Consider the following 57,671-nt stretch of genomic DNA (forward strand, 5'->3'; position numbering starts at 1 on the left):
TTCAAATCCTGTCACTCCGATTTTTGTATGTCTGAAGATAAGAAGCTCTTTTGATGCAGATGTGGATTGAAGAATCCGACTGTGTCAGAAGAGATTTTTTATTCTTTCGTAACATTGTACGAAAAGGTGATGGAATCACAGGATGAGTTGTGATAAAATCGGGATAGAGCTGCTTTTGGGGAAAAGAATATGATTCTGACAGGCAGAGGAAAAAGATTGGAAAGAAGGAAAAGATGATGGAAAAATTTTCAGAGATGAAATATGTACGTCCAGATGGGGAAGCGTATATTCAGACCATCCAGAAAGAAACAAAGAACTTTAACGAGGCTGCAGATTTTGAAGGCGCGCATCAGGCATTTGTCGCAATCCTGAATGCAAACAGCCACTTTAATACGACACGCGTCATGGCAAGTATCCGCAACAGCCAGGATACCAATGATGAATTCTATCGAAAAGAGATGGAATATATTTTCGAGATCGAGCCACAGATTGATGTAGAAATGAAAAAATTCTATGAGAGTTATCTGAAGTCTTCTTACAGAACAGAGCTTGAAAAAGAGTTCGGAGAAGTTTATTCCAGACAGGCAGAGAACAAAGTCCGGCTTACCGATCCGTGTAATGCCGATCTGCAGATCCAGGAGAACAAACTGGTTCAGAAGTATTTCCAGGTTGCAGCGGCACCGGTTACAGATTTTCATGGAGAACAGCTTGGGTTCTATGGTCTGTTAAAGATGATGGAGGATACCGACAGAAGCATCCGTAAAGAAGCTTTTGAAAAGTGGGCAGAGCTGTATAAATCGATTTCGGATGAACTGGATTCCCTTTATACGGAACTGATCGGAATCCGTCAGCAGATGGCAAAGAACCTTGGATTTAATGGATATGCCGAGATGATGTATCAGAAGATGGAAAGATTTGAATATACGCCGGAGGATGTGGCAATATTCCGTAAGCAGATCCGGGAGCATATCGTACCGCTTTGTCAGAAACTTTATGAGGAACAGAAAGAAAGACTTGGCATCGAAGAATTAAAATACTATGACGAAAGTCTTACCTATCCGGATGGAAATGCAGTTCCGGAGGGAACGGAAGAAGAACTTCTGGAAAAGGCGAGAACCATGTATCATGAGCTTTCCAAAGAGACAGGAGAGTTCTTTGATTTTATGATGGAATACCGTCTGTTTGATCTGGAAGGAAGACAGGGAAAACAGCAGGGCGGCTACTGTGACTTTATGGAAGAATATAAGGCACCGTTCATTTTTGCAAACTTTAATGGAACCAATGCAGATGTCAATGTCCTTACCCACGAAGCAGGACATGCCTTTGAAGCATACACAGCGTCACGCAATATTCCGGTATTATCGCAGACATTCAGTACCGCAGAGATCAGTGAGATCCATTCAATGGCGATGGAATATTTCACACTGCCGTGGATGCATCTGTTCTTCGGAGAAAATGCAGAAAAACAGAAAAAAGCATACCTGTGGGATTCGCTGGAAGCAATGCCATACATGGCATGCGTAGATGAATTCCAGCACCGTGTATACGCTGAAAATCTGACCGATGCAATGGAAAGAAGAAAAGTATGGCACGAACTGGAAAAAATCTATCTCCCATGGAGAGATTATGACGGCAATGAATTCCTGGGACAGGGCGGATTCTGGATGCAGAAACAGCACCTATTCATGTGCCCGTTCTATTATATTGATTACGCCGTATCCCGTGTAGGAGCCCTCGAATACTACGGAAAAATGCAGGAAGACCTGGAAAGTGCATGGAAAGATTACTACGCCCTCTGCCGCCAGGGCGGAAGCAAAGGCTACCACGAACTCCTCAGAATCGGAAACTTAAGCGACCCATTCAAAGAAGGAACCATCTACAACGTTCTGAAAAAATTGAACCTGATTTAAGCGAAAGAAAACTGAAAAAACATGATATCGATTACATAATCTTATTGCATGTACTGGAGGGACAAGGTATAATTTGCTTATAAGAGTATGGGATCGAAGATTATTATCGATAACCTTGATGGACGAATTACACAAAAGAACTGTTTCAAATTCTGATTTTGTGCAATGGAGATGAAACTCAAAAATCGTGGAAACCTCTGCTGAACACGATTTTCGCCCTAAGAGGTTCATCGGAATGGTTTGCACAACTGAATTTGAAACAGTTCTTTTGTGTAATCCGTCTTCACAGCCTATAACTTTGCATCCAAGAGGATTATAAAGAGAGGAATCGAATATGGAAAAGATCTATGACGTAACCGCCTTAGGCGAACTGCTAATTGATTTTACAGAAAATGGAACAAGTGTACAGGGCAATCCGCTTCTGGAAGCCAATCCGGGAGGCGCACCATGCAACGTACTCGCCATGCTTGAAAAGCTTGGGAAAAAGACCGCATTTATCGGAAAAGTCGGAAAAGATATGTTCGGAGAACAGCTGAAAACTGCAGTCGAAGAAGTTGGAATTGATACACGGAATCTGGTAATGGATGAAGAAGTACATACCACACTTGCGTTCGTACATACTTATCCGGATGGTGACAGAGATTTCTCTTTCTACCGGAATCCGGGAGCAGATATGATGCTGAAAAAAGAAGAAGTGGACGAAGATCTGATCCGTGGGGCAAAGATTTTCCATTTCGGAACACTTTCCTCTACCCATGAAGGCGTGCGAGAAGCAACCAGATATGCGATCGATGTGGCAAAAGAAGCAGGATGTATCATAAGCTTTGACCCGAACCTCCGCCCGCCACTCTGGAAATCACTGGATGAGGCGAAAGCCGAGATCGAATACGGACTTTCCAAATGTGACATCCTGAAAATTTCAGATAATGAAGTGGAATTTTTGTTCGGAACCACGGACTATGATGAGGGAGCAAGACTGATCCGTGAAAAATATCAGATTCCGCTGGTACTCATTACCCTCGGAAAAGACGGAAGCCGTGCATATTATAAAGATCTCCGGGTAGAAGTTCCGGGCTTTGTCCAAGAGCATACGATCGAGACGACCGGCGCCGGAGATACGTTCTGTGCCAATTCCCTGAATTATATTCTGGAGCATGGAATGGAAGAGCTGACCGAAGAAAATTTAAAAGAGCTTCTCACATTTGCAAATGCGGCAGCATCCCTGATCACAACAAGAAAAGGGGCACTTCGGGTTATGCCGACCAGAGAAGAAATCAAGAACTTTATCCAGAATGTATAAAAAAGGAATCTGTTGTAAGACAGAAGAGAAGAACCTCTGCTTGACATCTTGTCCGGCAGAGGTTCTTATGTGCATGTTATAATATTTATTTTTTCTTATTCCAGACATGGATGCCTGCAAGGATTCCACCAATATACAGGATACTGATGAGTACCGTCGGATTCTCATGCAGACTGTATACTACAGCTACAATTGCAGCAAGGATCACTGTCAGCATAAAGGCATTCATAATCCGTTTTTCGCGGATGTTGCGTTCCTGCACCTGGAGCTCATGACGCTTTTCTTCAAGCTTCAGATACTCAAGAAGCTGATCATCCGGAATTTTTTCCAGGATATATTTTTCACGCAGATAGTTCAGTTCTTTTGCTGTATGGAAAATGTGGTGGTGGAAACTTTTCTTTTCTCCGGTAAACGGATCTTTTTCGGAATCGTCAGAAGATTTGAAATCTTCCGATGAAAAATCCGTGTAAGTATTCTTTTTTTCCTCAGATGAAATGGTTTCTGTTTCAGAGGAATCTGGTTCCGGAGCTGGAGCTTCTTTGGGTGGTACATCAGTGGCTGTATGGATATCTCCGGATTCGGAATCTGGTTCTGTAGAAAGCTTTGGATCAGAATCGGCAGATTCTGAGAAAGCTAAAATTTCAGACATATCTTAACCTCCTTCGATCATGAAAATGATCGATTTTCTTTTCTTATAGAATACCAGTTTCGTATAAAAATTTCAATCGACAGCGAGAAGGAAATGTCTGCTGAGGATTATAAGAAAATCTCATTTGGCTTTCGTCCAGATAACAGATTTTTCATTTTCAGAGATGCGGCAGCCAAAAAGACAGGGTTTAGCTTCCGGATACCTTTTGGACAGGCGGCGATACATCCCATACAACTGATACATTTGCTGCTATCGCCGGTTCGGATATTATTTTTATTGATTGCACCTGTTGGGCAGGCATCGGCACATTTTCCACAGCCAGTGCAGGAAGCACTTGCTTTTGGAACAACATTCAGGTTGCCAAGGCGTTTATACTCATGACTGCCAGGCACGAAATAATCAGTAGACAATTCTTTTTCAGAGGAAAGTTTTTCGAGTATTTCTTCTGCAAATTTCTTTAACTCTTTGTTATCTTCTTCGTCTGGTCGTCCACTGCCGAATTGGCGCATGATAGAATGTTCTGCAACAGCTGCAACGGAGGCGATAACATTGAAACCGCATAACTCGGCGGTATCTTTTAACTGGATCAGACCATCGTCATATGCGCGATTTCCATATACGGCAATAACTACACAATTTGCATGGTTCCCTTGTATCTCTTTCATCCTTTCAATGACGATATCAGGAATAACGCCTTCGAATACAGGAGCTGCGATGACAGCAAGTGAATCAGAAGGGACTGTTACATCTGAAAAGCTGACATCGTGCCGGATAAGATTCACGGTATTTGTAATATTTCCCAGATAGCAGCTGATCTGGTCTGCAACTTTTTTGGTCCCTCCGGTAGGACTAAATGTAATTTCTACAACTGGATATGTTTTCATTTTTTTACTCCTTTGGTGTAATTTTTGAATTTACAACAAGACTATCATTTCATAGATGTAATGTCAATATTTACACCTATAGAAAAATATGATAAGCTAAAATGAAATCAAAGGAGGAAGTCAGAGTATGCAGTTATCAATAAGGGCATCGCTTGCAATCCATTGTCTGATACTGGTCAGCGAATTTGGAGAGATGGATAAGATCACAAGTGAAAAGATTGCTTTATCAACGGGAACGAATCCGGTAGCGATACGCAGTATCATGAGTGCTTTAAAAAAAGCTGGAATCCTTAATGTGAAAAACGGTACCGGTGGAACGACTTTAAATATGCCGCCGGAAGAAATTACAGTATACAGAATCTGCAATGCCGTGAAACCGCAGTTCTGTAAAAATATATTTCACGTACATACCAAAGCTTCTAAATTGTGTCCAGTTGGACGTAACATCCGGACGGTTTTGCAACACTCCTATTTTAAATTTGAATCTGCATTGGAAGACAGCCTGAAGACAGTTACGCTTGCAGATATGATCCGGGATTATCATATGCAGTTAGAAAAAGAGAAATAATCTTTGTCAGTTGGAATTGTCAAAAAAAGAAAAATTTTCTATAATAAAAAGTGGAATAAGGATGTGTATACAGCATTTTTTATTTAACAGGAAATTCTGAAGGAACTTCCTGTTAAATAAAAGGCACCGTGTGCCGGAGATGCGCACTCGCGCGAAGATGAAGGATGTCGCAAGCGGTCTACGCTCCGCTTCGGTCGTTGCTTAACGAGCGCCACTGGCGCTCAGCAACGCGCTCGGCGCGAGAATGTGCCAGGGCATATTCTTTTTTAAGAAAATAAGAGTACGAGGAACAAAGGATGAATGAAAAATTAAAAGAAATGAGAGAAGCATGGAAAAATCTGTATGGTTCATTGTTCAAATGGATCGTTTTGTCCGGGGTGATCGGAAGTCTTATCGGATTGATCGCCAGCGGATTTTCCTATGCGATTGTATGGGCGACTTCGTTTAGACAGGCAAATCCGATGATCATTCTTGGGTTACCGTTAGGAGGTCTTTTGATCGTCTGGCTGTACAAAATTACCGGGCAGGAGAAGAACTCTGGAACGAACCTGGTTCTGACAGTAGTCCGGTCGGATGAGGAAGAGGTTCCGGGATGGGTGACACCACTGATTCTGATATCGACAGCGATCACACATCTGTTTGGAGGATCTTCCGGACGAGAGGGTGCAGCGCTTCAGTTTGGAGCAAGTGTAGGAAATGTATGTGCGAAATATCTGCATTTGAATGAGAGTGACAAGAAGATCATCATTCTGGCAAGTATGAGTGCCGCATTTTCAGCACTTTTCGGGACACCGATGGCGGCGGTTGTATTTCCAATGGAAGTGATCAGTGTTGGTGTGATGTATTATGCCGCGCTGGTGCCATGTGTATTTTCTGCATTTGCCGCACAGGGGATTGCGCTGCTTCTGAAAGTGAGGACCGTTACTCCGCCGTATTTGGTAGAATCGGTTCCGAATTTTTACAGTGTGGATTCGATCAAAGCGATCATTCTGGCAATTGCGTGTGCGCTTGTCGGAGCACTGTTCTGTATTGTGCTGCATAATGGGGAACATTATCTGAAGAAATGGTTTCCGAATCCGTATGTGCGTGTGGTTGCAGGGGCAGCAGGAGTGATCATTTTGTATTTTGCACTCAGAACGGATGCCTATCTGGGGCTTGGAACAGGTGTGATCCAGGCAAGCTTTAAAGAGACGGCAGGACCACAGATGTTCCTTCTGAAAATGCTGTTTACGGCACTGACGCTCTGCGCCGGATTCAAGGGTGGGGAAATCGTACCGTCACTGTTTATCGGGGCGACACTTGGTTCTTTTATGTCTACGATCCTTGCAGCACCGACAGATATCTGTGCGGCATGTGGAATGGTTGGTGTCTTTTGTGCAGTTACAAACAGTCCGATCACATCTCTTTTGATTGCAGCAGAGTTGTTTGGATTTAACGGGATGCCGTTTTACTGTATTGTGGTTGCGGTAAGCTATCTGCTTTCCGGATATTACAGCTTATATAAGGAACAGAAAATTGTTTATTCCAAAACAGAGAATAAATACGTGGATAAACATACGAAATAATCAAAAAACAAAAAGAAACAAAGTGAATTGATGATTTTAAAGCAAAAAAGCTGACAATTAACGAGAAAAAATTAAAAAATAGAAGAAAATACTTGAAAAAGTAAAGAACGTGTGCTAGTATCTAAAAATAATTTAGTAAAGCAAAGCGATGAAAGAGACTCTTGCTTCTGGAACTTGACAGGAATACGGCGTCACCGACTGAGAGCGCTGTTTGAGGAATGAGGCGAAGGGAACACTCTGGAGCAGATTATCTGAATGGAAAGCACAGGTGCTTTAGTAGGGTAATACGGTTCATGCACGTTACGCATGTAAGAGAGGAATCCCAAAGGATTCAATGCGGGTGGTACCGCGGATCATCAGATTATCCGTCCCGGAATACGAAAAAGTATTCCGGGGCTTTTTTATTGCCATGTACATCAAAAAACAATCCGGAATACGAAGTTGACAAAAGCAAAACATATTTTAGGAGGATTGTGACATGGAATTTATGACAGGTGTAAAAGAAAAAGAAACGCTGGAACTTAGTGAATTACTGGAAGAGGGAAGACTTGGAGAAGAAGTGAAGGTAAATGGAGCCGTTCATACAATTCGTGACATGGGAACAGTCGCTTTCGTGATTCTGAGAAAACGGGAAGGTCTGGTCCAGTGTGTATACGAAGAAGGCGTTACAAAATTTAACTTGAAAGATTTAAGAGAAGCCGCTACAGTAGAAGTAACAGGAAAACTGACCGAATCAGAGAAGGCACCGAACGGAATGGAAATCCGTCTGAGTGAGATAAAAGTACTCAGTATGCCAAAAGACAGCCTTCCACTTGCTGTTTCAAAGTGGAAACTGAACACTTCCCTGGAAGCGAAGCTGAACTATCGTTCCATTTCTCTTCGGAACGTAAGGGAAAGAGCGAAGTTTAAAATTCAGGAAGGAATCGTAAGAGGATTCAGAGAGTTCCTGTATAAAGAAGGTTTTACAGAAATTCATACCCCGAAGATCGGAGCAAAAGGAGCAGAAGGAGGATCTAACCTCTTCCGACTGGATTATTTCCATCGTTCGGCAGTGCTGGAACAGAGTCCACAGCTGTACAAACAGATGATGGTTGGTGTTTTTGACAGAGTATTTGAGACAGGACCGGTATTCAGAGCAGAAAAACACAACACCAAGCGTCATCTGAACGAATATACCAGTCTGGATTTTGAAATGGGTTATATCGACAGCTTTGAAGATATCATGGCGATGGAAACGGGCTTCCTTCAGTATACGATGGAGCTTCTGAAAAAGGATTATGCGAAGGAACTTAAAATCCTGGACGTGACACTTCCGGATGTCTCTAAAATTCCGGCAATCCGTTTTGACGAGGCAAAGCAGAAGGTTTCAGAAAAGTATGGACGTAAGATCCGCAATCCATTTGATCTGGAACCCGAGGAAGAGCATCTGATCGGACAGTACGCAAAAGAGGAATGGGATTCTGATTTTGTATTTGTAACCTACTATCCGTCAAAGAAGCGTCCGTTCTATGCAATGGACGATCCACAGGATGAGAAATTCACACTCAGCTTTGACCTTTTGTTCCGTGGACTTGAGATCACGACCGGAGGACAGAGAATCCATGACTACGACATGCTGATGGAAAAGCTTGCAAAGCGGGGAATGACGGAAGAAGGACTGGAGACCTATCTGGATACATTCAAACATGGTATGCCGCCACATGGAGGTCTTGGAATCGGAATGGAACGTCTGACAATGCAGCTTCTTGGTGAAGATAACGTCCGTGAGACAACCCTCTTCCCGAGAGATTTAAGCAGACTTACTCCGTAGAGACGAAGCTCCCTGGCTGGCAGGTAAAAAAGGAAGCTGACAAGAGGCAGCGGGGGAGGTCAAAATGAGACGAAGATGTTCCTTATGTGGAGGAAAATTAAACGGAAATATCTGCACAGAGTGTGGGCTTGACAATTCAAAGAATGACGATCAGTATGTGACACTTGGAAATTCCGGTCATGAAGAATCGCTGACACATATACATACGGAAGCGGAAAAGCCGTATGAAGGAAAGACCATGACTCGGGAAAATGTGCGTAAGGCGAAGAATGCAGATAAAAATGCAAAGAAAGCAGCTGCAAAAAAGGCGTCAAAGAATGCGGAAGCAGGAAAAGTAAATCCGGCGGGGAATGGATATTCTGCAGCAAATGCGAGCTACAATACCGCAGGCACAAGCTACAGCCAGACAGGAAACCAGAGTTACAGTTATACATCATCTTCAATGCAACAACGCAGCAGACCGGTAAAAAAGAAAAGGAAGCTTGGAAAGTTTCTGATCGGCTTTGTGATCATTGCAGCATTTGCAGGTGAGCTTGGCGGAACGATCAGCGATGAAGTTCAGCATTATTTTGATGACTATACTTATGATGACAGTGACAGCTACACCGAGGAAGATCCATACAGTGATTTGCAGGAAGTGATGCCGGAAGAAGGAGAACTTTATGAAGCAGACCTGACAGCCGGAATTTATAAAGGCGGTGTACATCTTCCGCAGGGAACCTATACACTGACCTGCAAAAGTGGAAGTGGTCAGGTAGAGCTGACAGACAGCAAAAATAATATCTGGGTGCAGTACAATTTTGGTGATGACTACGATAATACGGAAGAAGAAGTCAGTGACTTTGAAGTATTTCCGGGATGTTATGTGATAGTAGAGGATACACTGGAGCTTCACATGACAGCAGAGAATGCACAGATGAATCTGACAGCAATTGCAAATCCGCTTACAGAATCGAAAACCGTATCGGATAAATTTACAGTAGGAAAAGACGTACCTGCAGGTGTCTATGATGTGAAATGTGTGGAAGGTTTTGGGATTTTTGATTATGACGTGACAGTAAGCGCCGGATACGAAAATTATATGGGAATGCTGATCGGTAATGAAGAGTCGGGATTTCCACAGGAGCTGAAAAATATTGTCCTGATCGATGGAACAGAAGTTGATCTGGAAGGACTTACAGTAGAACTTACACCGAGTGAGTGGATTGAATCGGAGGAGTACGAAAGCTTTTACGATAATTATTATTAGAAAGGACGAGTACAATGGCAAACAAGATTTCGGATGAAACAATCGAATACGTTGGAATCCTGGCAAAGCTGGAGCTTTCTGACGAAGAAAAAGAGCAGGCAAAGAAAGATATGGAAACCATGCTTGATTATATTGATACCCTGAATGAACTGGATACAGAAGGAATTGAACCGATGTCACATGTATTTCCGGTAAATAATGTATTCCGTGAGGATGTAGTGACAAATGGAGACAATCACGAAGCAATGCTGGCAAATGCGCCGCAGCAGAAAGAACAGAGCTACAAAGTACCTAGAACATTCGCATAGGAGGAAATCGAAAGATGGATTTGAAAGGTCTTACTGCCGTTGAACTTGGAAAAAAGATTCAGGCAAAAGAAGTTACAGTAAAAGAAGCAGTGGAAGCCTGCTTCGCACAGATTGATAAAGTAGAAAAAGAAGTCAACAGTTTTGTATCACTTCAAAAAGAAGCTGCCTTAAAAAGAGCGGAAGAAGTGCAGAAGCTGATCGATGACGGAACACTGACCGGACCGCTTGCAGGAGTACCGGTTGCGATCAAGGATAACATGTGTACGGAAGGTGTGACGACCACCTGCAGTTCAAAAATTCTGAGTAATTTTGTACCGACATTTTCAGCAGAAGCAGTTCTGAACCTGGAAAAAGCAGGTGCAGTTGTGATCGGAAAGACTAATATGGATGAATTCGCGATGGGAAGCACGACTGAGACTTCTTATTATGGAGAGACAAAGAATCCGTGGAATCTGGAGCATGTACCGGGTGGATCTTCCGGTGGCTCCTGTGCGGCAGTTGCGGCTCTGGAAGTACCATATGCTCTTGGATCTGACACCGGCGGATCGATCCGTCAGCCAAGTTCTTACTGCGGAATCGTTGGAATCAAGCCAACCTACGGAACGGTATCCCGTTATGGACTGATCGCTTACGGATCATCTCTTGACCAGATCGGACCGGTTGCAAGGGACGTAACCGACTGTGCGACGGTTCTTGAGACCATCGCATCCCATGATGTAAAAGACAGTACTTCGGTAGAACGCCAGGACACGGATTTTACGAGTGCGTTGGTAAACGATGTAAAAGGGATGAAGATCGGTATTCCAAAAGATTATTTTGGAGAAGGTCTGGACGAAGAAGTGAAAAAACCGATTCTGGAAGCCGCAGAGGTTCTGAAAAATGCAGGAGCTGAGATTGAAGAATTTGATCTTGGACTTGTAAAATATGCGATTCCGGCTTATTATGTCATCGCATCAGCAGAGGCAAGTTCCAACCTGTCCCGATTTGACGGTGTGAAATACGGATACCGCACAAAGGATTATGAAGAGCTTCACCAGATGTACAAAAAGACCCGCTCCGAGGGCTTCGGACCGGAGGTAAAGCGCCGTATCATGCTTGGGTCTTTCGTACTCAGTTCCGGATATTATGATGCTTATTATCTGAAAGCACTCCGTACAAAAGCACTGATTAAAAAGGCATTTGACAGTGCATTTGCAAAATATGATATGATCCTGGCGCCGGCAGCACCGACGACAGCACCGACGACAGCACCGAAGCTTGGAGCTTCCTTAAGTGATCCGATCAAAATGTATCTGGGCGACATTTATACGATTTCCGTCAACCTGGCAGGACTTCCGGGGATTAGTATTCCGGTTGGACGGGATGCGAAAGGACTTCCGGTTGGAATGCAGCTCATCGGAGACTGCTTCCAGGAGAAGAAGCTTTTTCAGGCAGCTTATACCTATGAGTGCCTGACAGAGAAAAAATGGGTATCTATGTACGACAAAACAGAAGCAGCCGGAAAGGAGGAAGCATAGATGTCAAAGCAGTATGAAACCGTAATCGGTCTGGAAGTTCACGTAGAACTTGCAACAAAGACAAAAATTTTCTGTGGATGCAGTACCGCATTCGGGGGCGCACCGAATACACATACTTGCCCGGTATGTACCGGTATGCCGGGCTCCCTTCCGGTATTAAATAAAAAAGTAGTAGAATATGCGATGGCAGTAGGACTTGCGACAAACTGTAAGATCACACAGGTGTGCAAATTCGACCGTAAGAATTATTTCTATCCGGATAACCCGCAGAACTATCAGATTTCACAGCTCTATCTGCCAATTGCGAGAGACGGCTATGTAGAGATTGAAGTCGGAGAGCAGAAGAAAAAAGTTCGGATCCATGAGATGCATATGGAAGAGGATGCCGGAAAGCTGATCCATGATGAGTGGGAGGACTGCTCTTTAGTCGATTATAACCGAAGTGGGGTTCCGCTGATCGAGATTGTATCGGAGCCGGATATGCGTTCGGCAGATGAAGTCATTGCTTATCTGGAAAAATTGCGTATGATCTGCCAGTATCTGGGAGCATCGGACTGTAAGCTTCAGGAAGGATCCATGCGAGCAGACGTCAATCTTTCGGTTCGTGAAGTAGGTGCTTCTGAGTTTGGAACACGTACTGAGATGAAGAACCTGAACTCCTTTAAAGCGATTACACATGCGATCGAGGGAGAGAGACAGAGACAGATCGAACTCATCGAAGAAGGAAAGAAAGTCATTCAGGAAACCAGAAGATGGGATGATAATAAAGAATATTCTTATGCAATGCGTTCCAAAGAGGATGCGCAGGACTATCGCTATTTCCCGGAACCGGATCTGGTGCCGATCGTGATCAGTGATGAATGGATCCAGAAGATCAAAGACCAACAGCCGGAGCTGAGAAATGAAAAACTTGCACGTTATGAGAAAGATTATGATATTCCACGTTATGATGCGGAGCTCATTACCGGAACGAAGAAGATGGCAGATCTCTTTGAGGCGACCTGTGCAATCTGCAACAAGCCGAAAAAAGTGTCCAACTGGCTGATGGTAGAAACCATGCGTCTATTAAATGAAAACGGACAGGAGCCGGCAGATATTAAATTTTCACCGGAGAACCTTGCAAAACTGATCGAACTTGCAGACGCAGGAACCATCAACAGTTCTGTTGCAAAAGAGGTATTTGAAAAGGTATTTGCAGAGGATGTGGATCCGGAAAAATATGTAGAGGATCACGGACTGAAGACCGTCAACGATGAAGGTGCACTCCGCACACTTGCGGAAGAAGTGATTGCAAAGAATCCAAAGGCAGTGGAAGATTTCAAGGGTGGAAAAGAAAAAGCCCTTGGCGCACTGGTTGGACAGATCATGAAGGCAATGAAAGGAAAAGCAAATCCGGGTATGGTTAATGAACTGCTCAGAGAAATGCTGAAATAAAAAAATAGAAATAAAAAAATCGTCCGGTTATCACGGAGTAAAATGTGATAATCGGACGTTTTTTATTACATATACTGTATCTGTTCTTTCGCCGGTTCCGATGCCGGATTTTCAAAGAATTTCTCTTTTTCCGTCACTTCCAGTACTTCTCCATGATCCATGAAGATCACCTGATCGGCAATTCGCTTTGCCTGAGCCAGATTATGTGTGACGATGACGAAAGTATACTGGTCTTTCAACTCCAAAAGCGTTTCTTCGATTGCAATTGTATTCTTCATATCCAGTGCGGAGCACGGCTCGTCAAGGAGCAGGATCTCCGGACCGGCACAGAGGCTTCGTGCGATAGCAAGACGCTGCTTCTGACCGCCGGATAATTTGAGGGCGGATTTTTTCAGTTGATCTTTGACCTCATCGTAGAGTTTTGCTTTCTGCAGAGACTCTGTAATTTTCTCAGCAATCTCTTTCTTATTACGGACACCGTGGTATTTCAGTACATAAGACAGATTCTTTTCGATACTGTGCGGGAAAGCGATCGGCTGTTGGAAAACCATGCCAACACGCCTTCTGAGTTTTTCTTTCGGAAGAGATTTGATATCGGTTCCTTCTAAAGTAATTGTTCCTGAGAGATAGCCGCCTTCTTCTTCTACCATCCGGTTCAGGGTTTTCAGAAAAGTTGTTTTTCCGCAGCCGGACTGACCAACGATGGCTGTAATCTGTCCTTTCGGGATCGTCAGGCTGATTCCGTGAAGGATTTCGTGTTTTCCAAATCCACATTTTAGATTTTCTATATTCAGCATATCAGTTGTCCTTTCGTAGATAGGTGATAAATTTACATATTAACTGGATGATGAGTAGGAAGAGCATCAGTACAAATGCGGTTCCATAAGCATAATCCAGAGAAAATCCGTTGTTCACAAGGATATACAGGTGATATGGAAGTGACATGAACGGATCGGAGAGAGAATGCGGAACATCTGCCTGCATGACAGCTCCGGTGTATAAAATCGGTGCAACGGCACCCATGCCGTATGCCATTCCAAGCGCAACGGTTCCGAGAAGCTCTACAGAGCAGACCGGAAGGATCAGTTTCCGGAGGGCATACTCACGGGAAAGTCCGAGACTTAGGGAGTTCTTCATATATTCACGCCCCTTCTCTTCCAGAATCTTTTCTGCTCGAATTGCAACAAAAGGAATGATCATTGCTGCAACACACAGTGCCGAACACAGAAGGCTGCGGTTAAGTCCAAAACGGTAGATCAGAAGCGTATATCCAACCAGCCCGAACAGGATCGAAGGGATTCCGGAAAGCCCGGTGATCGCCATATTTACAAGGACGGAAAATCGTTTTCCGGTGCTGTAAAATACAAGATAAATGGCAGCGCCGATACCAAGGATACCGCCGATCAGTGCAGAAAGTGCGCCAAGGTAAATGGAACCCATCAGTGCAGGATAGATACCGCCTGCAGTTCCAAGTGGAACACCGGCAGGCTTGTCCAGAAGGAAGGACAGGCTAAATACTTTTTTCCCTTTCCAGAAGACATAAAGGAAAAGGAAGAGTGTAACAACGATCACGCAAAGTCCGAGTATACTGAGAATCAGGCGTGTGAAAAATTTCTGCAGTTTAGTTTTCATGGGTGGCAAGCCTCCTTTTCAGAAGATAGCTGATACCGAGTACGATGAAAAGAATCACAAGCAGCACAGCATTTGCAACGTAAAGTACGGAGAGGTGAAGGCTTCCGTATTCAATACTTCCCATTTCCAGTGCGGTGAGGGCTGGAAGTGTCTGACCACGTCCAAGGAGTTTGGGATAAATCGGGGAATTACCGATTACCATCATGACGGCCATTGTCTCGCCAAGTGCGCGGCCGAATGCCATCATTGCACCTGCAATGATTCCCGGCCGGATTGCCGGAAGAATAAAATGCAGCAGGGTAAATTCTCTGGAGAATCCAAGTGTGATCGCACTGAACTCGTAAGTCTTTCGTGCAGTCTGTAAAGATTCATGACAGGTGGAAATAACGAATGGTAAAAGCATGATCCCCAGTACGATCCCGGCTGCCAGGATACATTGACCGGCTGCCATATGGAGGTGGGTGGCAAAGGCTTTTACAAGAACCGTAAGTCCGATAAATCCGAAGATGACGGACGGGATTCCTGCAACCAGATCGATGAACGCAAGGAATATGGATGCCACCTTTTTCGGAAGGTAATAGTCCAGAAAGCAGGCACAGGCAACGCCGAAGATGAGTGCGAGGACAACTGCGATCGCTGAGACATAAAGGGTACCGGCAATCGCAGGTAAAAGTCCGTACTGCGGTTTCTGACTGACAGGGCGCCATTCAGTGGTAGGCAGGAACATTTTGATTCCAAGCTGTGAAATGGCAGGAATACTTTCCTTCACAATATGGATCATCATGACTGCCATCAGTGCCGTTACGAGAAAGGCAGCCAGATAAATGATTCCTTTGCTGAATTTATCTGAAAGTTTCTTAAACATAGTAAATCCTTTCTAGGTATGATGCAGGACAGACAGCGCTGTCCGGATACAAATCAAAATTGATCCCTGGGATTAACCAGCGACATATAGCAAGAAAAAGGGGTGTGTCTTTGCACACCCCTTCAATATCGGAAGATTATTTCATAGGAATGAATCCCATATTTTCTACAGTTTTCTGTCCTTCATCACCAAGAACGTAATCAAGGAAAGCCTGCTGTACATCTGTCGGATCACCAGAACCTACAAGAAGAAGTGGTCTCTGGATGATGTAAGATCCATCAAGAATGTTTTCTTTTGTTGCAGCAACACCGTTTACTTTCAGTGGAGTTACTTTTCCTTCATTCTGGTTAGCAACACCAAATGAAGCATATCCGATTGCGTACTGGTTATCAATGATATCCTGAACAAGTTCACCCATAGAAGAAGCCTGGATCGCATCCGCTTTTACTTCTGTGTCACCCATGATATTCTTCTGGAATACTTCGTGAGCTCCACCGTTGATATCACGTGTAATAACAACAACTTCTTCGTCAGGAAGAGATGAGTCAAGATCTTTCCATGTAGCATATTCGCCGGAGAAAAGTCCTACGATCTGTTCTGTTGTAAGGTTATCAAGAACATCATTTACCGGATTAGCCGGGTTTACTGCGATCGTCAGAGCATCGATACCAACCTGGTATTCTTTTTCATCTTTGATTGCTTCTTTTTCTTCATCCTTTACGCTTCTTGCAACCATACCAAATGTTGCAGTTCCATCGATAACGGCTTTGGTTCCCTGTCCGGATCCGCCTGCTGAAACGTAGATTGCGATATCTTCTTTTGGAAGAGATGAATCATATGCATCCCATGTTCCATAAGTATCAAAGAAAGTAGTAGCCATAGAAGTGATAACCGGTGCTAAAGTAGAAGATCCGTTAAATAAGATCTGGTTACTTTCTGTATCGGCAGAAGCTTCTGTCTTTGCACCCTCTTCTTTTTTGCTGTCAGCAGAATCTGACTTGCTGCTTCCGCATCCTACTGCCATAGATGATACCATAGCAAGTGTAAGAGCGATTGATAAAAATCTCTTTTTCATTGTATGTATTCCTCCCTGAATAAAATTTACATATCCAAAATATAAATTTAACATTCTTTCAATAAAATGTATGTTGCATTGACAACATTTTTTATAGATAATTTACATGAATGATATAGAATATATCTATATACTAAATATCTATGGAAGGAATGGGAAAGCCATGCTATACTGTACATACGAATATGTGTTTGGTTTTTATTCTACGGGAACTTCCTGTGAAATAAAAGGTATTGCGTGCTATAGGTGCACATTTTTTAAATTATGGAGGAATTCATGACGGAAGAAATTAAAAAGCTGATCATTTATACAAGAAAAATGAAGAAAAGGGAGCCGTTGTATCGGGACTACCCGGAGGAGTTCCGGGAAGAAATCCGGGGATATCTGGAAAGCAACCATATTTCCAGACTCTATGCACATCAGGTTGAGATGTTTGAGAAGGTCAGAGCCGGAGAAAATGTGGTTATTACGACTTCGACGGCAAGTGGAAAGACGCTTGCCTTTTTGCTCCCGGTATTGCAGGAAATTCTGGAAGACCCGCTGACACGTGCGATTTTTATTTACCCGACCAAGGCACTGGCAAGTGACCAGTACCGCGCGATGCAGTCGATTTTGAAATTTTTCGGAGAGGGAAGAGTTTCAGCAGGCGTGTACGATGGAGATACCAAACCTGCCGAGCGGACAAGGATCCGCAAGAGTGCAAATATTATCCTGACCAATCCGGAGATGCTGAACTCGGCATTCCTTCCGAATCACAGCAATTACGGGTTTGACGCGATTTTTGCAAATTTACGATATGTAGTGATCGATGAGCTTCATTCTTACCGCGGTGCTTTCGGAGCACATCTGGCAAATATTTTCCGGAGAATGCACCGGATTTGCCGGTATTACCATTCGAATCCGCATTTTCTGTGCAGCTCCGCGACGATCGCCAATCCGGTAGAGCTTGCCGAAAAAATCTGTGGAAGCGGATTTACGCTGATTGACCGGGATGGATCGCCGGCACCGGAGAAGGAATACTGTATTATCCAGCCGCCGGAGATCAAGGGGAATAATGACAAAGTATATGGAAGGATTGCGGCGTCAACCGTGGCAGCCGGACTGATACCGGAGCTGGTGGAAGAGGATCATCATTTTATCACCTTTGGACGATCCAGAAGAAATGTAGAAGTTATTCTAAAAGAAGCAAAGGATAAATTAGATGCTGCCGGATTTCTTGGAATGGCGCGGGTGGGCGGCAAGAATCCGGCAGATCTGATCGCAGGATACCGTGGCGGTTATACCCCGCTGGAGCGAAAAGAGATTGAGCGGAAGATGACGGAGGGAGAACTGACCGGGCTGGTATCGACGAATGCACTGGAGCTTGGGATCGACATCGGAAAGCTGGATGCAACTGTGATCGTCGGTTATCCGGGGACAAGGGCGTCCTTCTGGCAACAGAGTGGACGTGCCGGACGAAGTGGCAGTGCCTGTGTAAATTATCTGATCCTGGAAAATGAACCGTTTGACCAGTACATTGCCATCGATCCGGAATGGCTGTTCTCAAGAGAAAGTGAAAATGCGATCGTGGATCCGGACAATCTTCTGATCGAGCTTGCACATCTGCGCGCAGCGGCTGCTGAGATGCCACTTTCACTGGATGATATTGCGCTTTTTCCGGATCTTGGAGAAATGATCCCGGTGCTTTTAAGCGCCGGAGAAGTAAAAAGCCTCGCCGGAAGATTTGCCTGGGCGGGACCTGCATTTCCGGCAGGGGATTACAGCCTGCGTAATATGGACAAGACCAGGTTCAAGCTGCTCGCGCAAGAGGACGGACATGAGATCACGGAGATGGACGAATCCCAGGCATACCATGAGATCCATCCGGGTGCTGTATATATGCATGATGGTGCATCCTATGAGATCACGAAGATGGATCTGGTCAGCCGGACAGCTTACGCCATTCCGTTTACAGGGGATTATTATACGGTACCGGCAGGACAGGAAGAGACGCGTATCCTGCATGTATTTCAGGAGGATGCGTATCAGAGGACGGAAATCTGTTTTGGAGATATCAATGTAAACGAAATCATTGCTATGTACAAGAAACTGCAGTTCCATAACCATCAGAATCTGGGCTATGTGACGCTGACACAGCCGCTTCAGAAGGATTATGGAACGGAAAGCACCTGGCTTACGATGCCGGAGAATGTTGTCAGAGTCTACCGGAGTCTTCTTTTGCCAAATCGGATGGGAGAGCTGGTGCTGAACAATCATTTTGATGGAATGCAGTATGCGATCAAGAATGCGGTAATGATGGTGACGATGACGGAACGGGATGATATCGATGTGACCATGTCCAACAATGCGACCATTCCGGATGAGTTCCGGGAGGAAAAGGTGTCCCTCTTCATTTATGACAAATATGAGGGCGGACTTGGTTATTCGGAGAAGATCTATGATCTGATTCCGGAAATTCTGGAAAGTGCGATTAAAATGGTCAGCGGCTGTCCGTGTGAGGATGGCTGTCCGGCATGCGTAGGTGACTACAATCTGGATAAGAAGACGGTTCTGTGGGGACTTGATAATCTTCTGGAAGAGAGCGAACCGCCGGTTTATCTGAAGAAAAATATCAAAGAGCCACAGCCTGTGATCCGGAAAGAATTTTCTTTCTTCAATCTGCCGGATGAGTGGGAGAAGGTCTGTTATGCCGTGGTCAAAAATGGCGAGGCAGGCGGGCAGTTCCTGAAGACCATTAAAAAAGTCAGTACAGAAGGACACAAGCTGATCCTGACGATGGAAAATGAATTTTATGCAAAATGGCTGATGGAGCAGGATAACCTCCAAAGTCTGACCAATACCTTGCGGTATCATGTGATCTGTCCGGCGGATATGCAGATCCGGGTACGGTATGAAGCGAAAATGGATGAGCAGGAGAAAAAAGAACGACAGAAGAAGAGAGACCGTTTGCAAAGGCGATATGATGAACAGCTTGGAAATGAATAATATAGAAGAAATAAAAACTTTAAATCCTTACCAGCAGGAGGCGGTGCTGGATGAAAGCCCGGCATGTCTGGTAAATGCAAATGTAGGGAGCGGAAAGACAACAGTGCTGATCGAGAAAGTGCGGCATCTGCATGAGAAAAAGCAGGTTTCGTATGAGAAAATGGTAGTGCTTACCTTTACCAACAAGGCGGCAGATGAGATCGCAGAACGTCTATCCAGAAAAGAAGCAGAGCTTACGGAAGAAGAACTGTGGGGATTTGGAACCTTTCACAGTGTTGCCTTAAGGATTCTGCGAAGATTTCTTCCGGAAAAAGCAGAAGACGGAACAAAATTGGAAGAATGGAACCGGGAATTTACCGTTATCACACCGAAAGATGAAATGGAAATGGTGCTTGCCATCGCAAAAGAAGGCGGTTATAAGATCAAATACCAGAACCGTCTGAAAAAGCGGATGGAAGAGGATTACGCGGCATATCGGAAAGGAAGAACACAGGGAAAATACAAAGATGATCTGTTTCAGATCTTTCCGCTTCTTGAGAAGGCAAAAAGACAGCAGAATAAAATGTCTTTTGCAGATCTTCTGGAAGAAGGAACGCAGGTGGCAAAAGAGCAGGAAGAGGTGCTGGATCTTAAGTGGATCATTGTCGATGAGGTACAGGACAGTGACGAAAAACAGCTGGAATTTCTGGAGGCGTTAAAAGGCACACGGACTCACTTTTTTGCGGTGGGGGATCCGAATCAGGTGATCTACAGCTGGAGAGGAACCGGACCGAATATGTTCTTCCTGATCAAGCACAGATTTGGCGCAAAAGAACTGACTCTGCCGGTTAACTACCGGTCCGATGAAGTGATCCTGGAAGCGGCGAACCGTTTTCTTCAGTTTGGAGGAAAGATTGAGGGAAGTGGCGAAAGAGGGGAGAAGATTCTGGTAAGGAATCATTATGATCCATTTATCGAGGCAGAGTATCTGACAGAGCGGATCCGTGAGCTTCATGAGCAGGGACTTCCTTACCGGGAGATTGCGGTTTTCTACCGGGTGCAGAAGCAGGCAGAGATTCTGGAAAAAGTATTTGAAAGAGCAGAACTTCCTTATGTTCTTCCGGCAAAACAGAAAGAGGATGAGGATCCGGTTCCGGAAAGACCTCATATGATCCGGGAGTATGTTGCAGAAGGGAAGCTGAATGCGGTTTCAGGCGAACATATGATGGAAAAAGCGGCAGATACAGAACGACAGACGGAGGAAGAAGACGCAGTTCATCTTATGACACTGCATGCCTCAAAAGGTCTGGAATTTGACTATGTATTCATCATTGGAATGAATCAGGGACTGATCCCGCTTCGCTGCAAAAGCATAGAACAGGAAGAAGAGGAGCGCCGTCTGTTCTTCGTAGGACTGACCCGTGCAAGGAAGAATCTGGAACTTTCCTATTATACAAATCCGACGATCCCGGGGACATATGAGACACCAAGCAATTATCTGCGGATGCTGCCGGAGGAGCTGCTCGACTGGGAAGAAAAGCCGGGAAGTGAGTCGCGGAAAGCGAATCTGCAGAAACTGCGGAAAGAGACGCGGGAGCTGATCAGGGAGAAAAAGCAGGAGGAAGAAGAACAGAAAGAAACACGGAAGCCAGAGCGAAAAGGCAGACATCCGAAGTACGGGGAAGGGGAGATTATTTCTGAGGACGAGATGATGATCGAACTGGAATTTCCGGGATATGGGAAAAAACAATTTCTGAAAGCATTTGGCGAAGTGGAAGTTTTGAAAGGCTTATAGAAAATGGCAATACAAATTGTTTGCTGAAAGAATTTATCAATAAAATATTTTTTCATGAAAGGGCATATGGAAATGAATTTTTTTTCACCTCTATATGCCTTTTAAAAGAAAAGTGAATATTTATTCATAGAATTATCGCGATAATTTTATTATAATTTCAATAAATTTTATGAATATTTTATTTATTTCTAAGGAGGTAGCAATATGGATGCTATGAAAATCGCCAACAGTATACCGATGTGGATCGCCTGTGGAATCCCGGTAATACTCGTTATCGCACAGGCCCTGATCTTTGCAAAAAAATCTTATTCGGCAGGAAAGAAGATCGGACTTACAGAAAAACAGATGAAGAACGCAATCAAGAGCAGCGCGATCACTTCCATTGGACCATCTATTGTAATCTTAAGTGGAATGCTTTCCCTTCTGATCACTGTTGGAGGACCGATGGCGTGGATGAGACTTTCCCTGATCGGTTCCGTTATGTTTGAATCTATCGCAGCAGGTTTTGGTACTGCATCAGTTGGTGTACAGCTTGGAGCAGATACACTGACACCACTGGCACTTGATATGGCAGTATGGACCATGATCCTTGGATCGATCGGATGGATCATCTTTGCAACTATTTCTGCAAGCCGTATGGACAAGGTACAGCACAAAATTTCAGGTGGAGATCCGGCAAAACTGATGGCAATTTCAAGTGCGGCTATCATTGGTGCATTTAGTTCAATGTCATCTTCTCATCTGATCAAGCTGAATAAAAACTCAGTTGCCTGCGTACTTGGAGCTGTATTTATGGCAATACTTTTAACCATTTCAGAAAAAAAGAATATCAAGTGGCTGAAAGAATGGAATCTTACGATTTCAATTCTGGCAGCAATGATCATCACAGCCGTGATTTAAAGGAGGAGCGAACATGGAAAAAAAAGGTTTTTATGAAGGCGAATATATGCCGCAGATGCATAAGATTGGTAAACTTACCGGATTGCTTGGAGCTGTATTATCTTTCCTGCCGGCACTTGTACTGGCAGTTGTGTACGGACTTCTTCCAAAACCTGCTGCACTTGCCACCGCATTTATTTCTGCAGCAAGTGCATTCGGATTTCTCTGGGTTGTAGAACCGATTTCTTACTTTACCGTACTTGGTCCGGTAGGTACATACATGGCATTTTTGTCAGGAAATATTTCCAATATGCGAGTTCCTTGTGCCGGTATGGCTCAGGTCGCAGCTGACGTTGAACCAGGAACAGAAAAAGGTTCGATCGTTTCAGTAATCGGTATGGCGACATCCATCGTCATCAACGTATCTGTGCTGACGATCGGAGTTATCCTCGGAAGCTCTGTACTTTCAGCAATGCCGGCAAGTGTGATAGAGGCATTGAATTATCTGCTTCCGGCACTGTTTGGTGCCCTGCTTATGCAGTTTGGACTGAAAAGAATCAAATTTGCAGGTGGTATGCTTGCATTTGCAATTCTCATTGGTATTGCAATTAACGCAGGTCTTTTCAACTGGCTTCCGGGAGCAGCAAACTATCTGACAACTCTTGCAAGTGTATTTGCAGCAATCGGTGTAACACTTGCAACTTATGGAAAGAAAAAAGAAGCCGGAAAGTAAGAATAGTGTATAATTGGATGGAAAAGGAGAGGTAGATATGACGAAAAAAGAGATGCTTGGGCAGATGGAGGAACTTAGGTCTACCTGCGTGGACATCTGCACTAATTTATGGAATAATCCTGAGAGTGGCGGGAATGAGCAGAAGTCAGCGGATATGATCCGTGAGCTTCTTCATCATGAAGGATTTGTGATTGTAAATGAAGAACATCTTCCACATGCGTTTTATGCAGAATATGGAAGTGGCAAACCGGTGATCGCTGTTCTTGGAGAATATGATGCGCTTCCGGGACTTTCACAGAAATGCCAGATCACGAAAGAGCCGGTAACACCGGGAGCAGCAGGACATGGATGTGGACATAACCTTCTGGGCGCAGGGGCTGTGACAGGAGCGATCATGATCAAACGGTTTCTTGAGCAGGAAGGAATTCCGGGAACCTTAAGATTCTATGGATGCCCGGAAGAAGAATTGCTAAGTGGAAAAGTAAAAATGGCATATTATCATATGTTTGACGGATGCGATATGGCACTGAGCTGGCACCCGATGTCTGCAAACATGATTTATGATGAAGGATATCTGGCGAGTGCATCTGCGAAGTTTTATTTCAAAGGAAAAACTTCACATGCAGCATTTGCACCGGAAAGAGGGCGGAGTGCGCTTGACGCAGTGGAACTTATGAGTGTAGGCGCCAACTATTTAAGAGAGCATGTAGTTGACAAGGCAAGAATCCACTATACTACAGACAGTGGCGGATTTTCACCGAATATCGTGCCGGATAAAGCAAGTGCATGGTATTTTACAAGGGCTCCGCACATCAGCGATGTAAAAGACATTCTCCGCAGACTGACACTTGTGGCAAAAGGTGCTGCAATGATGACAGAGACGGAGGTTGAGACCAAAATTGAATATGGCTGCTGCGATATGGTCAGCGAAAAATCATTTGCAGATCTGACATGGAAGAATCTGCAGGAGGTCGGAACACCAACTTATACGGAAGAGGAAATGGAATTTGCAAGACAGTTGCAGGCTACCGTTGATCCGGCTATCAAAGATAGAGATCAGAGAATGTATGAAGCAAAAGAAAAGGCATTAGCAGATGGTGTTGTTTCCAGAAATGCCTGGGAAAAAGCACCGCTTACTGCTTCTTCGGACAGTGGAGATGTGAGCCAGATGATGCCGATGAACCTCTTTACTGCAGTTTGCTGGCCGGTTGGTGTTGCACCGCATACCTGGCAGAGCTGTGCATCTGCCGGAAGCACGATCGGACAGAAAGGTGCATTTTACGCAGCAAAAGTCATTGCAGCAACAGCATATGACCTGTATACACAGCCGGAACTGCGAAAAGAAATTCAGGACGAATTCGATGCGCAGGACAGAGAACCATATGCACCGATGTATGACGGTGAATAAAAACAAGAAAAAGTAAAGAAAAAAGATCCCGGAGCCGTGAGGTTTCCGGGATTTTTATGAGGAAAAAAAGTAAGTGTGTGACTGGATTTGACAAGAATTTTCATGGATGTTACACTGAGAAAATAGGAGAAAAACAGACTGTGTGAGGGGGATAAGTGCAGTCAGGCAGGAGACAGAAATGGGTATCGCAATACAGGAATTATTATCGCAGGAATATTTTAAGGATTTTTACGTTCTGGCGGGGGCAAAGGGACTGCACCGTGAGATCCAGGGGATCACAGTTATGGAGGCACCGGATGCATTCCACTGGACAAAAGGGAAGGAACTGGTACTTTCATCAGGGTACGTTATTGCAAAGGAACCGGATTGTATTGAAAAAGCGTTCCGGGAGGGAAGTGTCCAGAAATCAGCGGGAATGATGATCAAAAGAGAACGATATCTGGAGAAGATACCGGAGGAGATACTGGAGCTTTTTGAACAGTATGAGGTGCCCCTTATCTCCATGCCATTTTCAGCACCATGGATGGAAGTGATGAGCCAGATTAATACTGCTGTGCTGAACCGGACCATACGCAGGCTGCGGATCAATACCAGTCATATGACATTTCAAATGTCGAATTTTTCATATAAAGAGCAGAAGATCAAGCGGATCCTGCAGGCGATGGAGGCTGAGATGGGTTTCCCGGCATTTTTATATGATTTTGTAGAAGAAGAGGCGTATTACAGTTCGATGAATTTTCAGAAGATAGCGAAAGGATTCGGACTTGAAACAGAGGATTTCTGGGAGCCGTCAATGCCGTATACCCGGCATACGCTTTGTGATTACATGGACATGGTGAGATACCGTCTTGTGAATCAGAGTCACCAGGAGGGACCGAGAATCAGCTGGATACGGGTCCCGATTTCTGTAAATGGAAGTGTACAGGCGTATTTTGCCGTGATGGAAGCGCGGGAATTCCTGGATTATTATGATGAGTACAGTATCCGGATTGCCTATCTGATGCTGCAGGGATTATATGAGCAGATCGTAGCGGCACAGAACATGGGAAATATCGGATTTGAGAACTTTGTATTATACGCTTTGAGTGCAACGGAAGATGATACACAGAAGATGATGTTTCAGGCGAATGTACAGGGAATTTCCATGAGTACAAAATACAGGTATGTATTGTTCCGGCGCGCGGACAATCAGGAAGAACTTCCAAACCGGAGAAAAGAGATCCTTGAGGCTTACAGGAAAAGCAGTCTGATCAAATATGCCAGAATCGCAATGATCGGAGAAAATGTGGGAATTCTTTTTTTGGAAGACAGAGAAGAAGACTGGGAGAAAGGTCATATCCTTGCACTTCTGGAAGAATTCCGGAGAAGAGTTCTGAAGAGCTGTCCGGAGACGGCACTGGAATTTGGTTATTCACTGGATGCCGCTTCTCTTGGGCATATCCATCAGAGCATAGAGAAATGCCAGAAAGCACTGAATATGGGGAAAATGATTTATCCAAGCCTTTTTGCATGGGAGTATTCTCAGCTTGGTGCACTTGCATGGCTGGATATTCCGGAAGAAGAGCTTACTCATATGCTCTCGGCTTACAGTGTACTCCTGAAAGATGAAAAGAATATCGAGCTTTTAAAGACTTTAAAAGTATATCTGGAAAATAATATGAACTACAGCGCAACAGCTGAAAAATTATATGTACATATCAATACGATCAGGAAGAGGATCGACAAGGTAAACGAACTTCTGCAGATTGACTGGAGCGATAATATTGCACGGATGAATGCAGAGCTTTTACTGCGCTTTTTGAATCTGGAAGAAAAAATTTAACGTTTCCTTGAACAAGAATTGATGATTTTCAGGGCAAAAGATGATACAATATATATTGTGTGAAAAAAAAGACAAAAAGGGAGATGCCTATGCCAAAGAAACAGAAGGCAAAGATAAAGCAGAAAAATAAGTGCCCTGAAAAGCTGATCCGGACAGAGGCTGCAAAAGAGATTGCAGAGATAGACCGTTCGCTTCAGGATCAGAAGTATCAGCTCAGATGCAGAGCTGCAATCGATCTTCTTACAGCAAAGTTGAATATGATAAATGCAGATCTTTCGCGCAAGAAACGCCATGTTGTGATCAACCAGATCAGCAGCAGAGTGAAGACGGCAGAGAGTATTTATACAAAACTGATCCGGAAAGGCCTGGAGCCGGATTTTGACACGGCAAGAGCAGAACTGAAGGATTTGATCGGAATCCGCGTGGTCTGTCCATTTGAAGATGAAGTGTACGAGGTCGCAGACCGTCTGAAAGCGCAGGGAGATGTACAGATCATCCGTGAGAAAGATTATATTAAGAATCCCAAAAAGAACGGATACAAGAGTCTTCACATGATCGTGGAGGTCCCAATTTATTCATCCAAAGGACCACTGAAGGAAAAGGTGGAGATCCAACTCCGTACGGTGGCAATGGATTACTGGTCTGTGCTTGAGTACCAGATATTTTATAAGAAGACAGAGAATGAAGAGGTTGCAAAGGAATTAAAAACCTATGCAGATGAAATTTCTGAGCTGGATGCAAAAATGCTGAAACTCAGGGATAAGATTGAAAAAATGTAGTAGAAACACAGGGAAAGAATGTGCGAAGGCGCATTCTTTTTTTGATACAATCAGGAAATCAATTGCATAGGCATTCCAGTTAGGTTATAATCTAGTACAGTATGGACAGATAAATTACAGAATGGATATGAGGAAATACCATGAAAATGATCAAGACAGATAAACTTGTATTTGAATATGCAAAGCGTGACGAAGAAGGTAATATTATAGGGAAAAGCCGCGCTATTGATGAGGTATCGCTGGATATCGAGCCGGGACAGTTTATTGCGATCCTGGGGCATAATGGCTCTGGGAAGTCTACACTTGCAAAGCATATGAATGCCCTGCTGGTTCCGTCTGACGGAACCATGTGGGTAGACGGAATGGACACGAAGGAAGAAGAACATCTGTGGGATGTACGTCAGAGCGCCGGAATGGTATTCCAGAATCCGGATAATCAAATCATAGGAACGGTCGTTGAGGAAGACGTGGGATTTGGTCCGGAGAACCTGGGCGTGCCGACAGAGGAGATCTGGCAGAGAGTGGAAGACAGCCTGAAAGCGGTTGGGATGATTGAATACCGTCACCATTCACCGAATAAATTGTCCGGGGGGCAAAAGCAGAGGGTTGCGATCGCCGGTGTCATGGCAATGCGTCCAAAGTGTATTGTACTGGATGAGCCAACTGCGATGCTGGATCCGAATGGAAGAAAAGAAGTACTTCGAAGTGTGATGGAGCTGAGAAAAAGAGAACACATTACAGTGATTCTGATCACCCATTATATGGAAGAGGTTGTAGATGCAGACCACGTATTCGTAATGGATCATGGTCATGTAGTAATGCAGGGAACACCGAGAGAAATCTTTTCACAGGTGGATACTTTAAAGCACTACAGACTGGATGTGCCGCAGGTGACGATCCTTGCTGATGAACTGAGAAAAAGAGGACTTGATATTCCGGCGGGAGTTTTGAAGAAGGAAGAATTGGTGGAGATATTATGTCGATTAAATTAGAACATATCAATTATGTATACAGTGAAGGAACTGCATATGAAAAGCATGCGCTGAAGGATGTATCCCTGGAAATCCCACACGGTGAATTTGTCGGGATCATTGGTCACACCGGCTCCGGTAAATCGACACTGATCCAGCACCTGAACGGACTGATCAAGGCGACAAGCGGAGCACTTTATTACAACGGAGAGAATATTTACGGAGAAAACTATAACTTACGTGAGCTGCGAAATCAGGTCGGGCTGGTCTTTCAGTATCCGGAGCATCAGCTTTTTGAGGTCAATGTACTTCAGGATGTCTGTTTTGGACCGAAGAATCAGGGACTTTCACCGGAAGAATGTGAAAAGCGGGCAAGAGAGGCGTTGCAGCTTGTTGGTCTCAAAGAAAAATATTTCGATCATTCCCCGTTTGATCTGTCAGGCGGGCAGAAAAGACGTGCAGCGATCGCAGGTGTACTGGCAATGCGTCCGAAGGTACTGGTTCTGGATGAACCGACTGCAGGACTGGATCCGAAGGGAAGAGATGAGATCCTGGATCAGATTGCCTATCTGCACGAAAAAGCAGACATGACTGTCATTCTAGTTTCCCACAGTATGGAAGATATTGCAAAATATGTGGATCGTATTATTGTGATGAATAAAGGCAGCGTCATGTTTAATGATGTGCCAAAGAAAGTGTTTGCACACTACAAAGAACTGGAGAGTGTGGGACTTGCGGCACCACAGGTAACGTACATCATGCATGCGCTGAAGGAAAAGGGAATGGATGTTCCGACAGATGCAACCACGATAGAAGAAGCAGCGGATGGCATTATGAAAGCACTGAAGAAGGAGAGGGCAGCCAAATGATTCGAGACATAACGATTGGACAATATTATCCGGCTGACAGCCGTATCCATAAGCTGGATCCGCGTGTGAAGATTGTATGCACACTGCTGTATCTGATTTCTCTTTTTACATTTAAAAGTATTTTGGGATATGTACTTGCGACTGTGTTCCTGTTTGGATGCATTAAGCTGGCGAAGGTACCGTTCAAATTCATTGTCAGAGGACTGAAGCCAATTATCATTCTGCTTCTGATCACAGTATGTTTCAACTTATTTCTGACACCGGGCGGAAAGACATTGGTCCATGTGGGCTTTATCAAGATCACGGAGTACGGCTTAAGCACAGCGGTTTATATGGCGATCCGGCTGATCTATCTGATTATGGGATCCTCACTTATGACACTGACAACTACACCGAATTCACTGACAGATGGTCTGGAGAAGCTTCTTCGCCCATTGAATAAGCTCCATGTACCGGTACATGAGATTTCGATGATGATGTCGATCGCACTTCGTTTTATTCCGATCCTTCTGGAGGAAACGGATAAGATCATGAAGGCACAGATTGCCAGAGGTGCGGATATGGAAAGTGGAAATCTGATCCAGAAGGCAAAGGCAATGATTCCGATCCTGGTTCCGCTCTTTGTATCCGCATTCCGCCGTGCCAATGATCTTGCAATGGCAATGGAAGCAAGATGTTATCGCGGCGGCAATGGCAGAACCAAGATGAAACCTCTGATTTATAAGAGTGCTGACCACATGGCATACCTGATTACGATCCTGTATGTTGTGATCGCATTTGTTGTTGGAAGATATGTTCCATTCAAGCTGTGGATCTTTTAAGGAGTCATAAGATGAGAAGAATCAGATTAACAGTGGCTTATGATGGAACAAATTATTGTGGCTGGCAGATCCAGCCAAATGGAATTACGATCGAGGAAGTGCTGAATAAGGCAATCTGTAAGCTCACCGGAGAAGAGATTCAGGTGATAGGGGCGAGCCGGACGGATTCCGGGGTTCATGCAAGAGGAAATATTGCTGTGTTTGACACGGAAAGCAGAATACCGGCAGAACGTTTTTCTTATGCCCTGAATCAGCGTCTTCCGAAAGATATTGTAGTTGTAAAATCAGATGAGGTGGATCTTAACTGGCATCCGCGTTATCAGGATACTCTGAAAACCTATGAATATCACATCATCAATACAAAAGTGCCGATTCCGACAGAGAGGCTTTATAATTACTTTGTAAGTTTTGATCTGGACATGGAGCAGATGAGGCGGGGAGCGGCTTATCTGGTAGGAGAACACGATTTTGCACCATTTTGCTGTATCCGTACTAATGCAAAGACAACGGTGCGGACAATCACGGATTTGCAGATTCTGCAAAGCGGAGAGCATATTACGATCCGGATTACGGGAAATGGATTTTTGTATAACATGGTGCGCATCATAGCCGGAGTACTGGTGCGTGTCGGAAGAGGATTTTACGAACCGGAAAAGGTAAAGGAACTTTTGGAAGGCGGAGAAAGAACCAGGGAAGCGGTCACGGCACCGCCGCAAGGACTCTGCCTGATGGAAATCAGCTATTAGAATGAAGAATAGTGCATGAGTCTGCTTTTTAGGCAGGCTCATTTTTTTAACAGGAAATTCCGAATAGAAGGTACTACATATCGGAGGAATTTTTGCGATAGAAAAAAACTATAGAGAAGTTAACCTATTTGGATAAACAATAAGTAAAACAGGCAGTTTTATTGAAGAAATATTGTGAAAATGTTATCCTAATAATCAGAGGCATTTTGGGAAAACAGCATAGAAACATCATGTCATTAAAGAGAGAAAAGGGAAAAAATATGAATTATGTAGGAATTGATATCGGATCAACAGCATCCAAGGTTGTTGTTGAAGGAGATAAGAAAGAACATTTCGTACTGCCGACAGGATGGAGCAGCAAAGAGACGTGCGAAAAGATCAAGAATAAGCTGCTTGAGATGGGGATAGATGTTACCTCAGATGATACAAAGGTAGTTGCTACAGGATATGGAAGAATCGCAGTTGATTTTGCAGATCATGTAATTACAGAGATTACCTGCCATGCCAGAGGTGGGCGTGAGCTTGCAGGGGGGGACTGTTCGATCATTGATGTGGGAGGACAGGATACGAAGGTGATCGTTGTACAGAATGGAATGGTAGCCGATTTCCAGATGAATGATAAATGTTCGGCGGGAACCGGAAAGTTTCTGGAGATCATGGCGAACCGCCTGGGTGTTACGATCAATGAATTATTTGATATGGCGGCAGCAGGAGAAGTTATTCCGATCAGCTCACTTTGTACGGTATTTGCCGAATCTGAGGTGATCAACTATATCGGAGAAGGAAAAAAGCGTGAAGATATCGCGGCCGGAGTTGTAGATTCTGTTGCCAATAAAGTAGTGCAGCTTGCGCAGAAAAAGGAACTTGGAGACAGAGTGATCCTGACCGGAGGACTCAGTCACAGCATTTATTTCACAGGAATCCTGTCAGACAAGCTGGATCAGAAAGTGGAATCAGAAGAGTTTGGTCGTTTTGCGGGGGCATACGGGGCAGCACTTCTTGCCAGAGAAAAGAAAGACAAAAGGAGATAATGAAGATGGAACTGATTAAAGATTTGCCAGAGGTATTTGAAGAATTTGCGGAGCAGAGACAGAAATCATTTCTGGCTGTTAAGGAACTGAAAGAAAAAGGTGTTCCGGTTGTGGGATCTTACTGTACATATTTCCCGAAAGAGATTGCAATGGCGATGGGAGCAGGATGTGTAAGCCTTTGCTCGACTTCGGACGAGACGATTCCGGAGGCAGAAAAGGATCTTCCGAAGAATCTCTGTCCGCTGATCAAATCAAGTTATGGATTTGCAAAGACAGACAAATGTCCATTCTTCTATTTCTCAGACGTAGTAGTTGGGGAAACAACCTGTGATGGAAAGAAGAAGATGTATGAATATATGTCAGAATTCAAAGATGTATTTATCATGGAACTTCCGAATAGCCAGAGAGAACCGGGACTTCAGCTCTGGAAAGGCGAGATCATCCGTTTCAAGGAATATCTGGAACAGAAATTTGGCGTGACGATCACGGAAGAGCAGATCCGTGAAGCTGTAAAGACAGAGAATCAGGCACGCCAGTCCTTAAAGAAACTTTATGAAGTGATGAAACATGATCCGGCTCCGATCAAAGGACAGGATCTGTTCAAAGTTCTGTACGGAAGCACCTTCAAATTTGACCGTTCCCTGATCCCGGGCGAAGTGGATGCTCTTACTGCGAAGATTGAAAAAGAATATGCAGAAGGCAAGATGGAAGAGAAGAAACCGCGTATTCTGATCACAGGATGTCCAATCGGAGGAGCAACTGAAAAAGTGATCCGAGCAGTAGAAGACAATGGTGGTATTGTTGTAACTTTTGAAAATTGCAGCGGTGCAAAATCCATTGACAAGCTGGTAGACGAGGACGCAGAAGATATCTACGATGCAATCGCAAGAAGATACCTCAGCATTGGATGCTCTGTTATGACGCCGAACCCGAATCGTCTGGAGCTTCTTGGAAGACTGATCGATGAATATCAGGTAGACGGTGTAGTGGATATGATTCTTCAGGCATGTCATACTTACAATGTGGAGACCAATACGATCCGCAAGTTTGTGACAGGTGAAAAGGGAATTCCGTATATCAGTGTGGAAACCGATTACTCTCAGGCAGACATCGGACAGCTGAACACCAGACTTGCTGCATTTGTTGAGATGCTGTAAATGGAGAGTATGACAAAGAAAAATGAGTTTCAGTTCCGCAGGGCGAATGAGGAGGATCTTCCTGAAATTTGTCGTATGGTAAAGCTTGCCGGAGAAATTGTTCCCGTGAAAGAATGGTTTGAGGCAGAGAATGAAGAATTTCTTGCAAAGCATATCCGCGAGGAAGGATTTACCCTCTTGGCAAAGAAGAATGGACAGACTGTAGCGATCATGATTGTCCGTATTCCCGGAATGGCAGAGGACAACCTGGGAGAATATCTGAAGATTTCCAAGGAAGAAATGAAGCGGGTTGCGCATCTGGAGATTGCTGTTGTGGAACCGGGGTATCAAGGATACGGACTGCAATATGAGCTTTTCTGTCAGGCAGAAGAAATCGTAAAAAATAAGCAGATGCGGTATCTGATGGCAACAGTTCATCCGGATAATATATATAGTTTTCGCAATATGGAAAAGCTTGGAATGAAGACAGTTCTCGAGACAAAGAAGTATGGCGGGAAACGAAGATATGTTATGAGTAAAACATTAGAATCTTAGAAAGAAACGAAAGAGCTTATGGAAAATGTAATGGCACATTTTCCATAAGCTCTTTTTGAATACAAGTATGAATTGTAAAATGAGAAAGTTTCTTAACTAACAACTTCAATGTTGACATACTAACTTGCGGTAATATAAACTATTCTAAGTTAGAGAATACAAACAAGAGGAAACAGAATGAAATTCAAAAATAAAATCATTGTGGTCTGTCTGTGCGCATCTGTATTTGCGAGTGGATGCGGTCAAGGTGGTCAGAATACAACAAAGAGTAAAAATAGTGAAGGAACAGCCAGTTCGAAGGAAAGTACAGAACGAACCTCTCAGGATAATGAGGCATCAAAAGACATTTTTGCAATGGATACCTATATGACAGTGACAGCATATGGAGAAAAAGCACAGGATGCGGTGGATGCCGCTGAAGCAGAGATTGAAAGATTAGATACACTTTTATCAACGGGAAATGCAGACAGTGAGATTGCGAAACTGAATGAACAGAAAAGTGCAGCACTTTCAGAAGATGGCGGATATCTTGTGAAGCGCGCACTGGAACTGAATAAGGAAACGGATGGGGCATTTGATATCGCAATTTATCCGGTTATGGAGGCGTGGGGATTTCCGACACAGAATTTCCGTGTCCCGTCAGCTGACGAACTGACAGGTCTTCTGAAGCATGTGGATGCAGCGAAGATCTCATACGATAAGGATACAAGAGAAATCTCTTTTGAAGATGACCAGATGAAAATCGACCTTGGAGGAATTGCAAAAGGCTATACTTCCTCGCGGATTATGGATATTTTCAAAGAAAACGGGATTACAAGTGGTCTGGTAAATCTGGGTGGAAATGTACAGGCACTCGGAACCAAGACAGACGGAAGCAACTGGCGGGTTGCGGTACAGAGTCCGGACGACACAGAGGATTATCTGGGAGTTTTATCCATTCGGGATAAAGCGGTGATCACATCTGGTGGATATGAACGCTATTTTGAACAGGATGGTGTGACCTATCATCACATTATTGATCCAAAGACCGGATATCCGGCAGAGAACGGACTAGTATCTGTCACGATCGTAAGCTCGGACGGAACCCTTGCAGACGGACTTTCTACCTCCCTTTTTATCATGGGAGAAGAAAAAGCGGCAGAGTTCTGGAAGGCGCACAGTGATGAGTTTGAGGCGATCCTTGAGACAGATGACGGAACGATTTATGTGACAGAAGGTCTGAAAGACAGCTTTACAACGGATCTTGACATGAAGGTTATTACGAAATAATTTGCGTGAAATGAGAGGATAATGAGAGATGGACATCAAAGAAACCGGTAAAAAATTAAAACCGTTTGCACCCGTTCTTTCAGTTGCACTGGTTACGGCGTGCGTGGCAGGCTCCTTAAGCGGATATGAAGCGCCGGTCTATGCAGCGACGCAGGAAGAAACACCGATAAAAGAAGAGACAAAAGAGAAGAAAGAAGAAAAAAAAACAGCAGACAAAGGAACATTTGACTTGGAGGATGGTGTGTATAAGGGAACCGGAACCGGGTATGCAGGAGACATCACCGTATCGGTACTGATCAAGGACAAGCAGATCGTTTCGATTGATATTCTGAGCTCTTCCGATGATGCGGCGTTTTTCACGCGTGCGAAAGCGGTGATCGACAAGATCATCGAAGGACAGACGCTGGATGTGGATACTGTATCGGGAGCAACGTTCAGTTCCAGAGGAATCATCAGCGCGGTAAAAAATGCGCTGACCGGGGAAAAGGATACCAGCGAGACAGGACAGGCGCAGTCCGGTCAGACAGGGGCGGCGGCAGGAAGCTCAACTAGTGTGGCACAGGTAGAAGATGCGGCAGCGTATAAGGACGGAACTTATTACGGTTCGGGAACCGGATTTGGCGGTCCGCTGAAGGTTATGGTAGAAATCAGCGGAGGGAAGATCGCATCCATCCAGATTGTGGAGAACAGTGACGGAAGCGATTATATTTCCAAAGCAGCTTCTCTGATCGATTCTATTATTACGACACAGAGTACTAATGTGGATACGGTGTCAGGGGCAACCTATAGCTCTGTCGGAATTATCCAGGCAGTCCGGGATGCACTGAGCCAGGCGGCGGTAAACGGGACATCGGATGGCACACAGGATAACAATAGTAATAACAGCAATAACAATAGTTCGTCAGACGACAATAATTCTACTGTGACCGGAACCGTTCCGTACAAGGAAGGAATCTATTACGGAACGGCAGAGGGTTACAGTGGAGATGTATCCGTTGCGGTCGTGATCCAGGAAAAGACGATCAAAGCAATCCTGATCACAGAAAGCTCAGATGACGAAGCGTTCTTCAACCGTGCAATGGATGTTGTGAAAAAGGTGATAAGGACACAGAAGACAGACGATGTAGATACGGTGTCAGGAGCAACCTACAGTTCCAAAGGACTGTTAAATGCAATCAAGAATGCACTGAAACAGGCAGAGAAAGTGACAAATGGAGAATCCATTGATGAGAAGCCGGATCTGACTGATCTGAAAGAGCTGATCGAGAGAGCAGAAAAGTTGGAAGAAGATAAATACACAGAAACAAGTTGGGCAGTTCTGCAGACCAGACTTGCGGACGCACAAGAAGCACTTGAGGAAACAAAACAGACTATTGTGGATAAAGCAGTAGAAAAGCTGAAAACAGCAATTGCTCAGCTGGAATCAAAAGATGGAAAAGACGAGGAAAATACAAAATATGTCAGTGGAACTTATGAAGTGACCGTTCCGTGTACGCCGGATGAAGACGAAGGCTTTGAAGAGTATGAGCTGACAATGTCGGTGGAGATCCGCAACGATAAAATTGTGTCAATTACGGATATCACAGGCGATGGCGCAAGCAGTAATGACAGCTATATTAAGAGAGCGGTAAATGGTACTTCAAGTATAAAAGGTGTGGTATCCCAGATCATAGATAAAGGAATGCCGGAGGATATTGATACTGTTTCCCGTGCAACCTGCTCTTCCAATGCAATCCTGGAAGGATGCAAGAAAGTACTGGAAGAAGCAGAAAGACCGACAGATATGGAGGCTGAATAACAATGAGAGAATTCTGGGTAAGACTGGTAAGTATGCTCGCAATCGTGGGAGTTCTGCTGGGATACAATTCAGTGCTGGATGCGCGTGCGAAAGAAGATGAGATCGCCCGGCTTTCCGCACAGGTTGCCGGAAACGGACAATCAGACAGCGAAAATGGAGGTTCCACAAACTACAAGGACGGAACCTATACCGGGGAAGCTGATGGATTTGGCGGAACGATCCAGGTAGAAGTAAAGATTGAGAAAAGCAAGATTGCAGAGATCAATGTGATATCTGCAGAGAAAGAAGACGGAGCATACCTTTCCATGGCAAAGGATATTATTCCGGAGATCATCGATGCACAGAGCGCAGATATAGATACGATCAGTGGTGCGACATTCAGCTCGACCGGAATCAAAAATGCATCGGAACAGGCTCTGGAAAAGGCGGTAAAGTAACGTGAAAAAGATGGATATTCATAATTTAACGGCGAAAGATATAAAAAAATTACATATATGGCTGAGAGCATTGATCCAGATACTGTATTTCCTGTTTATCCCATCTGTGTATACAGCGGCATTTGCCGGAGTGAAATACATATTTACACAGATCGGTGCAGGGGGAAAGGTTGCCATGACCACTTTCGTGACAGTGCTGGTTGTGATCTGCATTTATACGATCCTGTTCGGAAGATTCTTCTGCGGATTTGCCTGTGCGTTCGGTACGATGGGAGACGGCGTGCATGCACTCTATGTGTGGATCTGTAAAAAAATGAAAAAGAAACCGTTTCAGATTGCAGAAGCGTGGACAGAAAAACTCTGCTATCTGAAATATATTGTACTGGCACTGATTTCAATCTTGTGCTTTGCAGGCGTATACAGCAAGGCAAAAGGAACCAGCCCATGGGATGTATTTTCCATGCTCCATGCCGGCAACTTTAAGCTTGGCGGATATCTGGTGGGACTCGTCCTTCTGGTTCTGATCCTTGCAGGAATGTGCTTTGAAGAACGTTTTTTCTGCAGAAATTTTTGTCCGATGGGAGCAGTTTTTTCGCTGCTTCCGATCCTGCCGTTTTTCGCTCTTCACAGAGATCGGGAAAACTGCATCAAAGGATGTAAGGCATGTACGAAGAAATGTCCTTCTAACATCGGACTTCCGGAAGATGGATCGCCGAGGGTAGAAGGTGACTGTTTCCAGTGTCAGAAATGTATTGATACCTGCCCGAAAGGAAATATTCATACCAGTGTAAAAGGAATTTGCGGAAATGAATTTTGGTTTACGATTTTGCGGGCAGTAATCTTACTGATTCTTCTGCTCTGGCTGGGTGTATAGAAGATGAAGAAGAAAGATCTGATACTTGGAGCAGGAATTATTGTGATTGCGCTTGCGATGCTGCTTGTGATGCAGCTGACGAGAGGGGAAGAAGGAAATCAAATCCGGGTTACGCTGGATGGGAAAATCTATGGAACGTATTCCTTATCGAAGGATCAGACCATCGAAGTAAAGGATGGCGATTTTTATAACCGGATCAGGATCGAAGACGGAAAGGCGTATATGGAAGAGGCAAACTGCCCGGATGGATACTGTGAAGAGCAGGGAAAGATCAGCGGGCATACACAGACAATCGTCTGTCTGCCACATAAGCTCGTAGTAGAGATTCTGGAAAATGAGAATGACCAGAGCTTTGGAACTTCAGATCCGGAAGATGTAGCTCCGGATACGATCGCAAAATGACAAAGGAAAAACAGATGAATAAAAACAAAAAACTTGCCAATATGGCAATGCTGGTTGCGCTAGCGATGATATTTAGTTATGTGGAAAGCTTAATACCGATCAATTTCGGGATACCGGGAATGAAGCTCGGAGTTGCCAATCTGGTGACAGTGACCGGGCTGTACTTTCTGGAACTTCCGGAAGTATTTCTGGTGGTAGTTATGCGAATCCTGCTGACCGGCTTTTTATTTGGAAATGGAATGTCGATCGTTTACAGCCTGGCAGGAGGAATCTTAAGCTTTCTGGTCATGGCGCTGATGAAGAGGCTGAAAGGATTTTCCGTAGCCGGAGTCAGTATCGCCGGAGGCGTGTCACATAATATCGGTCAGATCATCGTGGCATCAGTTGTGGTAGAGAATCTGAAACTGATCTATTATCTGCCGGCACTTCTGATCGCCGGTACAGTGACCGGATTTGTGATGGGAATGATAAGTAAAAAGCTGCTTCCGATCGTAAAAAGAGAATCGGAGAGAGTGGCACAGATAGGTTAATTTTTTTGATTATGGGTTAGTAGAAACTAACTTAATAATAAATTTTATCAACAACAAGGAGGTAATTATGGGAAAGGGAACAATTAAGACAAAAGCTATGACAATGGCTGTGGCGATGTCGATGGTAGCTGGACTTTGTCCGTCGACGGTGTTTGCGGCAAACAGTGAGGATGTAGCGAAGGTTCAGGATGGAACATATACAGGGATTGCAGAGTGTACACCGGATGAATATGAGGAATTTGAAAAATATGATCTTTCTGTAGAGGTAACGATAGAAAATGGAGTAATCAAATCTATAGGAAATATCAAGGGAAATGGAGAAGAAGATAATAATACTTATATTACGAATGCTGCTAACGGAACGAAAAAGGATCCGACAGGTGTTGTACAGCAGATTATAGATGCCAATGGAACAGATGGAATCAATGCAGTATCAAGAGCGACGTGCTCATCTAAGGCGATTGTTGAGGCTGTAAACAATGCATTAGAAGAAGCAACTAAGAAAGAAGAAAATAAAGAAGAAAATACTGTAAAGACAGAGGATCTGCAGGCTGTAATCACAAAAGCAGAAGATTTAAGTGAAGCCGATTATACAGCTGAATCATGGAAAACAATGCAGGATGCACTGACAGCAGCGAAAGATGCTCTTGAGAAAAAAGAATCCCAGACAGCAGTAGATAGTGCAAAAGATACCTTGAATGCAGAAATTGCTGCACTTGTAAAGAAAACACCAGATGTACAGAAAGAAGTCTATGTGTTAATGAACATTCCGTATGCTGACTTCTATAAAGCAGAAGGAGTAACAGGTGCGGATACTGTTTCATCAGCAACAAAGCAGAAAACCAGAGCTTCACTTGCAGCAGGTTCTTATCATGTAAACAGTGACGGTTCTGATATTACAGGTGTGACATTCCCGATTAAGATCAGTGATGCATCTGTATTAGAAAAATATATGCAGATTACAGATGATAGTAAGGTGGATATTACAACATCAATTAAAGGAAAAGAATCAACAACAACATATAAGGGAAAAGATGCATTGTTTGAAAGCGCAAGCTATTCTTATTATATTTTAAGCGACACGCCATCTTATTATAAAGAAGCAACGGTAAATGCAGATGGAACATTTAACTTCAGTGAGGTAAAAGGAGAAGATTCCAAAGTAAAGACTCTGTCCGATGCTACAACAAAATTTAAAACCTCGTCTGATTATGGTGATTACCAGTTAAATATAGATGGTCTTCCAACAAGTATTAATACAGTATATGGTGTAGTAATTAGCACAAAAGAGGGAAGTAGTTATGGACTTCGCCATGTGGAAAATATCTGGAAAAAAGCAAAACTTGCATGGAGCACTGGATTTGTAACAGAATCACATGGGAACAAACTTGATTCCAAAGATTATGTTGCTATGATGGGACAGACTATCGATAAAGTAACTTACTACACAGATGATGGTATTTATGAAATCCCGATGGACCAGAAAGTAGCGAAGAAATTTGATGGCGAAGTATCAGTGGCAGATATTTCTATCAAATCAGATACAACATCTGTTGTGGTAAGTGGACTTCCAAGTGATTTTGAAGAAGAATACAAAGTTGATGGAATCGGAATCGATGAAGATGCATATTCTGTGGAAATTAAAACAGAAGGTAAGACTACTACAAGAACAATTAAATTCAAAAAAGCTCTTACAAAAGGTCGATATACCGTTACACTTAGCGATAGGAGTGGCACTTATGTACCGATTTCAACTACTTTTAATGCTTATACAGAGACAATGCCGGTGAAATATAATGAAGATAATAAAGAACCAGCAGTTGTAAAGAATGACGATGTTAATGAAGAAGAATTCCAGACATATTTAAAAAATATTAATTCTGTTACAGTGAACGGAAAGAAATATGCAGCATCTGGAAAGAAAGCAGTAAAACTAATTACAGAAGATGGAAAACTTGATCTTACACAAGATGCGTTTAAAGATGCAAAGGCAGGAGACGCATTTACTGTAACAATTGCAGAAGATGGATATCAAGCATACACATTTACTTATAAAGTAGCAGGAGAGGACAGAGAGTATTCCTATGTTTATGTAGGAATGAACTGGTCAGAATACTGGGCAAATGAAGGTGTGTATGCAGCCGGAAATGCCGAAGCATCTGGTGTTACTGATTCTCGTAATGAATATGATAAAGGCGCTTTTGATACCGTTACAAGAGCAACTGCAAATCATGGCTTACATAGAGGAAGTTTTCAGTGTACGGCAGTGATTAAAGATACAGATGGTAATCAATATAACCTGTCTTACTGGGACAAAAATGGAAAAGCAGTGATGACAGATGGCAGCATTTATACAAGAACTACAAATGCAGAAAAGAAGGCTGTATTTACTGCAGAAGATGGAAGCTCATTTATTCAGGCAGATTACAAAGTGACTGGTATAAAATATGTTCCTGTTAAAGTGAAAACAGCAGATTTAAGTGCATTGAAAGAAAAATATGTGGTTGTAGAAAATGGAGGCACATTGATTGGCGGATTTTCTGAAAACCAGCTTAAATCATATACAGCAATTGCAGATGTAACAGCGAATACGAATGGTCTTAAAACAGCAGAAAAGCAGAAAGATGGTTCTTTCACATTTTCAGCAAGAACAACAGGCTCCTATTCTGGATTAAAGGATACACAGCTTGAAACTGCTGATGTTACTCCAAATATTAGAGAAGGGGAAGCTGTTGGAAGCTATGGAGAATTCATACGTGTGGATTTAAATGGTAACTATGGTGGTCTTGGTTCTGCGATGCAGGCTGTCGAATGGACTTATTATGGAAATGATTCAACTTATACAACACCGGTAAGAACATTTGGAACAAAATTCGCGGCAGATAACTGGATGCACAAATCCATGGGTATTCAGCTTGGACTTACAGAATCTCTCAGATGTGAACTTCCAGAAGGAACAGATGGAACGGGTTACTGGAAATTGACTGTATATGGACTTGGCTATGCTGATTACAGTTATAACTTTGAAGTCGGAACAGAAAATATAGCGAAACCAAAAACTGCGAGTGAAGAAGATAAAAAAGCTTTACAGGCTAAAATTGATGAAGCAAGTGCATTGAAAGAATCTGATTATACAAAGGATAGCTGGGATAAGATGATGAGTGAACTGGAAGAATCGAAAGAACTTCTTGCGTCAGACAATCCATTACAGTCAGCAGTAAAAGAGCAGACAATTCACATGACAGAGGCAATGGAAGCCCTTGTAAAAGTAGAACATTCAGTTGACACAACAGAGATTGAAAAAGCAGTTGCAGAAGCAGAAGGACTGAAAGAATCTGATTATACAGCAGAGAGCTGGGCAGCATATCAGGCAGCACTTGCAAATGCGCGCACAGCACTGGAAACTAAGGAAAGCCAGGAAGCAGTAGACAATGCAACAGCAGCATTAAATGCAGCAAAAGAAAAACTTGTCAAAGCAGACGAACAGCCGGTAACTGTAGATACCTCTTCTCTTGAAAAAGCAATTGCAGATGCAAAAGCGCTTAAAGAAGCAGATTACACAGCAGATAGCTGGAAAGCACTGCAGAGCGCACTTTCAGATGCCAAGAAAGCACTGGAAGCAAAAGAAAGTCAGGAAGCAGTAGATAATGCAACAAACAGCCTAAACAAAGCGATCAAAGCACTTGTAAAGAAAGACAGCTCATCCGTAAAGAAGACAGATGGTACAACCAATGGATCCAAGACAAGCGGAAGCGATTCTGTAAAAACAGGAGATCCGGCAAGCGTATTTGGATGGTTAGGACTTGCAGTTTCTTCACTCGGGGCTGGTATTGGTGGATTTGCTTGGAAACGCAGAAAAAGAAAATAATAAAAAGATATGATTTTTAACAAATCATAGGATCCGGAAAGTCGGCAGACGGCGAGAAAAAGCCAGTTCTGCCGGCTTTTCTTGCTATTTACCGAACGAGAATGTATAATTTTTGGTAAAAGTATGATTTTTCGCATCGGAAGTATAGTTTTTGATAAATCCTTTATTATGTCTTATCTAAAATAAGAAGTAGGAAGATTATCAGGAATGGGGAAAAACGGTATGAAATTATTAAAACTTGTGATCGTAGATGACGAACCGATCCTTCTGCAAGGACTGGTTAAGACGTACAACTGGAACGAGATGGGATTTGAAGTTGCCGGTCAGGCACAGAGCGGGGAGCAGGCAATTGAAGTGATCAAAAAAGTGAAGCCTCATGTAGTACTGACGGATATCCGGATGAAACAGATTTCCGGTCTGATGGTGATGGAAGAGATCCAGAAGACAGAGCTGGATCCGGTTTTTATTGTGCTCAGTGCATACCGTGATTTTAATTATGCACAGCAGGCGTGTGATCTTGGTGCATATGCATATCTGCTGAAACCAATCGAGGAAGATAAACTACAGGAGACCATGCAGGGCGCGTATCAGACCTGTATGGAGAAACTGGAGAGCGAAGAGCGTTATGAAAGCTGGGAAAATATGGTCCGAAAAGATTCCACCAGTTTTCTCCAGGTTGTTGTACAGAAATATTTACAGAATAAAATTTCCTATGAAAAAATGCAGAAAGTATTTGCAATCTTGAAAGATGTGATCGAAGAGGGCGACCGTTTTATTGCAATGTGTGTGGATCTTGATCTTACATATAAGATTACGGATGCACTGAATTACGAAGCAACCAGGCTGGAATTGATACAATCTCTGGAAGAAATGTTTTCAGAGCGGTATTTTTTCTGGCATTTTGAAAAGGCAGAAGGTTGTCATGTATTTCTGATCAAGACAAAGGAAAATGCGACAGTGCGCGAGATTGCGCAGATTCTGGAACAGGTTAAAAGGGAACAGAAAAGTCCGGTTACTGCATCGATTTCCAAACCGTATAAAGGACTGGATGGAATCCGCCGAAGTTACGAAGAGGCGCAGGGACTTTTCGAGCCAATCTGCAGCAGTGCCACAAATGAGAATACTTTTTCCATACCTGTGAAAAAGGAAGAAAAAGCGGCAAAAAGTGATTGTGAAGAGGCAGGACTTACGATCGTCAATGCTGTTCGGAAGAATGCGTTTAAAGAGTTAAAACAGGCTTTTATTGCGTTGATCTACGCACTTCCACATGAGGAAAAGTTACAGATCCGTTATATACATAAGGTTATGCTGCAAGCGGAGATGATGCTGAACGATACTTACGGAATGACGGAAAAACTGCAGAAACAGTTCCGGAATTATTATTCGAATATGGAGAGTCTGACAGCAGCACAGGCGGTAGATGTCAGTTATAGGATCCTCGGAGAAGCAATTGAGGAACGGGAAAAATACGCAGAAAGCGGAGAAAATAAATGTGCAAAGGAATATATGACAGTGGCACTTTCTTATATCGGTGAGCATTTGCAGGAGGAAGAACTTTCTATTGTTCAGGTGGCAACGCAGATTTATCTGAATCCGGTATATTTCGGGCGTGTATTTAAAAATACATTTCATATAACCTTTAAAAAGTATCTCTTACAGCAGAGAATGGAGAAAGCAAAGAGGCTGATCCAGGATGGATGTGAGAGTATAGGAACGGTATGTGAGCAGGTGGGAATCAGCAATGCATCCTATTTTTCACATTTATTTAAAGAATATACAGGAAAATTACCGAGTGAATACAAAAAGGATTACGAAGAATGAAGAAATGGGTGATTAAATCCGGAATACAGAGAAAATACCTTCGATATATAATGGGGCTGTTGTTGCTGGCAATTTTGCTGTCAAGCATCGGTGTTTGGATTTATGTAAGGCAGAGTCTGACCACAGAGGTTACAGATAAATATGAATTTTTAAATGAGAAGATGGGGCTGGCTCTGGATACACTGTCAAAAGAGGCGGATGAAGGGACAGCAGAATGTATTACTTACGATCAGGTTCAGGAAAGTCTGAAAAAAGCTTCATTTGCAGATGTGGAAAAGAACTCTCTTCAGAAATATTTTGCCTATATGAATCTGGATCATGTGGCAGAATACTGCTATGTGGATAATAAAAATAATGTTTATGCCAGATCCTACTCGCATATTGATTATGAAGATTTTTCAGACAGCCATCTGGAAGATTACATGGGAGATTCTTATGCGAAAACACAATGGTTCTGGGCGAAGGATACTCTGTTTGGGACGGAGAAAGAAGCATTGTTTATCGGAAGATATGTACACAGCATGGAATACGCCAGCAAACCAGGACTGCTGCTCATCAAGATGAATGACAGCTTTCTGGAAACGATACTTGGAAAGGATCGGAGTATGACAGATGAAGTGCAGATCGGAATTCTGGATAAGAAGGGGAATTTATGTGCTGATTGGTGCCCGAAAGGGACGAAGATTTCGGATGCGGTAAAACAGGAAGTCTATAAGATCAGCGCACAGGAAACAAGTGGTATTCTTGCAAAAAGCCGGAGAGTGAGCGGTGGTGTCTGCTCCATTTACAAAGAAAGCAGCTCTGAAATGACGGTGTTCACAGTCGTTCCGTCGAGTGTAATGACACAGGGAACGATGAGGGTACTTACGGTGCTGATCGGGATTTATCTGTTTGTGGCAGTGGTAGCGGTTGTGCTCAGTATCTATTTTTCCAAGCGGTTCACCAGTCCGATCCGGGAGATCAGTGAAGAGATGACACAGTTTGACGGAAATGATTTCAGTCGCCTGATTGAACTGAATACCAATACAGAACTGGATCAGATCGGACATTCCTACAATAAGATGCTAAAAAATATTGAGAATCTTCTGGCAGAGATCAAAGAACAGGAAGGGGTGCTCAGACGGACGGAGTTGAACATGCTTCTGGCACAGATCAACCCACATTTCCTTTATAATACGCTGGATACAATTTACATGCTTGCGCGGATAAACGGAGAAGAGACAACCATGAAGATGATTCAGGCACTTTCCAAATATCTGCGTCTGTCACTCAGCAAGGGCAGTGATATCGTGACGGTGGAGGACGAACTGGAAAATGTAAAGAGTTATATGGAAATCCAACAGATCCGGAATGCAAATCTGTTCCGGTATGAGATTGAGTGTAAGGTGGAAGAGAAGAGTACGTGGATGCTGAAGCTGATCTTGCAGCCACTTGTCGAGAACGCGATCAAGCACGGATTCTGCGAAATTTATGAGAATGGTCTGATCCGGATTGAGATTGCGAGGGAGGATAGCCAGCTGAAAATCGTGGTATTCAATAATGGGAAGCCGATTGACCGGGAAATGATGGAAAAGATCAATGCCTTAAACGGGCATCCGATTCTGGAGGCGAAAAAATGCTTCCAGGATAAGGAACACGGATATGGAGTGGTGAATGTACTGACCAGACTGCGGCTGAAATATGGAGAGGATGTGCTGTTTTACTATGAGGCAGAAGAAAATGGAACCCGGTGTACAATCCAAATTCCGGATGACGGAAAGGAGAAACGTGATTTATAGAAAATATTTGCAATCGGTGTTTTGTATCGCACTGGTTCTGACAGTGCTGACCGGATGTGGTAAAAATACGGGGCAGACAAGCCGGAGCACAGAAAAAAAGGAGATTGATATTCCGATCATTCTGACGGTAGATCCGACTTCCGGCAAGAAAACGGAACAGGATGTCGTTGATGCATTTAATGAAGAATATGCCGGTACGTATCATATGCAAGTGGAATGGATCATGGAGACGGAAGAGGAATACCGAAAAAATCTGAAACGGTTAAATGTCACAGACGAGCTTCCGGCTGTGATCTATGATGTGCGCACCCTGCCGTCCTTTTATCAGATGATGGTTGCGGATGGACGGATCGAGAATCTGAGTCCGTATCTGGAAGAGGATGAAGAGTGGAGGAATATGATCGAACCGGCGGTGATGGAAGGCTGTACGGATGAGGATGGCAATATCTATCTTGGACCGATCAGTACGGCGGCATTTGCGTGCGCCGGCATGTTTTGGAATCCGGAGCTTTTTGCGGAAGCAGGGATTGAGAAATTCCCGGAGACATGGGAAGAATTCTGGGACTGCTGTGACCGGCTGCAGGCAAACGGAATCACACCGCTTGGACTTCACACTGAAGGAACCGGCTGGGCGCCGATGCTGATTGCAACAGCAGAGGCAGCACACACGGAAGAAGGCTATGCATTTATGAAAGAGCTTCTCCCAGAAAGCTATTCCAATGATACCGGTCTTGAAATTGCAGAAACCTTGCAGAAATTGTTTCGGTATACAACAGAAGATGCAATTCATGCTGACTACGATGTGGCATACAATAATTTTGTCACAGGAAAGGTGGCAATGATTCCGAACGGATACTGGATGATCGACCAGTTGCCGGAAGAATGGAAAGAAAAGGTAAGATTTTCCGCATTTCCGGGAAATAAACTGATCGCCTCACCGGAAACCTTTGGCTGGGCGGTGGTTTCCACTTACAGCGAGGAGGTCAAAGAAGGAGCGGTTGAATTTTTGAAATTTCGCACGAAATTCAATCTGGAAGAGAAGAAAGAGCTGATGGACAAGAACGGACGCACTGAAATCAGCCAGCTCCTTCAGGATTATGTAAATGCCTACAATAACAATCCGCAGATCGTTCCGAACTATCAGGTGAAATGGAACTCCATCCTTCAGGAAGAGACGATCGGGGAGTGCCTGCCACAGCTTGCCGCCGGGAAAATGACGCTTGCGCAGATGGTGGAGACTGCCGATGAAAGTATCCGGGAGTATGAGAAAGAGAGATGATGGGAGGAGAAGGCTGTTGGTGTCATTTTATCAATAACAAATTTTTTACATTTCGAAAAGTATATTTTTTGTTAAAGGAGGTTTGCGATTTGTTACAGCCTTTGATTGGATTCTTGCTATTATTTAAGCATAGAAAAGAAATCCAGACGAGGAGGAACGGAAATTATGAAAAACAAAAAAAGATGGCTGGCACTGGGGCTGGTAGGAATCATGACACTTGGATGCTTTGCAGGATGTGGAAGCAAGAGCGATGGCAAGAGTGCAGACGGTAAAGGGGACAGCAGCAAAGGATCTGTATATTATCTGAACTTCAAACCGGAGCAGGATGAACAGTGGCAGCAGCTGGCAAAGGATTACACAAAAGAGACAGGTGTAGATGTAACGGTTGTTACAGCAGCTTCCGGAAACTATGAAACCACTCTGATGAGTGAAATGGGAAAGAGCGGAGCACCAACATTATTCCAGGTAAACGGACCGGTAGGACTTGCAAACTGGAAAGATTACTGCTACGACTTATCTGACACTGATGTTTACAAAGAACTCACAAGTGATGATTATGCACTGAAAGACGGAGATTCTGTAGCAGGTATCGGATATGTTATTGAAACATACGGAATTATCGCAAATAAGACATTATTAAAAGAAGCAGGATATACACCGGATGACATCAAATCTTTTGCAGATCTGAAAAAAGTAGCAGAAGACATTACAAATAGAACTTCTGAACTTGGATTTTCTGCATTTACTTCAGCAGGTATGGACGGATCTTCTGACTGGAGATTCAAGACACACCTTGCAAACCTTCCGATCTACTTTGAATATCAGGATGAAGGAATTAACACAACAGATGCAATCAAAGGCACATATCTTGACAATTATCGCGATATGTGGGATCTGTACATCAACAACAGCACATGCGATCCAAAGGATCTTGCTGCAAAGACAGGTGACGATGCAAGAAATGAATTCCTGAATAAAAAAGCTGTATTCTATCAGAATGGTACATGGGAATATACACAGCTGATCGATGGCGGTCTGACAGATGATGACATGACCATGCTTCCGATTTACTTTGGTGTAGGCGATGAAGCAAACCAGGGACTCTGCACAGGTACAGAAAATTACTGGTGCGTAAATAAAGACGCAGACGAAGCTGATATTCAGGCTACATTAGATTTTATGGACTGGTGTGTAACTTCAGATGAAGGAACAAAATGTATGGCAGACGATATGGGATTCAACATTCCGTTTAAGAAAGCTCAGGAATCTCAGAATCTCTTTATCAAAGAAGACAAACAGATGACCGAAGACGGAAAGACTCCGGTAGCATGGAACTTCTCAACAATGCCTTCAGAAGAGTGGAAAAATGGTGTTGGATCTGCACTGACAGCTTATGCGGCAGATCAGACAGATGCTAACTGGGATGCAGTAGTAAGTGCATTCGTAGATGGATGGGCATCTGAATACAAGCTTGCAAATGAATAAATAAGTTGCATAAAAAGAACTGACCTAGGGGCAGGCGGCTTGCCTGCCCCTTTTAAGTGAGAGGAGAGCCTGTACGAAGCGGGTTTTCTGGATATGGGAAACTACGTTTTTCCATATAAAAATAAAAAGTGAAATGAGAGCCACCTGGTAGGAAGATCCTTCCGGGCAAAAGGAAAAGAGGAGGATTTCTATGGAAAAGGCACTGAAAAAACATGCACCAATATTTGTTCTCCCAACATTTCTTGCATTTGTGATCGGATTTATCATTCCGTTTGCACAGGGATTTTATCTTTCTTTCTGTAAATTTACAACAGTAGGAAATGCAACATTTGTTGGAATATCAAATTATACAGCAGCGATCAAGGATACATCCTTTACGAGTTCATTTAAATTTACAGTATTATTTGCGATTGTATCGATCTTACTGATTAACGTACTGGCATTTGGCCTGGCACTGCTTCTGACACAGAAGTTAAAGGGCACCAATATTTTCAGAACTGTTTTCTTTATGCCGAACCTGATCGGTGGAATCGTACTTGGATATATTTGGCAGATTCTGATCAACTGTCTGCTTACGATCATCGGTCAGCCGCTCCTGGCACTGAATTCTTCAGCCGGTTACTGGGGACTTATCATTTTGATGTGCTGGCAGCAGATCGGATATATGATGATCATTTATATCGCAGGTCTTCAGAATGTACCGGATGATCTGATCGAAGCAGCAGAGATTGATGGAGCAGCAAAGTGGGATATCCTCTGGAAGATCAGAGTTCCGATGGTAATGTCTTCCATCACGATTTGTGTATTCCTGACACTTACCAATTCATTTAAACTGTTTGACCAGAACCTGGCTCTTACAGGTGGAGATCCGAACCATGCGACAGAAATGCTGGCACTGAATATTTACCAGACATTCTACGCACGTGCCGGAATGCAGTGGAAAGGTTATGGGCAGGCAAAAGCAGTGATCTTCTGTGCTCTGGTTATCATTATTTCACTGGTACAGCTGAAAGCAACAAGATCTAAGGAGGTGCAGCAGTAATGAAAAAGAAGAAAAGTATTGCAAATACAATATGGACAGTCATTTTAACAATTGCGGCGCTCGCCTGGGTTTATCCGATCATCATGATCCTGATGAACTCTTTGAAAAAAGAATCAGCGATTAGTACAGGAACTGCATTTAAACTTCCGACTGCAGATGCATTTGCAGGAATCGCAAACTATGTAGATGCCGTTGCTTCAAAAGGATTTTTAAGCAGTCTTGGATACAGTACATTTATTACGATTACTTCTGTAGTTGCTATTCTTGTATGTTGCTCCATGTGTGCATGGTATATAACCCGTGTAAATAGTCCGATTTCAAAGATTTTATATTATCTGTTTGTATTTTCCATGGTTGTTCCTTTCCAGATGGTTATGTTCACCTTGTCACAGACAGCAGATACCTTACATCTGAATATGCCATGGAATATCTGGGTGATCTATCTCGGATTTGGCGCAGGTCTTGCGGTATTTATGTTCTGCGGATTTGTAAAATCGATTCCTGTAGAAATCGAAGAAGCTGCCATGATCGACGGATGTAATCCGCTGCAGACTTTCTTTTTGATCGATATCCATATCCTGAAGCCTACCATGATATCCGTAGGTATTCTGGAAGCAATGTGGGTATGGAATGATTACCTGCTTCCAACTCTTGTACTTGATATTAAGAAGTATAAAACAATCCCAATGCTGATCCAGTATTTCCGCGGAAGTTACGGAAGAGTTGAAATGGGACCGATGATGGCAAGCATTATGCTTACAGTAATCCCGATCATCATTGTATATCTGGCAGGACAGAAGTACATCATCAAGGGTGTTGCTGCCGGAGCTGTAAAGGGTTAGAAAAATATAGTATAAATTTGGCGGACAGGTGTTGCTTGTCCGCTTTTTTCAGGTTTGACATTTTGATTGAAAAAAGTAATATTTTTACAAAGTGATTGGGGACGAAATGCAGGAAATAAATAGAAAAAGCTTGCAAATTTTGAGAGTTTCCGTTAAGATATTGCGAAAATGGTAGAAAACATTGAGAAAGGAAAGAAGGTATGTTTCAGACAATTATTGGGGCGGTCAGCTCATTTATGTACAGCAAACTTCTGGTGATTATGCTGATCGGAGCAGGTTTATATTTTACAATCCGGACAAGATTTCCACAGGCGCGTTTATTTAAGAGAGCCTGTGAGTCCGTGATGGAGAAGCCGGACGATAAAGAGGCAATCTCATCATTCCAGGCATTGATGGTTTCAACGGCATCGAGAGTAGGAACAGGAAATATTGTCGGGGTGTCATCAGCAATCTGTATTGGGGGATTTGGTTCTGTATTCTGGATGTGGGTGATTGCGATCATCGGAAGTGCGTCAGCACTGATTGAAAGTACGCTGGCACAGATTTATAAGAAAAAGGGAGAGGATGGGAAATGCTATGGTGGTCCGGCTTATTATATCGAGGCGGCGCTGCATTGCAGACCACTGGCAATCGTGTTCTGTATTGCCATGATCATGACTTATGCATTTGGATTCAATATGCTGGCATCCTATAATCTGCAGTCTACATTTTCCGGATTTTCTTTTTATGATCCGAAGGTAAGCCCATGGATCATTGGCGGGATTCTGGCAGTTCTGACCGGATGGTGTCTGCTTGGCGGCGGTAGCCGTATTGTAAAGGTGACATCGATGGTTGTGCCGGTGATGGGACTTGCATATATCGGGATTGCGCTGATTGTGGTTATCATCAATATCCGCAATGTACCGGAAATGTTCCTCCGCATTTTTGAGGAAGCGTTTGATTTCAAAGCAATTTTCGGAGCATTTGCAAGCTCCGCAATGATGCAGGGAATCCGCCGGGGACTGTATTCTAACGAAGCCGGAATCGGTTCGGCGCCGAATGCATCCGCTTCTGCAAACGTCAGCCATCCGGTCAAACAGGGACTGGTTCAGATGTTGTCTGTCTTTATCGACACGCTTTTACTGTGCACGGCAACGGCGATGATGTGTATGTCATCCGGCATTGATCCGACAAAAGAAATGCAGGGCGCGCCATGGGTTCAGGCTTCCCTTCAGGAGTCACTGGGAACATTTGGACCGGTATTTATCACGGTGGCGATGGTATTTTTTGCGTTTACAACGTTGCTTGGAAATTGCTTCTATTGCGACAACCTTCTGACCTATATTCATAAAAAGGAACCAGACAGAAACTTTATGCGAGGGTTCCGTCTGGTATCGGCATTTGTTGTATTTTTAGGGGCAGGAATGGAAATGTCACTTTTGTGGGATCTTTCGGATGTGCTGATGGGCGTGATGGCTCTGATCAATATTCCGGTGATCCTGATCCTGTCCGGGACGGCATTTAAGGCATTCCGGGATTATGAAGATCAGTTGAAGCGGGAAGTAAATCCGGTGTTTAAAAGTGCAGATATTGAGCTGGAGCAGAAGACGGATTTCTGGAATTAGGGAATCTGCGAGAGTGGTTCGGAAAATGATGGAAGGCTGTGAATTGGATTTGACAAAAGTTGTTTTGTGATAATTTGGCGTGAAATCCGGCTTGACAAATTTTGAAGGATACGGTAGTATGACAAAAGAAGAGAAAATTACAGGCTATGAAGAGAACAAGTAGCAGATGACAAGGCTCAGACAGAAAGTAACCGGTTGATGAGAGGTGCACGAAGAGTCAGATGCGAATACATCTCGGAGCTTCACGCCGAACACGCGTAAGTGTAAGTAAGTTGTGACGGAGTGGCGGACGTTATACCTGCTGCGGTAATGTTAGTTACTGACTGAGGCATTCGGTGTGAGCCGGGTGTGAATTAAGGTGGTACCACGAGAGAATATACCTCGTCCTTAAAGGCTGATTGGCCGGAGGACGAGGTTTTTTGTCGGAAATTTTTGAAGGGTGGTTTAAGGGGGACGCCATCCGGAATCTATTTCTATTTGTCTGCGGGTTCGGCGACTGATACTTCTAAGATTTTGAAAATTTGTTAAGGGCATGATTGAAAATCCATAACTCGCTGCGCTCAGACAGATGGATTTTCAATCATAACACAAATTTCCAAAACCTAAGAAGTATGAGCATTCGCCTGCACATGCAGTCAAATAGAAATGGATTCCGGATGGCTGACATCCTTGAAAAACTTCGAAGAGTTCCGGACAGGGACGCATCCTTCTTCCGGCGGAGAAGATTGGCTGTGAATAAGATAAAAAGATTGGTAAGAGAAAGGAAATTAGGAAAATGGGTATTTATGAAGAGCTGCAGGCCAGAGGATTGATTGCGCAGGTTACGGATGAGCCGTTAATTAGGGATCTGGTGAATAATGGGAAGGCTACGTTTTATATTGGGTTTGATCCGACGGCAGACAGTCTGCATGTTGGACATTTTATGGCACTGTGCCTGATGAAGAGACTGCAGGAGGCTGGTAATAAGCCGATCGCTTTGATCGGGGGCGGTACTGCTATGATCGGGGATCCGTCCGGTAGAACAGATATGCGTCAGATGATGACACCGGAGACAATCCAGCACAACTGTGACTGCTTTAAGAAGCAGATGAGCCGTTTTATTGATTTTTCAGACGGGAAAGCACTGATGGTTAATAATGCGGACTGGCTGATGGATCTGAATTATGTGGAAGTACTTCGTGAAGTCGGAGCACATTTCTCCGTAAATCGTATGCTGACTGCAGAATGCTACAAACAGCGTATGGAAAAGGGACTGAGCTTCCTTGAGTTCAACTACATGATCATGCAGAGCTATGATTTCTATATGTTATACCAGAAATACGGCTGTAATCTTCAGTTTGGCGGAGATGATCAGTGGAGCAACATGCTTGGTGGTACAGAGCTGATCCGTCGTAAGCTTGGTAAGGATGCAAGTGCGATGACAATCACACTGCTTCTGAATTCAGAAGGAAAGAAGATGGGTAAGACACAGTCTGGAGCTGTATGGCTTGATCCGGAAAAAACTTCTCCGTTTGAATTCTACCAGTATTGGAGAAATGTGGCAGATGCAGATGTTCTTAAATGTTTACGTATGCTGACATTCCTTCCGCTTGAGCAGATTGATGAGATGGACAAATGGGAAGGCGCACAGCTTAACACAGCAAAAGAAATCCTTGCGTTCGAACTGACAAAACTGGTTCACGGCGAAGAAGAAGCTACAAAGGCACAGGAAGGTGCACGTGCACTGTTCAGCTCAGGAAATGCAGCAGATATGCCGACAGCAGAGCTTTCTGATGAAGATTTTGCAGACGGATCTGTCGATATCCTGACACTGCTTCACAAGAGTGGACTGGTTGCTTCCAAGTCAGAAGCACGCCGTGCCGTACAGCAGGGAGGAGTTGCTGTTGACGGAGAAAAGGTTTCCGATATTGCGACAACATTTACAAAAGCAGACTTTGAAGGTGAAGGAAAAGTCGTAAGAAAAGGAAAGAAGAATTTCCGTAAAGTAATTGCAAAATAAGAGGATAGAAAAATGAGTTTTACAGAAATAAAAGCAGAAGAATTAAAGGATAATCCATTTGACCTGATCGGAAAACAGTGGATGCTGATCACAGCAGGAAATGAAGAAAAATGTAACACCATGACAGCAAGCTGGGGTGGTGTTGGAATTATGTGGGGCAAGCCGACTGCGACAGCTTATATCCGTGATTCCCGTTATACCAAAGAATTTGTGGACAGAGAAGATTATTTTACGCTGGCATTCTTTGGAGAAGAGCATAGAGAAGCGTTAAATCTCTGTGGAAGAGTTTCCGGAAGGGACGAAGATAAGATCAAAGAAGCCGGTCTGACACCATATTATGTAGATGGAACAGTTGCGTTTGAAGAAGCAAAAATGATCTTTGTATGCAAGAAGGTTTATGTACAGCGCATGGGAGAAGAAAATTTTGTTGAGAAAGCAAATCTTGACAAATGGTATGCTGACAAAGATATGCATAACATGTATATGGGAGAAATTAAGAAGATTCTTGTGAAAGAGGATTAGGCTATGTGTAGTAGAATACAGAAGCTGACTGTAGTTCTGGCCTCTGCATCACCGCGCAGGACAGAACTGCTGGAACAGGGAAATATAAAGCATGTAGTCATGCCGTCACACTGTGAGGAAGTAATTACATCCCAGGTTCCAAGCCAGGTTGTGGAAGAACTTTCTGCGCAGAAAGCAGAAGATGTCTACCAGCAGTATGAAAAGAAAAATGCAGGGGATTTTCTGGTGATCGGTTCGGATACGGTGGTTGCAGCAGATGGAAAGATTCTCGGAAAGCCAAAGGATAAAGAAGAGGCATATCAGATGATTTCCATGCTTCAGGGAAAAGCGCATCAGGTTTACACCGGTGTTACGCTTCTGATAAAGAAGGATGGGAAAAAGATCCGGAAGACATTTCATGAATGCAGTGATGTGCATGTATATCCGATGTGCAAGGAAGAAATCCGGGAATATATTGCAACAGGAGAGCCGATGGACAAGGCAGGAGCCTACGGGATCCAGGGTGCATTTGGCATGTATATCCGTGGGATTGAAGGCGATTATAATACGATCGTGGGTCTTCCTCTTGCGAGAGTTTATCAGGAAATGAAGGAATATATTTATTAAAAAAGAAACTGGGAGAGATGACTTGTTGGAAAAGTCATCTCTCCCAGTTTTTTAGGAAGAAAAAGTTTTATTTCAGATACTGCACACTGTATGGTGGCATTTCGAGCTGGCCGTTCATCTGGATTTCATTTCCGGTGAGCAGATCAGTCATAGTTCCCCCGAGTTCGTCGTTGTGTGCGGTAAATGGTGTATCCGATGCGTTAATTGCAACCAGCATCCGTTCATCATCTGTTTTGCGCTCAAAGATGAGTTGATGATTAGTAAGGACAACATTGCGATAACTTCCATGGCAAAGAGCATTGCTTCCGGTTCTGACATGGATCATTTTTTTGATCTGTTCAGTCAGTGCATTCGGTTTTGGCGCATCGAAGCATGGGCGGAGAGCATAGTCATTGTCCGGAGCTTTTACTCCTTCCTCACCCCATTCACTTCCATAATAAATGCAAGGAACACCCGGCATACCAAGAAGAAGACCGTAAGTCAGCGGCAGGTGGTTCTTGTTGGTCAGGATACTTGCAATTCGGGTCACATCGTGGTTGTCAACAAAAGACATCAGATGTTTTCCACGGTAAATGCACCACTGTTCCGGTCCGTACTGACGGTTCAGAGAGTGCGCGATCTCAAACATGTTCATGCTGTTGAAGCTGGAATAAATGCCTTTATAGCATTCATAGTTGGTGCAGCTGTGCAACATTTCGTCATTGACGATCTGATTGTAATCCCCGAAGAGAACCTCTCCGATCAGTGCAAAGTCAGGTTTTAATTCCTGACAGAAACTGCGCAGACGTTTCATGAAATTGCGGTCCAGGCAGTATGCAACATCAAGCCGGAGACCGTCGATGTCAAATTCATCGATCCAACCCTTTACACATTCCAGAAGATAATCTACAACAGCAGGATTGGCAAGATTCAGTTTGACCAGTTCAAAATGTCCTTCCCATCCTTCATACCAGAAACCGTCATTGTAGCAGGAATTACCGTCAAAATTGATGCAGAACCAGTCTTTGTATGGAGAATCCCATTTCTTTTCCAGTACATCGTTAAATGCCCAGAAGCCACGTCCTACGTGATTAAACACACCGTCAAGAACGATTTTTACATTGTGTGCATGGAGATCTTTGCATACTTCTTCGAAATCTTCATTGGTTCCGAGACGGCAGTCGATTTTTTTATAATCCCTGGTGTCATAACCATGATTGTCTGATTCGAAAATTGGATTTAATAATATAGAAGAGATACCTAAGGATTCCAGATAACTGCTCCAGTCCTTTAATTTTAAAATCCGGGATACGGTTTTGCCGTCATTTGCGGTCGGAGCGCCACAGAATCCAATTGGATAGATCTGATAAAAAATTCCTTCATAAGCCCACATATTCTAGTACCTGCCTTTTAGTCAAAATTTGGATAAAAATCCCATATATCTATTGTATCAGATAGAGTCAAATGATGGTATACTATTTAAAGCAAAAGTGGAATTTGTAAAAATGTAATGATATGGTAATGTTTTTGAAAAAAGGAGAAAGGGAAGCTATTTTTTTTGTTGCAATTTATAGTTGCTTTTATTATAATTTATAGTGCGTGAAAAGGTATTTGTGCATAATAATGCACAAATCATGGAGAGAAAAATGTGGCAGTTTATACTAGGAAGTACAGGATTTATTCTGTATTTTATTTATGATATTAACAGTGTTCGTATGAAGAATGCCGTATTACAAAAATTTTTTGCAGTTGGGAGTATTCTCGTTGTAGTATCGCTGATTGCAGAGCTTTATGCAGCATGGGGGAGCTGCCATCGGAAGATCGGAACAATGACCGGATTTGGATTAGGAGGACTCCTTTTCTTTTGTCTGCTCATTTATACGTTGTTTTTTGCGCTTCCCTTTGAAGAAACCTATTGTGAAGAAAATAAACTGCGTGCGGCTTATACGGAAGGTATGTATGGATTGTGCCGCCATCCTGGTGTTTTATGGTTTGCGGGAGCGTATCTGTGCATGTGGGGAATGGTCGGTGGATGGAAGCATGGGATTTATTTTTTACTTATGATTTTCTGGAATTATCTGTATATTATTTTTCAGGATCTGTGGACATTCCCACGGACATTTTTTAACTATAAAGAATATCAGCAAAGTACGCCGTTTCTGATACCGAACAGAAAAAGCATACTGGTGTGCCTGCGTACTATCAGAAAAAATGATTGATCTGGAGCGGACAGTCTATGAATTTAAAAGAAAAATTAAAAA

At 43.6% G+C, this 57,671-nt stretch carries 49 protein-coding genes (1 of these 49 running past the window's edge); 42 read left to right on the forward strand and 7 right to left on the reverse strand.

All coding sequences use genetic code 11. The features are described 5' to 3' along the window. The first annotated feature begins 233 nt into the window (after window positions 1-233). Together PG840_RS10045 and PG840_RS10050 are read left to right on the forward strand one after the other, a co-directional pair. A complete protein-coding gene (locus PG840_RS10045) occupies window positions 234-1,910 on the forward strand; it encodes a M3 family oligoendopeptidase (RefSeq protein WP_270205721.1) in 1,677 nt (558 codons plus the stop codon). Window positions 1,911-2,244: 334 nt separating this feature from the next. Further along, on the forward strand, window positions 2,245-3,210 hold the full coding sequence (locus PG840_RS10050; RefSeq protein WP_270613592.1) for a carbohydrate kinase family protein: 966 nt from the start codon (window positions 2,245-2,247) through the stop codon (window positions 3,208-3,210). 85 nt (window positions 3,211-3,295) lie between these two features. Here PG840_RS10050 and PG840_RS10055 read toward each other — a convergent pair whose 3' ends face one another. Together PG840_RS10055 and PG840_RS10060 are read right to left on the reverse strand one after the other, a co-directional pair. Further along, the gene (locus PG840_RS10055; protein ID WP_270613593.1) at window positions 3,296-3,859 is read right to left on the reverse strand and encodes a hypothetical protein; all 564 of its coding nucleotides are present in this window, start codon (window positions 3,857-3,859) and stop codon (window positions 3,296-3,298) included. A 107-nt stretch (window positions 3,860-3,966) separates the two neighbouring features. Next, window positions 3,967-4,743, reverse strand: a complete 777-nt coding sequence (locus PG840_RS10060) for a 4Fe-4S binding protein (RefSeq protein WP_270613594.1) — start codon at window positions 4,741-4,743, stop codon at window positions 3,967-3,969. A gap of 127 nt (window positions 4,744-4,870) precedes the next feature. Between PG840_RS10060 and PG840_RS10065 the strand changes: the two genes are divergently transcribed. The 7 genes from PG840_RS10065 to gatB all read left to right on the forward strand — a co-directional run bounded on the left by PG840_RS10065 (window position 4,871) and on the right by gatB (window position 13,194). Then, entirely contained in the window at window positions 4,871-5,311 is a 441-nt protein-coding gene (locus tag PG840_RS10065) for an Rrf2 family transcriptional regulator (RefSeq protein ID WP_270613595.1), read from the forward strand. Window positions 5,312-5,607: 296 nt separating this feature from the next. Further along, window positions 5,608-6,876: a chloride channel protein gene (locus PG840_RS10070; protein WP_117834678.1), complete on the forward strand. Its 1,269-nt coding sequence runs from the start codon at window positions 5,608-5,610 to the stop codon at window positions 6,874-6,876. Between the two features lie 478 nt (window positions 6,877-7,354). Further along, window positions 7,355-8,686 (forward strand): aspartate--tRNA(Asn) ligase, encoded by a 1,332-nt coding sequence (aspS, locus tag PG840_RS10075; RefSeq protein ID WP_270613596.1) that lies wholly within the window; start codon window positions 7,355-7,357, stop codon window positions 8,684-8,686. A gap of 64 nt (window positions 8,687-8,750) precedes the next feature. Next, complete coding sequence (locus tag PG840_RS10080) at window positions 8,751-9,935, forward strand: hypothetical protein (RefSeq protein WP_270613597.1); 1,185 nt, start codon at window positions 8,751-8,753, stop codon at window positions 9,933-9,935. Between the two features lie 14 nt (window positions 9,936-9,949). After that, window positions 9,950-10,243 carry an Asp-tRNA(Asn)/Glu-tRNA(Gln) amidotransferase subunit GatC gene (gene gatC / locus PG840_RS10085; protein ID WP_008373126.1) on the forward strand — a complete coding sequence of 98 codons (294 nt, stop codon included), beginning with the start codon at window positions 9,950-9,952 and terminating at the stop codon, window positions 10,241-10,243. 14 nt (window positions 10,244-10,257) lie between these two features. Next, complete coding sequence (gatA, locus tag PG840_RS10090; protein ID WP_270613598.1) at window positions 10,258-11,760, forward strand: Asp-tRNA(Asn)/Glu-tRNA(Gln) amidotransferase subunit GatA; 1,503 nt, start codon at window positions 10,258-10,260, stop codon at window positions 11,758-11,760. Continuing rightward, window positions 11,761-13,194, forward strand: coding sequence for an Asp-tRNA(Asn)/Glu-tRNA(Gln) amidotransferase subunit GatB (gene gatB / locus PG840_RS10095; RefSeq protein ID WP_117557128.1), 1,434 nt, complete (start codon window positions 11,761-11,763; stop codon window positions 13,192-13,194). Between the two features lie 65 nt (window positions 13,195-13,259). On the opposite strand, the gene PG840_RS10100 is transcribed toward gatB, so the two are convergent. The 4 genes from PG840_RS10100 to PG840_RS10115 form a co-directional block, all read right to left on the reverse strand. Then, entirely contained in the window at window positions 13,260-13,991 is a 732-nt protein-coding gene (locus tag PG840_RS10100; RefSeq protein WP_055247668.1) for a phosphate ABC transporter ATP-binding protein, read from the reverse strand. A 1-nt stretch (window position 13,992) separates the two neighbouring features. Next, entirely contained in the window at window positions 13,993-14,826 is an 834-nt protein-coding gene (locus PG840_RS10105; RefSeq protein ID WP_215687135.1) for a PstA family ABC transporter permease, read from the reverse strand. Then, window positions 14,816-15,691 carry a phosphate ABC transporter permease subunit PstC gene (pstC, locus tag PG840_RS10110; protein WP_118198729.1) on the reverse strand — a complete coding sequence of 292 codons (876 nt, stop codon included), beginning with the start codon at window positions 15,689-15,691 and terminating at the stop codon, window positions 14,816-14,818. The genes PG840_RS10105 and pstC overlap by 11 nt, the downstream gene beginning before the upstream one ends. A gap of 136 nt (window positions 15,692-15,827) precedes the next feature. Then, complete coding sequence (locus PG840_RS10115) at window positions 15,828-16,766, reverse strand: phosphate ABC transporter substrate-binding protein (RefSeq protein ID WP_118198728.1); 939 nt, start codon at window positions 16,764-16,766, stop codon at window positions 15,828-15,830. Between the two features lie 276 nt (window positions 16,767-17,042). On the opposite strand from PG840_RS10115, the gene PG840_RS10120 reads away from it, so the two are divergent. The 31 genes from PG840_RS10120 to PG840_RS10270 all read left to right on the forward strand — a co-directional run bounded on the left by PG840_RS10120 (window position 17,043) and on the right by PG840_RS10270 (window position 55,431). Beyond that, window positions 17,043-19,751, forward strand: a complete 2,709-nt coding sequence (locus PG840_RS10120) for a DEAD/DEAH box helicase (RefSeq protein WP_270613599.1) — start codon at window positions 17,043-17,045, stop codon at window positions 19,749-19,751. Then, window positions 19,672-21,525, forward strand: coding sequence for an ATP-dependent helicase (locus PG840_RS10125; RefSeq protein WP_330674126.1), 1,854 nt, complete (start codon window positions 19,672-19,674; stop codon window positions 21,523-21,525). The genes PG840_RS10120 and PG840_RS10125 overlap by 80 nt, the downstream gene beginning before the upstream one ends. A gap of 204 nt (window positions 21,526-21,729) precedes the next feature. Further along, the gene (locus tag PG840_RS10130) at window positions 21,730-22,425 is read left to right on the forward strand and encodes a DUF5058 family protein (protein ID WP_008373153.1); all 696 of its coding nucleotides are present in this window, start codon (window positions 21,730-21,732) and stop codon (window positions 22,423-22,425) included. A 13-nt stretch (window positions 22,426-22,438) separates the two neighbouring features. Further along, entirely contained in the window at window positions 22,439-23,137 is a 699-nt protein-coding gene (locus PG840_RS10135) for a hypothetical protein (protein WP_270613600.1), read from the forward strand. Window positions 23,138-23,174: 37 nt separating this feature from the next. Next, window positions 23,175-24,545 carry an amidohydrolase gene (locus PG840_RS10140; protein WP_195367946.1) on the forward strand — a complete coding sequence of 457 codons (1,371 nt, stop codon included), beginning with the start codon at window positions 23,175-23,177 and terminating at the stop codon, window positions 24,543-24,545. Between the two features lie 178 nt (window positions 24,546-24,723). After that, window positions 24,724-26,367, forward strand: coding sequence for a PucR family transcriptional regulator (locus PG840_RS10145; protein ID WP_270613601.1), 1,644 nt, complete (start codon window positions 24,724-24,726; stop codon window positions 26,365-26,367). Window positions 26,368-26,456: 89 nt separating this feature from the next. Next, window positions 26,457-27,146 (forward strand): GTP pyrophosphokinase, encoded by a 690-nt coding sequence (locus PG840_RS10150; protein ID WP_022220798.1) that lies wholly within the window; start codon window positions 26,457-26,459, stop codon window positions 27,144-27,146. A gap of 140 nt (window positions 27,147-27,286) precedes the next feature. Then, window positions 27,287-28,138, forward strand: a complete 852-nt coding sequence (locus tag PG840_RS10155) for an energy-coupling factor transporter ATPase (protein ID WP_118217488.1) — start codon at window positions 27,287-27,289, stop codon at window positions 28,136-28,138. Further along, the gene (locus PG840_RS10160; protein WP_022220797.1) at window positions 28,123-28,986 is read left to right on the forward strand and encodes an energy-coupling factor transporter ATPase; all 864 of its coding nucleotides are present in this window, start codon (window positions 28,123-28,125) and stop codon (window positions 28,984-28,986) included. The genes PG840_RS10155 and PG840_RS10160 overlap by 16 nt, the downstream gene beginning before the upstream one ends. Further along, window positions 28,983-29,807 carry an energy-coupling factor transporter transmembrane component T family protein gene (locus PG840_RS10165; RefSeq protein ID WP_270613602.1) on the forward strand — a complete coding sequence of 275 codons (825 nt, stop codon included), beginning with the start codon at window positions 28,983-28,985 and terminating at the stop codon, window positions 29,805-29,807. Before PG840_RS10160 ends, PG840_RS10165 begins: the two co-directional genes overlap by 4 nt. Before the next feature lie 11 nt (window positions 29,808-29,818). Further along, window positions 29,819-30,553, forward strand: a complete 735-nt coding sequence (gene truA / locus PG840_RS10170; protein WP_270613603.1) for a tRNA pseudouridine(38-40) synthase TruA — start codon at window positions 29,819-29,821, stop codon at window positions 30,551-30,553. A gap of 260 nt (window positions 30,554-30,813) precedes the next feature. Next, window positions 30,814-31,584, forward strand: coding sequence for an acyl-CoA dehydratase activase (locus tag PG840_RS10175; RefSeq protein ID WP_117557240.1), 771 nt, complete (start codon window positions 30,814-30,816; stop codon window positions 31,582-31,584). A 5-nt stretch (window positions 31,585-31,589) separates the two neighbouring features. Next, entirely contained in the window at window positions 31,590-32,741 is a 1,152-nt protein-coding gene (locus PG840_RS10180; protein ID WP_270205732.1) for a double-cubane-cluster-containing anaerobic reductase, read from the forward strand. Further along, window positions 32,742-33,275, forward strand: coding sequence for a GNAT family N-acetyltransferase (locus PG840_RS10185; RefSeq protein ID WP_270613604.1), 534 nt, complete (start codon window positions 32,742-32,744; stop codon window positions 33,273-33,275). 177 nt (window positions 33,276-33,452) lie between these two features. After that, window positions 33,453-34,544 (forward strand): FAD:protein FMN transferase, encoded by a 1,092-nt coding sequence (locus PG840_RS10190; protein ID WP_270613605.1) that lies wholly within the window; start codon window positions 33,453-33,455, stop codon window positions 34,542-34,544. Between the two features lie 28 nt (window positions 34,545-34,572). Further along, entirely contained in the window at window positions 34,573-36,342 is a 1,770-nt protein-coding gene (locus tag PG840_RS10195) for an FMN-binding protein (protein WP_270613606.1), read from the forward strand. A gap of 2 nt (window positions 36,343-36,344) precedes the next feature. Continuing rightward, window positions 36,345-36,779, forward strand: coding sequence for an FMN-binding protein (locus tag PG840_RS10200; protein WP_270613607.1), 435 nt, complete (start codon window positions 36,345-36,347; stop codon window positions 36,777-36,779). Window positions 36,780-36,789: 10 nt separating this feature from the next. After that, window positions 36,790-37,653 (forward strand): 4Fe-4S binding protein, encoded by an 864-nt coding sequence (locus PG840_RS10205; RefSeq protein ID WP_270613626.1) that lies wholly within the window; start codon window positions 36,790-36,792, stop codon window positions 37,651-37,653. 3 nt (window positions 37,654-37,656) lie between these two features. Further along, window positions 37,657-38,055 (forward strand): NusG domain II-containing protein, encoded by a 399-nt coding sequence (locus PG840_RS10210; RefSeq protein WP_117823855.1) that lies wholly within the window; start codon window positions 37,657-37,659, stop codon window positions 38,053-38,055. 14 nt (window positions 38,056-38,069) lie between these two features. Further along, window positions 38,070-38,585 (forward strand): Gx transporter family protein, encoded by a 516-nt coding sequence (locus tag PG840_RS10215; protein WP_118217521.1) that lies wholly within the window; start codon window positions 38,070-38,072, stop codon window positions 38,583-38,585. 67 nt (window positions 38,586-38,652) lie between these two features. After that, window positions 38,653-42,453 (forward strand): penicillin-binding Tp47 domain C-containing protein, encoded by a 3,801-nt coding sequence (locus PG840_RS10220; protein ID WP_270613608.1) that lies wholly within the window; start codon window positions 38,653-38,655, stop codon window positions 42,451-42,453. Window positions 42,454-42,675: 222 nt separating this feature from the next. Next, window positions 42,676-44,274, forward strand: a complete 1,599-nt coding sequence (locus PG840_RS10225) for a response regulator (RefSeq protein ID WP_270613609.1) — start codon at window positions 42,676-42,678, stop codon at window positions 44,272-44,274. Continuing rightward, window positions 44,271-46,052 carry a sensor histidine kinase gene (locus PG840_RS10230; protein WP_117557092.1) on the forward strand — a complete coding sequence of 594 codons (1,782 nt, stop codon included), beginning with the start codon at window positions 44,271-44,273 and terminating at the stop codon, window positions 46,050-46,052. The genes PG840_RS10225 and PG840_RS10230 overlap by 4 nt, the downstream gene beginning before the upstream one ends. Then, window positions 46,042-47,331 carry an ABC transporter substrate-binding protein gene (locus PG840_RS10235; RefSeq protein WP_243006427.1) on the forward strand — a complete coding sequence of 430 codons (1,290 nt, stop codon included), beginning with the start codon at window positions 46,042-46,044 and terminating at the stop codon, window positions 47,329-47,331. Before PG840_RS10230 ends, PG840_RS10235 begins: the two co-directional genes overlap by 11 nt. Before the next feature lie 165 nt (window positions 47,332-47,496). After that, entirely contained in the window at window positions 47,497-48,816 is a 1,320-nt protein-coding gene (locus tag PG840_RS10240) for an ABC transporter substrate-binding protein (RefSeq protein WP_270613610.1), read from the forward strand. Window positions 48,817-49,006: 190 nt separating this feature from the next. Then, a complete protein-coding gene (locus PG840_RS10245) occupies window positions 49,007-49,858 on the forward strand; it encodes a carbohydrate ABC transporter permease (RefSeq protein ID WP_117557088.1) in 852 nt (283 codons plus the stop codon). Then, window positions 49,858-50,700, forward strand: a complete 843-nt coding sequence (locus tag PG840_RS10250; protein ID WP_117834654.1) for a carbohydrate ABC transporter permease — start codon at window positions 49,858-49,860, stop codon at window positions 50,698-50,700. The genes PG840_RS10245 and PG840_RS10250 overlap by 1 nt, the downstream gene beginning before the upstream one ends. 200 nt (window positions 50,701-50,900) lie before the next feature. Further along, complete coding sequence (locus PG840_RS10255; RefSeq protein WP_270613611.1) at window positions 50,901-52,304, forward strand: alanine/glycine:cation symporter family protein; 1,404 nt, start codon at window positions 50,901-50,903, stop codon at window positions 52,302-52,304. A gap of 775 nt (window positions 52,305-53,079) precedes the next feature. After that, window positions 53,080-54,303 (forward strand): tyrosine--tRNA ligase, encoded by a 1,224-nt coding sequence (tyrS, locus tag PG840_RS10260; protein WP_173825810.1) that lies wholly within the window; start codon window positions 53,080-53,082, stop codon window positions 54,301-54,303. Between the two features lie 12 nt (window positions 54,304-54,315). After that, window positions 54,316-54,825, forward strand: a complete 510-nt coding sequence (locus PG840_RS10265; RefSeq protein WP_055156082.1) for a flavin reductase family protein — start codon at window positions 54,316-54,318, stop codon at window positions 54,823-54,825. 3 nt (window positions 54,826-54,828) lie between these two features. Further along, window positions 54,829-55,431 carry a Maf family protein gene (locus PG840_RS10270; RefSeq protein ID WP_117557080.1) on the forward strand — a complete coding sequence of 201 codons (603 nt, stop codon included), beginning with the start codon at window positions 54,829-54,831 and terminating at the stop codon, window positions 55,429-55,431. Between the two features lie 67 nt (window positions 55,432-55,498). Here PG840_RS10270 and PG840_RS10275 read toward each other — a convergent pair whose 3' ends face one another. Continuing rightward, the gene (locus PG840_RS10275) at window positions 55,499-56,803 is read right to left on the reverse strand and encodes an alpha-amylase family glycosyl hydrolase (RefSeq protein WP_270613612.1); all 1,305 of its coding nucleotides are present in this window, start codon (window positions 56,801-56,803) and stop codon (window positions 55,499-55,501) included. A gap of 253 nt (window positions 56,804-57,056) precedes the next feature. Between PG840_RS10275 and PG840_RS10280 the strand changes: the two genes are divergently transcribed. Both PG840_RS10280 and PG840_RS10285 read left to right on the forward strand, forming a co-directional pair. After that, window positions 57,057-57,629: a hypothetical protein gene (locus PG840_RS10280; RefSeq protein ID WP_118198709.1), complete on the forward strand. Its 573-nt coding sequence runs from the start codon at window positions 57,057-57,059 to the stop codon at window positions 57,627-57,629. Window positions 57,630-57,646: 17 nt separating this feature from the next. Next, window positions 57,647-57,671: the start of a GH3 family domain-containing protein gene (locus PG840_RS10285; protein ID WP_270541271.1), read on the forward strand. The gene runs 1,592 nt beyond the window's last position; the window shows 25 of its 1,617 coding nt (coding positions 1-25); the start codon lies at window positions 57,647-57,649; its stop codon lies off the right edge, out of view.

The organism is Coprococcus sp. AM97-35, from assembly GCF_027697525.1.
Lineage (GTDB): Bacteria > Bacillota > Clostridia > Lachnospirales > Lachnospiraceae > Allocoprococcus > Allocoprococcus comes.

Coding starts and splice junctions, on each gene's coding strand:
- PG840_RS10150 (WP_022220798.1), top strand. CDS start 26,457: ATGCCAAAGAAACAGAAGGCAAAGATAAAGCAGAAAAATAAGTGCCCT.
- aspS (WP_270613596.1), top strand. CDS start 7,355: ATGGAATTTATGACAGGTGTAAAAGAAAAAGAAACGCTGGAACTTAGT.
- PG840_RS10265 (WP_055156082.1), top strand. CDS start 54,316: ATGAGTTTTACAGAAATAAAAGCAGAAGAATTAAAGGATAATCCATTT.
- PG840_RS10155 (WP_118217488.1), top strand. CDS start 27,287: ATGAAAATGATCAAGACAGATAAACTTGTATTTGAATATGCAAAGCGT.
- PG840_RS10280 (WP_118198709.1), top strand. CDS start 57,057: ATGTGGCAGTTTATACTAGGAAGTACAGGATTTATTCTGTATTTTATT.
- PG840_RS10080 (WP_270613597.1), top strand. CDS start 8,751: ATGAGACGAAGATGTTCCTTATGTGGAGGAAAATTAAACGGAAATATC.
- PG840_RS10250 (WP_117834654.1), top strand. CDS start 49,858: ATGAAAAAGAAGAAAAGTATTGCAAATACAATATGGACAGTCATTTTA.
- PG840_RS10105 (WP_215687135.1), bottom strand. CDS start 14,826: ATGAAAACTAAACTGCAGAAATTTTTCACACGCCTGATTCTCAGTATA.
- PG840_RS10205 (WP_270613626.1), top strand. CDS start 36,790: ATGGATATTCATAATTTAACGGCGAAAGATATAAAAAAATTACATATA.
- PG840_RS10050 (WP_270613592.1), top strand. CDS start 2,245: ATGGAAAAGATCTATGACGTAACCGCCTTAGGCGAACTGCTAATTGAT.
- PG840_RS10255 (WP_270613611.1), top strand. CDS start 50,901: ATGTTTCAGACAATTATTGGGGCGGTCAGCTCATTTATGTACAGCAAA.
- PG840_RS10165 (WP_270613602.1), top strand. CDS start 28,983: ATGATTCGAGACATAACGATTGGACAATATTATCCGGCTGACAGCCGT.
- PG840_RS10120 (WP_270613599.1), top strand. CDS start 17,043: ATGACGGAAGAAATTAAAAAGCTGATCATTTATACAAGAAAAATGAAG.
- PG840_RS10160 (WP_022220797.1), top strand. CDS start 28,123: ATGTCGATTAAATTAGAACATATCAATTATGTATACAGTGAAGGAACT.
- PG840_RS10115 (WP_118198728.1), bottom strand. CDS start 16,766: ATGAAAAAGAGATTTTTATCAATCGCTCTTACACTTGCTATGGTATCA.
- PG840_RS10145 (WP_270613601.1), top strand. CDS start 24,724: ATGGGTATCGCAATACAGGAATTATTATCGCAGGAATATTTTAAGGAT.
- PG840_RS10230 (WP_117557092.1), top strand. CDS start 44,271: ATGAAGAAATGGGTGATTAAATCCGGAATACAGAGAAAATACCTTCGA.
- PG840_RS10215 (WP_118217521.1), top strand. CDS start 38,070: ATGAATAAAAACAAAAAACTTGCCAATATGGCAATGCTGGTTGCGCTA.
- PG840_RS10100 (WP_055247668.1), bottom strand. CDS start 13,991: ATGCTGAATATAGAAAATCTAAAATGTGGATTTGGAAAACACGAAATC.
- PG840_RS10220 (WP_270613608.1), top strand. CDS start 38,653: ATGGGAAAGGGAACAATTAAGACAAAAGCTATGACAATGGCTGTGGCG.
- PG840_RS10190 (WP_270613605.1), top strand. CDS start 33,453: ATGAAATTCAAAAATAAAATCATTGTGGTCTGTCTGTGCGCATCTGTA.
- PG840_RS10195 (WP_270613606.1), top strand. CDS start 34,573: ATGGACATCAAAGAAACCGGTAAAAAATTAAAACCGTTTGCACCCGTT.
- PG840_RS10270 (WP_117557080.1), top strand. CDS start 54,829: ATGTGTAGTAGAATACAGAAGCTGACTGTAGTTCTGGCCTCTGCATCA.
- PG840_RS10185 (WP_270613604.1), top strand. CDS start 32,742: ATGGAGAGTATGACAAAGAAAAATGAGTTTCAGTTCCGCAGGGCGAAT.
- truA (WP_270613603.1), top strand. CDS start 29,819: ATGAGAAGAATCAGATTAACAGTGGCTTATGATGGAACAAATTATTGT.
- PG840_RS10055 (WP_270613593.1), bottom strand. CDS start 3,859: ATGTCTGAAATTTTAGCTTTCTCAGAATCTGCCGATTCTGATCCAAAG.
- PG840_RS10225 (WP_270613609.1), top strand. CDS start 42,676: ATGAAATTATTAAAACTTGTGATCGTAGATGACGAACCGATCCTTCTG.
- PG840_RS10200 (WP_270613607.1), top strand. CDS start 36,345: ATGAGAGAATTCTGGGTAAGACTGGTAAGTATGCTCGCAATCGTGGGA.
- PG840_RS10065 (WP_270613595.1), top strand. CDS start 4,871: ATGCAGTTATCAATAAGGGCATCGCTTGCAATCCATTGTCTGATACTG.
- PG840_RS10275 (WP_270613612.1), bottom strand. CDS start 56,803: ATGTGGGCTTATGAAGGAATTTTTTATCAGATCTATCCAATTGGATTC.
- gatA (WP_270613598.1), top strand. CDS start 10,258: ATGGATTTGAAAGGTCTTACTGCCGTTGAACTTGGAAAAAAGATTCAG.
- PG840_RS10070 (WP_117834678.1), top strand. CDS start 5,608: ATGAATGAAAAATTAAAAGAAATGAGAGAAGCATGGAAAAATCTGTAT.
- PG840_RS10240 (WP_270613610.1), top strand. CDS start 47,497: ATGAAAAACAAAAAAAGATGGCTGGCACTGGGGCTGGTAGGAATCATG.
- PG840_RS10060 (WP_270613594.1), bottom strand. CDS start 4,743: ATGAAAACATATCCAGTTGTAGAAATTACATTTAGTCCTACCGGAGGG.
- PG840_RS10130 (WP_008373153.1), top strand. CDS start 21,730: ATGGATGCTATGAAAATCGCCAACAGTATACCGATGTGGATCGCCTGT.
- tyrS (WP_173825810.1), top strand. CDS start 53,080: ATGGGTATTTATGAAGAGCTGCAGGCCAGAGGATTGATTGCGCAGGTT.
- PG840_RS10125 (WP_330674126.1), top strand. CDS start 19,672: ATGAGCAGGAGAAAAAAGAACGACAGAAGAAGAGAGACCGTTTGCAAA.
- PG840_RS10245 (WP_117557088.1), top strand. CDS start 49,007: ATGGAAAAGGCACTGAAAAAACATGCACCAATATTTGTTCTCCCAACA.
- PG840_RS10210 (WP_117823855.1), top strand. CDS start 37,657: ATGAAGAAGAAAGATCTGATACTTGGAGCAGGAATTATTGTGATTGCG.
- PG840_RS10140 (WP_195367946.1), top strand. CDS start 23,175: ATGACGAAAAAAGAGATGCTTGGGCAGATGGAGGAACTTAGGTCTACC.
- gatB (WP_117557128.1), top strand. CDS start 11,761: ATGTCAAAGCAGTATGAAACCGTAATCGGTCTGGAAGTTCACGTAGAA.
- PG840_RS10135 (WP_270613600.1), top strand. CDS start 22,439: ATGGAAAAAAAAGGTTTTTATGAAGGCGAATATATGCCGCAGATGCAT.
- pstC (WP_118198729.1), bottom strand. CDS start 15,691: ATGTTTAAGAAACTTTCAGATAAATTCAGCAAAGGAATCATTTATCTG.
- PG840_RS10175 (WP_117557240.1), top strand. CDS start 30,814: ATGAATTATGTAGGAATTGATATCGGATCAACAGCATCCAAGGTTGTT.
- gatC (WP_008373126.1), top strand. CDS start 9,950: ATGGCAAACAAGATTTCGGATGAAACAATCGAATACGTTGGAATCCTG.
- PG840_RS10180 (WP_270205732.1), top strand. CDS start 31,590: ATGGAACTGATTAAAGATTTGCCAGAGGTATTTGAAGAATTTGCGGAG.
- PG840_RS10045 (WP_270205721.1), top strand. CDS start 234: ATGATGGAAAAATTTTCAGAGATGAAATATGTACGTCCAGATGGGGAA.